The organism is Streptomyces sp. NPDC099050, assembly GCF_044759865.1.
Lineage (GTDB): Bacteria > Actinomycetota > Actinomycetes > Streptomycetales > Streptomycetaceae > Streptomyces.
In genome coordinates, this window is record NZ_JBIWAE010000011.1 from 227505 (window position 1) to 270035 (window position 42531).

Consider the following 42531-nt stretch of genomic DNA (forward strand, 5'->3'; position numbering starts at 1 on the left):
CCCGCGGGGTCTCCGGTACCCGCGGGGTCTCCGGTACCCGCGGGGTCTCCGGTACCCGCGGGGTCTCCGGTACCCGCGGGGTCTCCGGTACCCGCGGGGTCTCCGGTACCCGCGGCGCCCGCGCCCGCGCAGGAGCGGCGGTTGCACTTCCTCACGCCGCTGCGCCGGGCCTGGGTGCCGATCGCCGCGACCATCGGCATCGTCGCCCAGCAGGGCGAGAACCTCGCCGAGTGGGTGACGGCCGTCTCCACCGTCCTGCGGGTCCTCGCGCTGACCGCGCTCGTCCTCGTCTTCGGCCTCTACGGCTTTCTCAGCTGGTGGTTCACGCACTACGCGGTCACCGACACCGAACTGCGCATCCGCAGCGGGCTCCTCTTCCGCCGCACCGCGCACATCCGCCTCGACCGGATCCAGGCCGTCGACGTCACCCGCCCCCTGCTGGCCCGCCTCGCCGGTGTCGCCAAGCTGCGGCTCGACGTCATCGGTACGGAGGCCAAGGACGAGCTGGCCTTCCTCGCGGAGAAGGACGCCGTCTCGCTCCGCGCCGAACTGCTCGCCCGCGCGGCCGGTTTCACCCCGGCCGAGGCCCCGCTGCTGGGCGAGGCCCCCGAGCGGGAGCTGCTCCGCGTGGGGCCGCGCGATCTGGCGATGTCCCTGCTGCTCACCCTGACCACCTGGGCGATCGTCGCCGGCGGGATCGCCGGCCCCTTGCTGGTGTGGTGGTTCAGCTCCAGGCCGTGGGTGGCCGTCGTCACCCTGCTCCCGGTGCTGGGAGCGATGTGGGCGGGGAGCGCCGGCCGCTTCCTCGCCGAGTACGACTGGCGGGTCGCCGAGTCCCCGGACGGGCTCCGGCTCGACCACGGACTGCTCGACCGCGTGCACGAGACGGTGCCGCCGGGTCGCGTGCAGACGGTACGGATCGTCGAGCCGCTGCTGTGGCGCCGGCGCGGCTGGGTCCGGGTGGAGCTGGCGGTGGCCGGCTCCAAGAACGACGTCCTGGTCCCGGTGGCCACCCGGGCCGCCGCCCACGCCGTCGTGGCGCGGGTCCTGCCCGGCGTCGACCTGGGGGCCCTCGTCTTCGAGCCCTCGCCGCGGAGCGGATCGCGCTGGGTGGTGCCGGTGTGGTGGAAGGGGTACGGCCTGGCCGTCTCCGCGGACGTGTTCGCGGCCCGCCACGGCCGCCTGTGCCGGCGTACGGAGATCGTGCCGCACGCCAAGGTGCAGAGCGTGCGCCGCTCCCAGGGCCCCTGGGCGCGCGCCCGGGGCGTGGCCGACGTACACGTGGACACCGGCGCGAACGGCACCGTCACGGCCCGCCTGCGCGCGGCGGCTGAGGCCGCCGACCTGCTCCTCGCCCAGGCGGCCCGCTCCCGCACCTCCCGCGCCGTGGCCCGCCCGGACCGCTGGATGACCTGAGGCCCGGGCGGGTGCGCGCCGTCAGCCGGCGGCGGGCGGCGTGACGTCGCCGGGCAGCGTGGTGAAGACGGGCAGCGTGATGGTGGCGGTGCCGATCAGAACGCGGTGGTCGGAACAGAGCTGCTGCGTCTCGCGGTCGATCGTGCAAGTCGCCGGGATCGACTTGGAGTCGGCGGTGAAGCCCTGGGCGGGGTCGGCGAGCTTGTCGGTCCGGGCGAGGATCAGGTCGATCTTCGGATTGCCCTCGTTGGCGGCGCACGGAGCCAGGCCGGTGTCGGGGTCGTTGATCGCCGGATTGTCGATCGCGGTCCACTCGCCGTAGTTCAGGCAGCGGCTGTCGGTGCTGTCGAGCTCCGTGTGCGTCGTCATCAGGGAGCCCATGCGGGACATGTCGGGCTCGGCGTTGAAGTCGCCCGCCACCAGGTACGACTCGCCGTTGTCCGTGAATCCCTTGAGGATGTCCCGGACGGCGCCGAGCTGCTGGGTGTTGATCTTCGCCGAGTTGACCGGATCGGGCAGGCGCCGGTTCGCGGTCGTGATGTGCGTCGTGCAGAACTTCATGCTCTGCTGGTCTTCGAGCTGCGCGCAGAGCATGCTGCGGTCCTCGTGGTACGCGCCGCTGTCCGCCTCGGCCTGCGTGTAGTCGGCGGGCAGGATGAAGGTCTGTGACGAGCGCAGCTGCGCCTTGCTGAACAGGGCGTTGCCGAACTCCTGGCCCTTGCAGATGCCGGTGCCGGGCGGGGCCGCCGGGTCGGGCTGGTGGGTGGCGGAGAAGCGGGCGTAGTTCGTCGCCTGGGTCCAGGCGTTGGGGGCGGAGTTCAGCTGGTCCCGGATCTCCTTGTACTGGGCGTAGCAGATCTCGTTGAAGGAGACGAAGTCCGGGCTCGGGTCCTGGGACTTGATCGAGCCGACGGCCGCGGCGACCATCCCGGTGGTGGCCAACCCGCCGTTGATCTTGTGTCCGGACACGTTCCAGTGCCACACCGTGTACGTCTCGGTGGTCGTGGTCCCGGCGGCCCCGGCCGGCGCCGCCCCGCCCGAGGCGAAGACGGCGGCCAGTGCCAGCGCGGCGGCGGCGGCCGCCCGCTTGATGGATCTCATGGTGGTTTTCCTCCCCTGGGCGGGGGCCTGATGCCCGCCGCCCCTCCGGGGAGGATTCCATGATCGCGTCCCGCGGCCCCGACCGGGGTCGGGGCCGGGGGTCCGGGCCGGGGCTACGCCGCCCCGCCGCCGCCCGCGCGGACCAGGCCGGTCTCGTACGCCAGGACCACGACCTGCACCCGGTCGCGCAGGTCCAGCTTGGTCAGGATGCGGCCCACGTGGGTCTTGACCGTGGCCTCCGAAAGGACCAGGCGGGCGGCGATCTCGCCGTTCGACAGGCCCTGGGCGACCAGCAGCATGACCTCGCGCTCGCGCTCCGTCAGCCGCTCGACGTCCTTGTTCCGCGGTTCCGCCGAGGTCGACGGAAGCATCGGCGCGAACCGGTCGAGCAGCCGGCGCGTGGTGGACGGGGCGACGACCGCGTCCCCGCTGTGCACCGAGCGGATCGCCGCCAGCAGCTCGCCCGGCGGGACGTCCTTGAGCATGAACCCGCTCGCGCCCGCCTTCAGGCCCGAGAAGGCGTACTCGTCGAGGTCGAAGGTGGTCAGGATGATCACCTTGGGGTGTTCCTCGGGCTCGCAGATGCGCCGGGTCGCCTCGACCCCGTCGAGGCGGGGCATGCGGACGTCCATCAGCACCACGTCCACCTTGGTGGCCCGCAGCACCTCCAGCGCCTCCAGGCCGTCGCCGGCCTCGGCGACGACCTCCATGTCGGGCTGTGCCGCGAGCACCATCCGGAAACCGGTGCGCAGCAGTACTTGGTCGTCGACCAGCATCACGCGGATGGAGGGGCCGGTGGGGAAGGACATGGTCACCTTTTCTTCAGGGGGAGCAGGGCGCTGATCCGGAAGCCGCCACCGGGCCGGGGTCCCGCGTCGAGGGTGCCCCCGACCATACCGATGCGTTCGCGCATGCCGATCAGCCCGTGTCCGGCGCCGTCCGCGCCGCCGTCCGTGTACAGCTCGTGGGCCGCGCCCCGGCCGTCGTCCTCGACGAGCAGGCCGAGCCCGTCGTCGAAGTAGACGAGCCGCACGCTGGCCTTCGCGGTGGGGCCGCCGTGCTTGCGGGTGTTCGTCAGCGCTTCCTGGACGATCCGGTACGCCGTCAGCTCCACGCCGCTGGGCAGCTTGCGCGGGGCGCCCTCGACCTCGAAGTCCACCGTGAGCCCGGCCGCCCGTACCTGCTCGACCAGGACCTCGATCTGCTCCACGTCGGGCTGCGGCACGTAGTCCTCGGACTCCTGCGGCTCGCCGGTGCGCAGTACGCCCAGCAGCCGGCGCATCTCGGCGAGGGCCAGGCGCCCGGTGCCGGAGATGGTCTGCAGGGCCTCCTTGGCCTGCTCGGGGGCCGCGTCCATCACGTAGGCGGCGCCGTCGGCCTGGACGACCATCACCGAGACGTTGTGCGCGACGACGTCGTGCAGCTCGCGGGCGATCCGGGCCCGCTCGGCGGCGACGGCCACCTTGGCCTGGGCCGCGCGCTCCTGCTCCAGGCGCTGGTTGCGCTCGACGAGCTGGGCGTAATAGGCCCGGCGGGTGCGCAGGGAGTCCCCCGTCACCCAGGCGAGGGCGAACGGGATCATCATGAACACGACGAAGAGCACGCTGTCGGTCGTGGAGGCGCTCTTGTCCACCCCGACGCGCAGGAAGTACAGCGGGGAGGCGAGCAGCCCCCAGCCCAGCGCGGTGCGCGAGACCCAGCGCGGCACGTCGGAGGCGGCCACCGTGAAGAGGACGACGAGCATCGCGAAGTCGTAGAAGTTCGCCTCCGCGCCGATGGCCAGTTGGTAGAGGCCGGTGGCGACGGTGAGCCAGAAGACCGGCACGGTCCACTTGCGGCGCAGGGCCACGGCGCTGCTCAGCGCCACCACACAGGGGGTGGCGAGCAGCGCGGAGCCGGTGCCCTGGTGCATCGAGGAGACGACGGCCATCGAGAACCCGAAGAAGAGGACAGCCCAGAAGCTGTCGACGCCCGTCGGGTGTCTGCGGAGGAAATCGTAGAGGCGCTGCACGTAACCCAGAGTAGGGACAGCCGATAGGTGCTGGAGTCAACCAGAGGGGCGATCCGTGCGGCGCGCGAGTACTACCCGAGGTGGAGGCGACCATAACCTTTCAGCGATGAGCACTCAGGGTGAAGGCAACGGACAGGCGGATCCGCAGGCGGGGCCGGTGCGCTGGCGGACGGCGATGGAGCGGGCGCTGTACGGGCCCGACGGCTTCTACGTACGGCCCGCAGGGCCCGGCCCCGCAGGGCATTTCCGCACGTCCGTGCATGCCTCGCCGCTCTACGCGCGGGCCGTGGCCCGGCTCCTGCTGTGGGTGGACGGGGAACTCGGCCACCCGGACGAGCTGGACCTCGTCGACGTAGGGGCCGGCCGCGGGGAACTGCTGGCCGGGGTGCTCGCGGCGCTGCCGCCGCAGACGGCCGCGCGGGTGAGGCCGTACGGGGTGGAACGCGCCGGGCGGCCCGCCGGGCTCGACGGGCGGATCAGCTGGGTGAGCGCACCGCCCCGGGGGACCCGGGGGCTGCTCTTCGCCAACGAGTGGCTCGACAACGTACCGCTGGACCTCGCCGAGGACGGGCGCTACGTGGAGGTCACCCGGGACGGTACGGAGCACCCGGGCGGCCCCCTGGACGGGCCGGACCGGGCCTGGCTGGAGCGGTGGTGGCCCCGGGCGGGCGTGGGGGCGGGCGTGGAGGCGGGCGTGGGGGCGGGCGTGGAGGCCGGCACGGGTCGGGCGGAGATCGGGCGGCCTCGGGACGAGGCCTGGGCGGCGGCCGTCGCGACGCTCGACCGGGGCCTGGCGGTCGCGGTGGACTACGCCCACACCCGGGAGGCCCGGCCGCCCTTCGGGACGCTGACCGGATTCCGCGCCGGGCGGGAGACCGCCCCGGTGCCGGACGGGAGCTGCGACGTCACCGCGCACGTGGCGCTCGACGCGTGCGCGGGGCCGGGGGCGACGCTGCTGACCCAGCGGGACGCGCTGGCCGCCCTCGGCGTCTCGGGGGCCCGGCCCCCGCTGGCCCTGGCCTCCACCGACCCGGCGGCGTACGTCCGCGGCCTGTCGGCGGCGGGGGAGGCCGCGGAACTCACCGCTCGCGGCGGTCTCGGCGACTTCGGCTGGCTGGTCCAGCCGGTCGGCGTGGGCCCCTGGCCGGGGTGACGGCTGCCAGGGGTGACGGCCGCCGGGGTGACGGCCGCCGGGGTGACGGCCGCCGCTGCGCGGGGCGGGCAGGGGACTCGGCGCCGCTCAGCGGCCGCACCGGCCCCGGCCCGCCCCCTTACCGGCTTCCCGGCTACTCCGAGGCGTGGTCGTGGCCGTCGTGGAGGCCACCCCCGCTGCCTTCGCCGTTGGACGGCTCCGAGACGACCGGGCGGCTCAGCGGCGCCAGGTCGTACGCGTAGTGACCCACCGCGTCCGCGATGACGTCGACGTTGATGTCGAGCGCCTTCTGGTCGATGTTCGCCAGGGTGTCGCCCTTGCCGTGGTAGTTCACGTCGTACGCGACCCCGGCCTGTCCGCCGAACTTCGCCGCCTGCTCGGGCGTCTTGATGCCCTCGGCGCCCGTGAACGTACCGCCCGAGGGGATGCCGACCGCGATGAACGGGCCGTAGTCCGAGCGGCCCGAGAAGTCGGTGCCCTCGCGCGGGATGCTCTTGGAGTCGAGGAAGTCGTTGATCCCCTTCTCCAGCTGCGCCGAGCCCTCGGGGCCGGGGCCCGAGCCGACCTTGTCCGAGTCGTCGCCGTCGTAGACGAAGTACGCGGCGTTCGGCGAGGCGATCATGTCGAAGTTCAAGTAGAGCTTGATCTGCTTCTTCTGCTCCTCCGTCAGCCCGTCGACGTACGCCTCGGAGCCGAGCAGGCCGAACTCCTCCGCCGACCACCAGGCGAACTTGACCTTGTTCTTGATCTTCGTCTGGCTGCTCGCGAGCTTCTGCGCGACCTGGAGGATGCCGGCCGATCCGGAGCCGTTGTCGTTGATGCCCGGGCCCGCCGCGACGGAGTCGAGGTGCGCGCCGAGGAAGACGGTGTTGTTCGCGTCGCCGCCCCGCGTCTCCGCGACGACGTTGTACGTCTTGCGGTCCTCGCGGAGCTCGCGGATGTCGAGGGTGACCTCGACCGGCCCCGCGGCGGCGTCGGCGGCGAGCCGCTCGCCCTCGGCCAGCGTGACGCCGCCGGTCGGGATCTTGCCGGCGTCGGCCGCACCTATGGTGCCGTTCAGGGCGCCCGCGGTGTTGTTGTAGATCACCGCGCCGACCGCGCCGGCGTCGGCCGCGTTCTGCTGCTTGACCGCGAAGGCGCAGCCGCCGCGCTTGATCAGCGCGACCTTGCCGGTGAAGGCGCCCGCGGCGAAGTCGGCGGGCTCGCAGCCGCTGGTGCCGTCGGCGTCGACCGGGGCGGCGGCGACCTGCGCCGTCACACCGTTCGCCGGGCCGCTGGCGGTGTACGTCATCAGCTTGATCGGGACGTCGCGGCCGGCCGGGCCGTTGACCTTCAGGGTCTCGGCGATCGTCTCGACGAACACGAAATCGAACTCGTTCTTGGTGACCTTGTATCCGGCCGCCCGCATGACGAGCTCGACGTACTGGGCCGACTGGACGTGGCCCTTGGAACCCGCCACCCGGTTGCCCTTGTTGTAGTCGGCGATGGCCTGGAAGACCTTCAGGTGGTCGTTGGCACCCTTGCCGGTGGAGTCCTTGACCAGCTTGCGGGCCAGGGCGTCAGCCCGGGCGGCGTCGCTCTGCGGGCTGCCGGTGGCACCGGCCGGTCCGGCGAGGAGCAGCGGGGAGACGAGGGCCGCGGCCGCCAGGGCGGCGGTGGCTGCGGCTATACGGCGTGAGGGCATGAAAGTCCTTCCACGGCAGATGCGCGAGCGCATGCGTAAGGCGTTTGGCGTGTGGCGTGTGGCATGGGGCGTGTGGTGTGGGGCTTGTGGCATGGGGCGTTTGCGTGGGGCGTACGGGGGTGTGGCGTACGGCGGTGCGGGGACGCGAAGGCAGACGCAGGTCGGGTGCGAGCGCCGGATTCGGGGGAGCGGTGGACGCACGTTAGACATCAAGTGGCGGCCATGACCAGACTTTTCACTGATTCCGGTTTGTGAAATCCGTATATCGGAGCATCTGAGCCGTCGAAATCCGGCCAGTGCCCGCTCTGCGTGCCGGTCCGGCGCACTGAGCTGGCGCAGGCCTGGTGTAGGCCTTCGGTAGGCCTACCGGAGGCTTACCGGAGGATGCCCTCGATGAAGTCGGAGCCGATGCGTGCGACCGCCGCCAGGTCCAGCTGGTGCTGGACGTACCGTCCTTGGCGGCGGGTCTGGAGCAGTCCGGCCTTCTTCAGCACCGCCAGATGGCGGGACACCTCCGGGGCGGTGATCCCGTGCGCGGCCGCCAACTCGCCGGTCGTGTACGGGGCGCGCGCCAGATTGCGGCACAGCATCATCCGCATCGGATGGGCCAGTGCCTCCATGCGCCGCTGCAGCAGCTCCACCGACCCCGGGGCGGAAGCCAGTTCCGGAGAGCCGAGCGGGTAGTGGATCACCGGACGCCAGCCGGGGGCGTGCAGCACCAGCAGGTGGGGCCAGCCGAAGTTCGTGGGCACGAAGAGCAGGCCGTCACCTATTCGGGGATCGGCCGCGGTCGTGGATCCGTGGACCATCTTGTCCACCGTGACGGTGTTCAGCCCCTCGTCGACGCTCAGCGCCGAGGAGACCTCCTTCAGCACCGCGGGCAGCCCCTTGCGCCGCAGCACCTCCGTCTTGTGCCGGGCGTCCGCGCTCTGGCGGGGTTCGACGCGACGCCAGGTCTCCGCGAAGAAGGCCTCGTCGCAGTCCTCCATCAGCCGGCGCAGCCAGACCCGGACACCGGCGGTGTCGTCGAGCACCCGCACGGCGAAGGCCAGCTGCTGCGGCCCGCGCGCGGAGGCCGTCTCCAGGGCCTTCGCCCGGGCGAGCGGATCCGCGAGCGGGGACGGCCCGCCGCCGTCGTTGTACAGGGCCAGCCGGCAGTGCTCCAGGGCGGCCGTCACGAACCGCTCGTCGTCCAGCCGGTCGAGTACGTCGAGCTCGGCGGCGAGCGTGGCCGCGGGCCGGCCGGAGCCGCCGGGAATCCCGGCGAAGGCCATGAACAGGTCGGCGAAGGAGCTGCGCCACATGAACTCGCCCTCCAGCAGCCGGTCCGCGAGGTCCGGGTCCAGCGCGGCGGCGGTGGTGGAGGTCCAGGAGGCGAGGCCGGGGTGATGGCCGGGCAGGGAGAGCGCGTGCAACGCCATGCAGAGCTCTGCGAGCGGGGAGGGCGCGAAGCCGATCCGCTCCGCGGGGAGCCCGGTGATGTCGATGGTTACGCTCATCGGATCATTCTGCCGCTGTGGGGTGCGGGTGGGTGCGAGGCCGCGCCCGCTTCCCCCACGTGGCCGAGCGCCGTCGCCGGGGACCAGTCCCCGGGCCCCTGCGCCTCAAGCGCCGGCGGGGCTGGGGTGTGCCGGGGCTCGGGGGGCTGCGGGTGGGGGGTCGGTGCCGGGGGCGGGGTGGGGTGTCGGCCTGGACTGCATGATTTAGGCGCCCTGTCCTTTGCTTCGACAGTGATCCGGAGTGGTGCGCCACAAATCACGCTTTACGTCCCGGCCAACACCCCACCCCGCCCCCGTCCCCGACCCCGGGCCCGCAGCCCCCACCGACCCCGGGTCGGGGGAACATCCGCCCCGGGCCTTTTCAGCCGTCCGGCGTTTGAGGACCGGGGTCTGGGGCGGAGCCCCAGGGGGTCCGGGCGCAGCCCGGTACCCCCTGGGGCTCCGCCCGTCCGGCGTTTGAGGACCGGGGTCCGGGCAGCGCCCGGGGAACGGTGGAAGGGCGGGTAGGGGAGCTTTGCCCCGCAGGGCCACCCCGGGGCCCCCGGGCCCGGCAGGGCCAGGGCCGCGCAGCGGCAACGGTCGCAGCGGGGGACTTCGCCCCGCGCAGCGGTCAGGGGCGCGGCGGGGGGCTTCGGGCCGCGCGGCGGTGGGTTCCAGTCGGCCGGGGCCGACCCCGCTGGGCCGATTGACGACGTCGGTCAATCCGCGCGCGCAGCACCCGCAGCCAGGTTCAGGGTGAACGCATGACCGCGATCGAGCAGTACCTCGTCGACACCTACCGGGCCTCACAGCACGGCACCCCCGTGCCCCCGCCGCCGGGCCGCGACGACGTGGCCGTCCTGCGCGCGGCCCGGGCCCACCAACAGTTCCGGGCCGTCCTCAACGGCGCCCCGGCCCGCCACCCCTGGCGCTCGGCCCTCCGCCGCGTGCTGACCCGCCGGCACCTGGTCTGACCGCCGTTCCGACCTTCGGGTCCGACCTCTGGGGCCGACCGCTCCGGCGAGCCGCCCTGGCCCTGCCCGACCGGCAAGCGGCCCCTGGCCCTGGCGGCTCCGCCGATCCGCCCCGGGGCCTGCCGGGCGCGGCTGCCGGCCCGGCCTTGCCGGCCCGGGCTTCGGGCGGCGGACCCCGGTCTTGCTCTGCCCGTCCGGGCTAGAGGCGGGCCACGAAGTCGGCCACCGCGGTGGTGACGTCGGCCTCCGTCCAGGACAGGCCGGGGCGGGTGACCTCCAGCTCCGTCACCGAGAGGCCCGGCGGGCCGTCGGGGGACCAGCGGCGGAACAGGACCGTGCCGGTTTCCTCCGCGAGGCGGACACCCGCCTCGGTGAGGCGGTCCGCGTCGTACGGGAGCCACACCTGGAACTGGTGGGTGTGCGGCACCTCCGGGTGGACCCGGAACCAGGGCACCTCCGGAGCCGCGGCGAGCGCCGAGGCCAGGGCGGACGCCACCGTCCGCGCCTTGGCCACGTAGGCGGGCAGCTGCGGCAGCTCCCGTTCCAGTCCGGCCAGGGCGGACAGCGCGGCCGGGAACTGGCGGAAGATCTGGCCCCCGTACCGGTGCCGCCAGACCTTCGACTCCGCCACGAGCGACGCCGATCCGGCGAGGGCGGCCCCGCTGAGGCCGCCGAGAGACTTGTAGAAGGAGACGTACACGGAGTCCGCCAGCGCCGCGATCTCCGGCAGCGTCCGGCCGAAGTGGACCGTCGACTCCCACAGCCGGGCCCCGTCGAAGTGGACGACCGCGTCCCGTTCCCGGGCGGTGTCCACCAGGGCCGACAGCTCCTCCCAGGTCGGGAGCAGGAAGCCCGCGTCCCGGAGCGGAAGCTCCAGCATCAGCGTCCCGAACGGCTCCGGCAGCTCGGCGACCTCGGACGCGGTCGGCTGGCGCGGTTCGCCCGTCGGGTAGATGGTCCGCAGCCCCGAGACGAGCGACAGCGCGCCGCCCTCCCACCGTTCCGGATGGCTCGTCGGGTGCAGGGCGACCACCGGGTTCCCGGTCCGGCCGGCCCAGCAGCGCAGCGCGATCTGCTGGGCCATGGTCCCGGTCGGGAAGAACGCCGCGTCCTGCGTGCCGAGCAGCTCCGCGACCCGCCGCTCCAGCCGCTCCACGACGCCGCTGCCATAGACGTCGCCCGGCTCGTCCGGGTCCGTGACCTGCCCGCCCAGCTCCGCCAGCAGCTCGCCGACCGTGGCCTCCCGCAGACTGTGCGACAGCCTCCGCCGCGCCACCCGCCCGGCAACCACCATCCGCGCCGCCAAGGCATCCGCGGCCTGCCCGGCCGCCTGCTCCGCGTCCTGCCCGGCCGCCTGCTCCACCGCCTGCTCCACCGCGTCCGTCGCCCGCCCGGCCCCCGGCTTCCCGGTCGCGTCCGCCCGCCCGGCCCCCGGCTTCCCGGCGGCTTCCGCGCCCCCGGCGGCCCCCGGCTTCCCGGCGGCTTCCGCGCCCCCGGCGGCCCCCGGCTTCCCGGCGGCTTCCGCGCCCCCGGCGGCTTCCGCGCCCCCGGCGGCTTCCGCGCCCCCGGCGGCTTCCGCGCCCCCGGCGGCTTCCGCGCCCCCGGCCGCTTCCGCGCCCCCGGCCGCTTCCGGGCTCCGATCCAGGTCGGGGTCTGTGATCCGCTCCACGCCCGCGGCCTGCTCTGCCGCCGCGTCGGGTTCCGCGATCCGTAGCTCGCCCGTCTTCCTGCCCACCGCCACGGCTGGCTCCACCCCCGCGCCCGGCTCCGCAGCCGCCCCGGCGCCCGTAGCCGGACCCGCCCCGTCCGCCCGTCCGCCCGGAGCGTCCGCACCCGCTCCGGCCCCCGTACGGGTACCAGCCGTCCGTGCGGCCGCCGCGTCGGCTCCCGCGTCAGCGCCGGCCATCCGTCCCGCCGTCCCGTCGGCCCCCGTGCCCGCCGTTCGCTCCGTGTCCTGGTTCATCCCCCGATCATCGCCGACCGGCCCACGCACCAGGAGCTAGCATGGCGACGTATCGTCCGGTACCCCCTGCGGACCGGAACGGAACGGAAGGCCTCCCCCGCGTGAACACAGCCCCCCAGGCGGAGCGCCCCGCCCGGCTCTCCGTCGGTGTCGTCGGAGCCGGCCGGGTCGGCCCCGCGCTGGCCCGTGCCCTGCAGCAGACCGGGCACCGCCCCGTCGCCGTGTCGGGCGTCTCCGACGCCTCCCGGCGCCGGGCCGAGCGGATGCTGCCGGGCGTGCCCGTCGTCTCTCCCGCGCAGGTCCTCCAGGTCTCCGACCTCGTGCTCCTGACCGTCCCCGACGACGCCCTGCCGTCCCTGGTGGAGGGCCTCGCCGAGACCGGCGCGGTCCGCCCCGGACAGCTCCTCGTCCACACCTCCGGGCGGTATGGGGTCTCCGTGCTGGACCCCGCGCGCCGCGCGGGCGCGCTCCCGCTGGCCCTGCACCCCGCGATGACCTTCACCGGCACCGAGGTCGATGTGCAGCGGCTCGCGGGCTGCTCCTTCGGGGTGACCGCCCCCGACGAGCTGCGGCTCGCCGCGGAGGCCCTGGTCATCGAGATGGGCGGGGAGCCCGAGTGGATCGCCGAGGTGAACCGCCCGCTCTACCACGCGGCCCTCGCCCTCGGCGCGAACCACCTGGTCACCCTGGTCGCCCAGTCGATGGAGCTGCTGGGCAAGGCGGGCGTCGAACACCCCGCCCGGATGCTCGGCCCGCTCCTCGGCGCGGCCCTGGACAACGCCCTGCGGTCCGGTGACGCCGCCCTGACCGGCCCGGTGGCCCGCGGTGACGCCGGTACCGTCGCCGCGCACGTCGCGGAGCTGCGCAAGCACGCGCCGGGCACGGTCGCCGGGTACCTCGCGATGGCCCGTACGACGGCCGACCGCGCCCTCGCGCACGGCCTGCTCAAGCCCGAGCTGGCCGAGGACCTCCTCGGCGTGCTCGCCGACGACGGCGCAGCGATTCCCGGCCCCGGCCCCGGCCCCGGTCCTGGCCCCGAGGGAATCGAAGGCGGCGGCGACCTGTGATCCTCCTCGACACCGCGGACGCGCTGCACCACCTGCCGCGCGTCACCGCCGGCCGCCGCGCCGTCGTCATGACCATGGGCGCCCTCCACGAGGGCCACGCCACCCTGGTCCGCACCGCCCGCGAACACGTCGGCCCCACCGGCCAGGTCGTGGTCACGGTCTTCGTCAACCCCCTCCAGTTCGGGGCGAACGAGGACCTCGACCGCTACCCCCGCACCCTCGACGCCGACCTGGCGATCGCCGAAGCGGCCGGCGCCGACGCCGTGTTCGCCCCCGCCGTCGACGAGGTCTACCCCGGCGGCGATCCCCAGGTCCGGATCACCGCCGGCCCGATGGGCGGCCGCCTCGAAGGCGCCACCCGCCCCGGCCACTTCGACGGCATGCTGACCGTCGTCGCCAAGCTGCTCCACCTCACCCGCCCCGACCTGGCCTTCTTCGGTCAGAAGGACGCGCAGCAACTGGCCCTGATCCGGCGCATGGTGACCGACCTGAACTTCCCCGTGGAGGTGGTCGGCGTACCGACCGTCCGCGAGCCGGACGGGCTCGCGCTGTCCTCCCGCAACCGCTACCTCTCCGCCAGGGAGCGCGGCACCGCCCTCGCGCTCTCCCGCGCCCTGTTCGCCGGCCGCGACCGCCTCGCCGCACAGTCCGCGCTGCGGGCCCGCGCCGAGGCACAGGCGCCCCCGGCCGGGGACGAGCGGGCCACCGGCCTGGCCCGGCTCGGCGAGATCCGCGCCTCCGCCGACGCGCACGCCGTCGCCGCGGCGGGCGCCGGCCTGCCGGAGGCCGTACGGGCCGCCGCGCGGCACGTCCTGGAGGAGGCGGGCCGTCACGATCCGCCGCTCGTCCTGGACTACCTGGCGCTGGTGGACCCCCAGGACTTCACCGAGGCCGGTCACGGCTTCACCGGTCAGGCCGTGCTGGCCGTCGCCGCGAAAGTGGGCGCGACCCGGCTGATCGACAACATCCCATTGGAGTTCGGAGCACAACCGTGAGCACCCCAGGCAGAGGCCCCGCAGCAGCGGGCACCAGCACCGGCATACGGCTCCACGCCCCGGCGCCCGGCTGGTCCGTGGACGCCGATGTCGTGGTCGTCGGGTCCGGAGTCGCCGGACTGACCGCCGCACTGCGCTGCGCGGCCGCGGGCCGCCGTACGGTCGTCGTCACCAAGGCCCGGCTCGACGACGGCTCCACCCGCTGGGCCCAGGGCGGCATCGCCGCCGCCCTCGGCGACGGGGACACCCCCGAGCAGCACCTGGACGACACCCTGGTCGCGGGCGCCGGACTGTGCGACGAGGCCGCCGTCCGGCTCCTGGTCACCGAGGGCCCCGACGCCGTGCGCCGCCTCATCGCGACCGGCGCCGTCTTCGACACCTCCACCGAGACCGGCGAGATCGAGCTGACCCGCGAGGGCGGCCACCACCGCCGCCGCATCGCGCACGCAGGCGGGGACGCCACCGGCGCCGAGATCTCCCGGGCGCTCGTCGAGGCCGTCCAGGACGCCGGCATCGAGACCGTCGAGAACGCCCTGGTGCTGGACCTGCTCCTGGACGCCGAGGGCCGTACCGCGGGCGTCACCCTGCACGTCATGGGCGAGGGCCAGCACGACGGGGTCGGCGCCGTCCACGCGCCCGCCGTGATCCTGGCGACCGGCGGCATGGGCCAGGTCTTCTCCGCGACGACCAATCCGTCGGTCTCCACCGGCGACGGGGTGGCCCTCGCGCTGCGCGCCGGAGCCGAGGTCTCCGACCTCGAATTCGTCCAGTTCCACCCCACCGTGCTCTTCCTCGGCGCCGACGCCGAGGGCCAGCAGCCCCTGGTGTCGGAGGCCGTCCGCGGCGAGGGCGCCTACCTCGTCGACGCCGGCGGGGTCCGCTTCATGACCGGTCAGCACGAGCTCGCCGAGCTCGCCCCCCGCGACATCGTCGCCAAGGGCATCATGCGCCGCATGCAGGAGCAGGGCACGCAGCACATGTACCTGGACGCCCGGCACTTCGGCGCCGAGATGTGGGAACAGCGCTTCCCCACCATCCTCGCCGCCTGCCGCTCGCACGGCATCGACCCGGTCACCGAGCCCATCCCCGTCGCCCCGGCTGCGCACTACGCCTCCGGCGGCGTACGGACCGACCTGCACGGCCGCACCACCGTCCCCGGGCTGTACGCGTGCGGCGAGGTCGCCTGCACCGGAGTGCACGGCGCGAACCGGCTGGCCTCCAACTCCCTGCTGGAGGGCCTGGTCTTCGCCGAGCGCATCGCCGACGACATCATCGGGAACCCGCCCGCGGGCACCGGCCCCGGCATCCCCGTCCCGGCCACCGGCCCCCTCCAGCCCGCCGAGGCGCGCTACGAGATCCAGCGCATCATGACCGACGGCGCGGGCGTGCTCCGCTCCGCCGAGTCCCTGCGCCGGGCCGCCGCCGCGCTCGAAGCCCTGTACGCGACGGCGCTGACGGAGCTGGAGACCCGGGGCAAGACGGCCGTCCCCGGCACCGAGACCTGGGAGGCCACCAACCTCCTGTGCGTGGCCCGGGTACTGGTCGCCGCCGCCCAGCGGCGCGCGGAGACCCGCGGCTGCCACTGGCGCGAGGACCACCCTGACCGGGACGACACCGACTGGCGGCGGCACCTGGTCGTGCGCCTGTCGGAGACCGAGCGGCGGGCCCTGGTCGTCACCGTCACGGACTCGGCGGACTTCCCGTCCGTACGGATCCCTTCGAACGCAGCCGGCACGGACAGCACGGCCGGCACCGCCACCACCGACAGCAACGAAAGCCTGGAGCCGTAACCGTGAGCACGCACGAGCACGACCACAACCACGAGCACGAGCACGCCGAGCTCCCCCTCGTGGGCCAGAGCGAGGCCGGCGGCTGCGGCGACGACTGCGCCTGCGGCGAGGCCGAGGAGTCCGGTCTCGACCCGGCCCTCGCCGAACTGCTGGAGGAAGCCGGACTGGACCCCATCGAGGTCGAGGACATCGCGCACATGGCGCTCTCCGAGGACCTCGACGGCGGGGTCGACGTCACCACCGTCGCCACCGTCCCCGAAGAGGCCGAGGCGATCGCCGACTTCGTCGCCCGCGAGGACGGCGTCGTGGCCGGCCTGCGCATCGCGGAGGCCGTGTTCTCGGTCGTCTGCACCGAGTCCTTCGAGGTCGAGCGGCACGCGGAGGACGGCGACAGCGTCAAGGCCGGGGACGTGCTCCTGTCGGTGCGCTCGCGCACCCGGGACCTGCTGACCGCCGAGCGCAGCGCCCTCAACATCGTGTGCCGCCTGTCGGGCGTGGCCACGGCCACCCGCCGCTGGGCCGAGGTCCTGGAGGGCACCGGCGCCAAGGTCCGTGACACCCGCAAGACCACCCCGGGCCTGCGCTCCCTGGAGAAGTACGCGGTGCGCTGCGGCGGCGGGGTCAACCACCGCATGTCGCTGTCGGACGCGGCGCTGGTCAAGGACAACCACGTGGTCGCGGCCGGCGGGGTCGTCCAGGCCTTCACCGCCGTGCGGGAGGCCTTCCCGGAGGTCCCGATCGAGGTCGAGGTCGACACCCTGGAGCAGGTCGGGGAGGTCCTGGAGGCCGGGGCCGACCTGATCCTGCTCGACAACTTCACCGTGGAGCAGACCGCGAAGGCCGTCGCCCTGGTCGCCGGCCGCGCCACCCTGGAGTCCTCGGGCCGCCTCACCCTGGACACGGCCCGCGCCTACGCCGAGACCGGCGTCGACTTCCTCGCGGTCGGCGCGCTGACCCACTCCTCCCCGATCCTGGACATCGGTCTCGATCTGCGCGAGGCGGTGTAACCGATGCTCCTCACCATCGACGTGGGCAACTCCCATACGGTCCTTGGCCTGTTCGACGGTGACGAGATCGTCGAGCACTGGCGCGTCTCGACCGACGCGCGCCGTACGGCCGACGAGATGGCCGTGCTGATGCAGGGCCTGATGGGCATGCACCCGATGCTCGGCAACGAGCTGGGCGACGGCATCCACGGCATCGCGATCTGCTCGACGGTGCCGGCGGTGCTGCACGAGCTCCGCGAGGTGACCCGCCGCTACTACGGCGACGTGCCGGCGGTGATCGTGGAGCCCGGCACCAAGACGGGCGTGCCGATCCTGATGGACAACCCGAAGGAGGTCGGCGCGGACCGCATCGTCAACGCGGTCGCCGCCGCCGAGCTCTACGGCGGCCCCGCGATCGTGGTCGACTTCGGTACGGCGACCACCTTCGACGCGGTCTCCGCCAAGGGCGAGTACGTCGGCGGGGTCATCTCCCCGGGCATCGAGATCTCCATGGAGGCCCTCGGCGTACGGGGAGCCCAGCTCCGCAAGATCGAGCTGGCCCGCCCGCGCAACGTCATCGGCAAGTCCACGGTCGAGGCGATGCAGTCGGGCGTGGTCTACGGGTTCGCCGGCCAGGTCGACGGGATCGTGGGCCGGATGGCCAAGGAGCTGGCCGGCCCGAACGGCGTCCCGGACGACGTCCGCGTCATCGCCACGGGCGGCCTGGCCCCGATCGTCCTCGGCGAGGCCGAGGCCATCGACGACCACGAGCCCTGGCTGACCCTGATCGGCCTCCGCCTGGTCTACGAGCGCAACGCCCCCACCTTCGGCTGACCGCGCCGGGACGGCCCGGCCCGCCCCCGCCCCCGCCCCGCCCGCCCGACGGCCCCCGCCCTCCCCAGGAGGCCGGGGGCCGACTCCTCGCCGTCTCCCCGTCCTTACCGCGCCCTGACGCCCGCCGTGACAATTTCCCCGGAAATGGCCGGAGCACGGCCGACGCGGGGATAACGTGCCCCACGAGATGTTCCGGGAGCCCGTCCCCGGCGCCACAGCGCCTGTGACCGGAGGAGACGACATGACCGCTCGTGCCGCCTGGCAGAAGTCCTCGTTCTGCGGCGAGGGGGACAACTGCGTGTACGTCAGTGCCGCCCCAGGGACCCTGGTCCGGGTGGCGGACCGGGCCGACCCGGCCCACCTGGTCCTCGCCACCACCCAAGCCGCCTGGGCCGATTTCCTGCGCGTGGTGAAGCAGTCGGACCAGACGGCCTAGCCCCTTGCCGACACGCGCCCTGAACGTGTCCACTCAAGGGATTTTGTCCGATTAGCGCGTATCTTCGGCCCATGCCCACGCCCTATGGATCCCGCGGCGGCATGGCGTTCGGCGCCGATGAGCTTCACGTGCTCAGGCGCTCGCTCGCTCACGCCCTTCAGTCCTCGACGGCCCCTCTGACGGCCGTCGAGGTCCAGGACTGCCTGCGCCTCGCGGCGTCGGTGGACGACGCCGTCCAGGAGGCGGGGAGACTGAGAGCGTTCCTCCTCGCCGACCTGGCGCGGTACAGAGCCGCCCTGCCCGGCAGCCTGTCCGGCTACCTGGAGCTGCTGCAGGACGCGCTGGCCGCCGGCTACGAACCCGTACCGGACGACCTGGCGGCCCTGCGGGCGCTGCGCGCCAACCCGGTCGCCGGCGCCCTGCTGGAGCGGGCCCAGACCATCGCGGAGCGCTCCGTGCGCCGCAGGCTCTCCACGGCCCCCGCCCCGCGCACCCGGCTGCTGACCCTCGCGGGCGGCACCGGCACCCGCGGCTCGGACACGCGCGGCTCGGACACGCGCGGCTCGGACACGCGCGGCTCGGACACCCGGGGCTCGGACGTGCGCGGCTCGGACGTGCGCGGCGCCGACAAGGGCGGCACCGACAAGGGCGGCGACCCCGCGCGCCCGAAGCCCGAGCCCCGCCCCGACGACCGCCCTTCGCGCCCCGTCCCGACCCCGGGCGAGGTCTTCCCGCCCCGCCGCAAGCCCGCGGCGCCCCCGGAGGCCGGGCGCGCGGTCGGGTAGCTAGGCTGGGGGCATGGACTACGTTTCCGCGCTCGTGCCCCCCTTCGTGATGGCCGTGTTCTTCGTCGCGCTCGTCGTGACGATCGTGAAGAGCCAGGGCGGCGCCAACAAGGCCAAGGAGGACGCGGCCGTCGACGCCGTGCTCGCCCGCGCCGAGGCCGCCCAGCAGGCCCAGCCCCAGAAGTAGGCCCCCTCAAGCCCCCTCGACAGGGGACGGGCGTACGGTTTCCCAGCCGTACGCCCCTCTTCGTTGGGCGGGCCCCGGGATTTTGTTGCGCCTTGCCGCCCGGATAGCCGCGCAATTCACCACAACCCGCACTATCGTGCTGCTGTGCCTCGCCCCTTGGGAGAACTCGAAGACGCAGTCATGACGCGGGTGTGGCAGTGGAACCGCCCGGTCACCGTTCGCGAAGTCCTGGAAGACCTGCAGCAGGAACGGTCCATCGCGTACACCACGGTCATGACCGTTATGGACAATCTCCATCAGAAGGGCTGGGTCCGCCGCGAGGCGGAAGGCCGCGCCTATCGATATACGGCGGTCTCCACCCGGGCCGCTTACTCGGCCGCACTGATGAACGAAGCCTGGTCGACGAGCGACAACCCCGCGGCCGCCCTCGTGGCCTTCTTCGGCATGATGTCGGCGGAACAGCGCGAGGCACTCAGGGACGCCGTACGCATCGTGCAGCCGGCGGAACCCGAAGCCTCTCCGGAACCCGAAGCCGCCCTCCCGGCGCCGCCGCCCGCCGGGGAAGGCGACTCCGCGGCGCCGGGCACCGTGCCGGGGCGATAACGTCCGGGCATGGGTGAGTTTTCCGCTGCACATGCAAAAACAGTGACGATCCGCCGAGCGCGCACCGGTGATGTTCCCGCGCTGCGCCGCCTGCTCGACCAGTACGTTCAGCAGCGGATCCTGCTGGACAAAGTGCCGGTCGTCCTTTATGAGGACATCCAGGAGTTCTGGGTCGCGGAACGCGACTCGGACGGCCAGGTCGTCGGCTGCGGTGCGCTCCACGTGATGTGGGAAGACCTGGCCGAAGTCCGCACTCTTGCCGTCGACCGCGACTTGAAGGGCGCGGGAGTCGGACATCTGGTGCTCGACAAGTTGCTGGAGACCGCCCGGAGGGTAGGTGTCAGCCGGGTTTTCTGCCTGACCTTCGAAGTGGACTTCTTCGCGAAGCACGGCTTCACCGAGATCGGCGAGACCCCGGTCGAGACCGATGTGTACATGGAGCTGCTGCGTTCCTATGACGAGGGTGTCGCGGAGTTCCTCGGTCTCGAACGAGTGAAGCCGAACACCTTGGGCAACAGTCGGATGCTTCTGCACCTCTGATCGATCACGGCGGGGATTTCACAGGAGCCCCCGGCGCCGTGGCCTATGTCCGAATCGCGTACGTTTCCCGACCCGTTGCGGACCCGAACCCGTGACGGGGGGTTTGTGTTTTCCAGGCAAAAGCGGTTTCCTTTCCGCGTACTGCTTTTCGATGAAAGGAAATCCCGGTGGCACAGAAGGTTCAGGTCCTTCTTGTCGACGACCTCGACGGCGGCGAGGCGGACGAGACGGTGACGTTCGCTCTGGATGGCAAGACCTACGAGATCGACCTCACCACCGCCAACGCTGAAAAGCTCCGCGGCCTCCTCGACCCGTTCACCAAGGGCGGTCGCCGCACCGGTGGCCGTGCCGCGGCGGGCCGTACCAAGGGCGGCCGCGCCGCCGCGACGTCCGGCAACCCGGACACGGCCGAGATCCGAGCGTGGGCCAAGGCCCAGGGCATGAGCGTCAACGATCGCGGCCGCGTTCCGCAGGACATCCGCGAGGCCTACGAGAACCGCTGACCTCCGGTCGGGGCCGTGGCGCCGATGCGATGCGCAGAGGCCGTACGCAGTCGCGCCCGGTGGCATTCCGTCGCCGCCGCCGCGACCAGGCGTACGAGACCGGGCCCGGTGGCGTCCCCGCCACGACCGGGCCCGGAGCCCCGCCCCGCAGCGGGCAGGGCGGGCAGCAGTGCCTCACACCCCTGCTCGGGGGGCCGCAGCCACACGGCGGCCCCCCGAGGGCTTTCCCCGGGCCCCACCAGGTGTCCCGGAGGCGCCGGAGCGGTGATCCGGCCACCCGTACCCAGGGCGGCGAGATCCAGGGGCACACCGCCCCACTCCAGCCAGTCGAGCAGCCCCTCCAGCTCGTCGGCGCTCCCCGGGGCCACCAGGAACCGCATCCTGCGCCCCATGAGCGCCACGGGACCCGTGGCATCGCGGCAGGGGCCGCGCAGTACCGCGGCGCCCGCATCGGCCGGCAGCTCCAGTACGTCGAACCGCACGCCGGTCACCAGCTGCGCGGGCGGACCGCCGGCCACGGGCCAGCCGAGCACGCGCTCGTACCAGTGCGCCGGTGCTTCGGTGGCTTCCGCCCCGATCGGGACGCGGGGGAGCGGGACGGTGGCGGGCGGCGCGGTGGGGGCCATGTCCGGAGCAACTGCGCAAACGCTCCGGAGTTACGCGGGCGGGGACGCGCGATGTGACCCAGGGCACTCGCACCAATGCGGAACGTAAACGTCCGGGGGCTCGGAGTCTCACATTCGGGACGGAAGCGTGTTCGCCCGTAGCGGAGGGAAGAGTCGTCCACCAGCGTGAACCGTCCGCGTCTTACGGGTAAGACATTCCTAGTGGATCGGGGCGACACGCTGATTTGCAGGGTCCGAGACCGGCTTCCGTTCGCCATCGGCGTACACGTGTGACGGGTATCTGCCTGGCCTGCGGGAACATCGTCTCGCACCATCGGGTTGGAGCAGTTGTCGGCACTTACAGCCGGGTTTTCCCACGGACGTGAGGGTGAGCCGCGGACGGATGTCGGCAGTTGGAATGAGCTGTCCCGCCCCGCGGGACTAGCATGCGGAAGGACAGGGCGGGGACCGACCCCGAACTGCCCGACCGCTCTGAGGAGCGATAAACGATGTTCGAGAGGTTCACCGACCGCGCGCGGCGGGTTGTCGTCCTGGCTCAGGAAGAAGCCCGGATGCTCAACCACAACTACATCGGCACCGAGCACATCCTCCTGGGCTTGATCCACGAGGGTGAGGGTGTCGCCGCTAAGGCCCTGGAGAGCCTCGGGATTTCGCTCGAGGCTGTTCGCCAGCAGGTTGAGGAGATCATCGGACAGGGGCAGCAGGCCCCTTCCGGCCACATCCCCTTCACCCCGCGGGCGAAGAAGGTCCTGGAGCTTTCGCTCCGAGAGGCCCTCCAGCTCGGCCACAACTACATCGGCACCGAGCACATCCTGCTCGGCCTCATTCGCGAGGGCGAGGGCGTCGCCGCCCAGGTCCTGGTGAAGCTGGGCGCCGATCTCAACCGAGTCCGGCAGCAGGTCATCCAGCTGCTCTCCGGCTACTCCGGCGGAGGCAAGGAGTCGGCCACGGCCGGCGGCCCGGCCGAGGGCACGCCCTCGACCTCGCTCGTCCTGGACCAGTTCGGCCGCAACCTCACGCAGGCCGCTCGCGAATCCAAGCTCGACCCGGTCATCGGGCGCGAGAAGGAGATCGAGCGGGTCATGCAGGTGCTCTCCCGCCGGACCAAGAACAACCCGGTCCTCATCGGCGAGCCCGGCGTCGGCAAGACCGCCGTCGTGGAGGGCCTGGCCCAGGCGATCGTCAAGGGCGAGGTTCCCGAGACGCTCAAGGACAAGCACCTCTACACGCTTGACCTGGGTGCCCTGGTCGCCGGTTCCCGCTACCGCGGTGACTTCGAAGAGCGCCTCAAGAAGGTGCTCAAGGAGATCCGCACCCGCGGCGACATCATCCTGTTCATCGACGAGCTCCACACCCTCGTGGGTGCGGGTGCCGCCGAGGGCGCGATCGACGCCGCCAGCATCCTGAAGCCCATGCTGGCCCGTGGTGAGCTCCAGACCATCGGTGCCACGACGCTGGACGAGTACCGCAAGCACCTTGAGAAGGACGCCGCTCTCGAGCGCCGCTTCCAGCCGATCCAGGTGGCGGAGCCTTCCCTCCAGCACACCATCGAGATCCTCAAGGGCCTGCGCGACCGCTACGAGGCCCACCACCGCGTCTCCATCACGGACGAGGCCCTCGTGCAGGCGGCCACCCTGGCCGACCGGTACATCTCGGACCGCTTCCTCCCGGACAAGGCGATCGACCTGATCGACGAGGCCGGCTCCCGGATGCGCATCCGCCGGATGACCGCGCCGCCGGACCTCCGCGAGTTCGACGAGAAGATCGCGAACGTGCGTCGCGACAAGGAGTCGGCCATCGACTCCCAGGACTTCGAGAAGGCGGCTTCCCTCCGTGATTCGGAGAAGCAGCTGCTGGCGGCGAAGGCCAAGCGCGAGAAGGAATGGAAGGCCGGCGACATGGACGTCGTCGCCGAGGTCGACGGCGAGCTCATCGCCGAAGTCCTGGCGACCGCGACCGGCATTCCGGTGTTCAAGCTGACCGAGGAGGAGTCCTCGCGACTCCTGCGCATGGAGGACGAGCTCCACCGTCGCGTCATCGGCCAGAAGGATGCCATCAAGGCGCTCTCCCAGGCGATCCGCCGTACCCGTGCGGGTCTGAAGGACCCGAAGCGCCCCGGTGGCTCGTTCATCTTCGCCGGCCCGTCCGGTGTCGGTAAGACCGAGCTCTCCAAGACGCTCGCCGAATTCCTCTTCGGCGACGAGGACGCGCTGATCTCCCTCGACATGTCGGAGTTCAGCGAGAAGCACACGGTTTCCCGCCTCTTCGGTTCGCCCCCCGGCTACGTGGGCTACGAAGAGGGCGGCCAGCTGACCGAGAAGGTCCGCCGGAAGCCGTTCTCCGTCGTCCTCTTCGACGAGGTCGAGAAGGCCCACCCGGATATCTTCAATTCCCTTCTCCAGATCCTGGAAGACGGTCGTCTGACCGACTCTCAGGGCCGGGTCGTGGACTTCAAGAACACGGTCATCATCATGACGACCAACCTGGGTACGCGGGACATCTCGAAGGGCTTCAACCTCGGCTTCGCGGCCGTGGGAGACACCAAGACCGGATACGACCGGATGAAGGCGAAGGTCAACGAAGAGCTCAAGCAGCACTTCCGGCCCGAGTTCCTCAACCGTGTCGACGACACGGTCGTCTTCCACCAGCTCACCGAGGAAGACATCGTCCAGATCGTCGACCTGATGATCGCCAAGGTGGACGACCGCCTGAAGGACCGTGACATGGGCATCGAGCTCAGCACGGAAGCGAAGGCACTGCTGGCCAAGCGCGGCTACGACCCGATCATGGGTGCCCGCCCGCTGCGCCGCACGATCCAGCGCGAGATCGAGGACATCCTGTCGGAGAAGATCCTCTTCGGCGAGCTGCGCCCCGGTCACATCGTGGTCGTCGGCAAGGAGGGTGAGGGCGACGAAGCCAAGTTCACCTTCCGAGGTGAGGAGAAGACTCCGATCGCGGACCTTCCCCCCATCGAGGCGTCGGGCTCCGGCCCGGACCTCACCAAGGGTGCGTAAGCGCTAGCCGCTCTCAGCGGTACGAAGGGGCGGCCCCGGAACCGAGAGGTTCCGGGGCCGCCCCTTCGGCGTGGGGCGGGCCGGGTTCAGGTCGGGAAGGTGTACGCCTGTGCCGAGCGCAGCTGCGCCTGCGGGAAGCTGTGGGCCATCTGCGCCTTCAGGGACGGGGTCAATCGCTCGGTGGCGTCGTAGACCGCGAGCGTCCTGAGCGAGGGCAGGCGCGCGTGTGCGGCGAGGCCGGGCAGTGTGTCGGTGCGCACGGCGAGCTCCTCCAGGTCCTCCAGCGCGGAGAGCTCCGCCCACGCGCCCGTCCCGCCCGGGCGCCAGTCGTGGCCGAGCCACAGCTTCCGCAGGCTCGTCAGCCGGCCCAGGCCGGTCAGGTCCGGGTCCGTTCCGTCCAGGGTGAGTTCCTCCGGCCGGGCTTCGGGAGAGAGGTCGGCGAAGGACCACGAACTGTGCCCCAGCAGCCCGAGCGTGCGCAGCCGGGGCCAGGAGGCGAGGGCCGGGCCGAGGGGGACGTCGTTGCCGAGGTGGAGGTTCACGTCCTCCAGGGGCAGTCCGTACAGCCCGCTCAGGTCCACCAGGGCGGGCCAGTAGTCGATGGTGAGCCACCGCAGCGAGGCGTGGCCGCGCAGGAACCCGGCGTCGGGCCCGCCGCGGAAGTGCCGCAGGGACAGGCCCGCCACCGGATGGCGGGCCAGGAAGCGGGTCAGGGCGCCCCGGCTCACCCCGTGCTGGACGGAGAGGCCGGGCGGGCCGGTGAAGCCCGTCAGCGCGGCGAGGTCGGCGTCCCGGTTGACGGCGAGCTCGTCGGGCGGCGGAACCATGCGCGCGAGCACCTCGGTCGCGTACTGCCCGGTGTCGAACCGCTCCCAGAACTGCGCGAGCATCTCGCGGATCTGTTCGTCGGGGTGGCCGCAGTAGCCGGAGAGGTAGCCGACGGCCGCCTCGGACCCGGTCTCCGCCGCGGCGATCACCGAGAGGCGTGCGTCGCGGTCCGACTTCCCGACGGACGGCAGCAGTTCCAGGATCAGCGGCCCGATCCGGCCGAGGGTGCGCGCCGCCTCCTCGTTCCTCGGCGGTATGAGCCGCAGGGCGGCCTTGTGGACGTCCTGGCGGAGCCCGGGATCCAGCTCGGCCGCGTACTCCAGTGACGCGAGGGCCAGCAGGACCGACCGGTCGGAGTCGCGGACCAGCAGGTCGCCGATGATTCCGGCGCGGTCGTGGGGGCGGCCCTGGGCGACCGCCATGCGGATGACGTCCTCCCACTGGTCGTCGTCCGCGTGCCGGGTCAGCTCGCCGAGGCCGCCCTCGTCCAGTGCGGCCCGGGCCCCGAGGAAGTCCTGGAAGGTGCGGTGGACGAACTCCAGGGTGTCCTCCGTGGGCGCGCGCAGCAGTCCGGTCCGCTCCAGGAAGTGCCGCAGGACGGCCGGGGCGTCACCGAGCACCTGGGCTGCCGGTACGGCGGGCAGCGCGGCGGCGATGAGCTCCTCGGCCCGCTTCCGGGAGATCTGGGTGCGGCCGTTGCGGATCAGCCAGTACGCGAGCCGCTGGAGGAGCTGGAGCTGCGGCTCCTCGGCCAGTTCCGGCAGGCGCAGGTCCCGCTCCCGGTCGCGGCGGTGCAGCAGCATCGACAGGGCGGCCGTGTAGAGCTCTTTGCGGCCCGAGGGCAGGAATCCGTGCCGTTCGCGGTGCAGGGCGCAGATCAGCCCGCACAGCAGCGGGTTGGTGGCGAGCCGGGCCAGTTCCGGCTTGGTGGCCAGGGACGCCAGCAGCTGGTCGCGGAGGTCCTCGCCCGCCTCGGCCGCGCGGTGCCAGCGGGTGACGAAGCCGGCCACGTCGGCCCGGTTCATGGGGGCGAGGGTCAGCTCGGCGAACTCCTGGGAGGCCAGCCAGTCCTGCCGGACCGCCGAGGGCCGGGAGGTAACCAGCCAGCGGTTGCCGGGGTAGGCGGTGAGCAGATCGGTGAGCCAGTCGCGGGCGCGGTCCCGCTCGCCCTCCGGGATCTCGTCGATGCCGTCCACCAGGACCAGGCCCCGGCCCGCGCCCAGGACCCGGCTCTCCCATCCCTCGGGGGGCTGGCCCTTCAGTGCGGTGGCGACCAGGAAGTCCTCGGGGGCGGGGAGGCGCTCCCCGTAGCGGGTCAGGTTCCGCAGGGGCAGGACGAAGGGGACGAGGCCGCCCTCGGGCTCGACCCGGGCGGTGGAGACGGCCAGCCACTGGATCAGGGTGGTCTTGCCCGAGCCCGCCTCGCCGCGGAGCAGGACCCGGGGCTCCAGGGCCAGTGCTTCCTCGGTGCTGACGGCGGCGGGGCCGTGGGCGGGGCCCTGCGGCGGGACCGTGGCACTGCCCGCGCCGTCGGCACGGCGCGGACGGGGGGTCGCCTCCAGGCTCACGTACGCCGCGTCCAGCGGCCAGCGCGCCGAGCCCGGCCTCAGGTCGATGCCGAAGATCGTCAGCGTGCTGTGCCGCTTGACCAGGTACTCCAGGTACCTCGCCTCGAATGCGGTGTCCCGGCCGTCCTGGCGGGGGATCCGGGCCAGGACGGCGTCGATCTTGGCGATGGTCTCGGCCTGCCGCCGGGCGCTCTCGATCAGGGCGGACGGGATGTAGGTGGAGCGGGTCGTGAAGAAGTGCAGGATGTGCAGGCAGGTGGTGTCCAGCAGCCGGTCGTGGAAGAGCTCGGCGTCCCGCCCCAGGCCCGTGGCCGGCGCCGCACGGCGCAGTTCGGCGGCGAAGGCGCGCGCGCCCATCTCGACCGCCTGGACGTCCTCCATGGCGAGGTCCCCGAGGGAGTGCAGGGTAGCGGCGAGCGCGGCCGAGACGCCCGCCTCCTCGCCGGGCGGCAGGGGCCGCTCGCCGGGGGCCCGTAAGGCCTCCTCGACCAGCTTGTCGGCGAGCCGGCGCAGGTCGTCCCGGGACAGCACGCGCTGCTCGCGCAGGGAGACGTACGAGGAGATCCGTACGGGCCGGTCCACGAGGCCGGCGCCCGCGCCCTCCCCGCGGAAGAGTTTCTTCACGAGGGGGGCCACTACCCCCGAGGCCAGCCGGATCCCCACCACGGATGCGTCCACGAGCCGGAGCGTAGCTTCCGTGTGACGCCCGTCGCAGGGCTTTGGTCCCGGCGCCGATCCGCCGGAGGTCCCGCAGCGGTGACAAGCCGCACAGGGCAAATCGGACCTACTAGGAACATTCGTAGAGATCGACGTCCGATTTGCCCCACCGTCGGGCCAGTGGGGAGGCGGTCAACAGGGCTGACAGCCCTCGCCGCATCTACGAGCCCGGGTAGTAACGGGGAGGTTTGGGGAAGCCGGGGTGCCCGGGTTACCAAGGATGAGCAAGCAAGCCCGGTGCCCGCTCAGCGCGCCGGGTCCTTTCTTGCCCGCAGCACCCGCAGCACCCGCAGTACCCGCAGTACCCCCGCAGTACCCGCAGTACCCCGCAGCACCATCCCCGTCCCCGGCCCGGAGGTTTCCTTCATGTCCGCGAAGCGCGTCAGCACCCGTCGTACCCGTATCGCCATCGGCGCCACCGCCCTCGGTGCGGCCCTGGCTCTCGGGGCCGGGACGACCGCGGCCTTCGCCGACGAGGTGCCCCAGGCCGAGCTGACCGGTACGGTCCAGCTCGTCGCCGAGCAGGCCGCCGCCCAGGCCGCCGCCCTCAAGGCGCAGGCCGCCCTGTGGGAGAAGCCGGTGTCGAAGTACACGCTCTCCGCGACCTTCGGCAGGGGCGGCACCATGTGGTCGCACAAGCACTCCGGCCAGGACTTCGCCGTCCCGGTCGGCACCCCGGTGGACGCCGTCTCCGCGGGCACCGTGGTCAAGGCCGGCCCCAACGGCGGCGGCGACGGTCCGGCCTACGGCAACGCCGTCGTGATCAAGCACGCGAACAACACGTACTCCCAGTACGCGCACCTCTCGAAGATCCAGGTCAAGATCGGCGAGAAGGTCACCAAGGGCGAGCAGATCGCCCTCTCCGGCAACACCGGCAACTCGAGCGGCCCGCACCTCCACTTCGAGATCCGGACCACCCCGAACTACGGCTCGGCCGTGAACCCGGTGTCCTTCCTGCGGACGGTCGGCGTCACCGTCTGATCAGCCGGTCACCCAGGCGTGGGTCGCCGTGGCGCGGCCCGCGGCGTCCAGGGCGCCCTTGCGGTGGGCGGCGGCCTGCTCGGGCGTGAAGGCCGATTCGTAGATCCGGATCTGGTTCATCCCGCCCTTGAACGCGCCGGCCCACGCGTCCTGGTGGCGGGCCCGGCCGAGCTGCAGCGGGCCGGAGTTCTGCCAGATCCCCGGGACCGCGGCCTCGCCGGCCTTCTTGCCGTCCACGTAGAGATGGATCATCTTCTTCTCCGCGTCGTACACGGCCAGCAGCACCGCCCAGGTCTTGACCGTCTTCTTCCCCGTGGAGGAGACCGTCACCACCGTGGGCGCGGCGCTCTTCTCGGTGGTCCGCACGCGGAACACCCAGGCCTGCTTGCCGTCCACGTCGTCGGCGCCCAGCTCGATGGAGAACGCCTCCCCGGTGCCCTGGCTCATCACGACGTGCGGGCCCTTCGCCGTGGAGGCGTTGTTGACGCGGGCCGCGAGGGTGAAGCTCTTGGTCGTGTCCACGCCCGGCTCGGTGGCCTGGGCGTACGAGTTCGGATTGCCCTTGAGGGTGAGCTCGTAGCGCGTGGTCACCTTGGGCACCGTGGCCTCGGGGCCCATGCGGATGCTGGTCTTGCCGACGCTGTCCCTGAGCAGGGAGACGTCGCTCGACACGGTGGGGGAGTAGCCCTTCGACGGTGAGGCGTCGGGGTCGGGCGATCCGGACCCCGGCGCGGACACGCTGGGGGACGCGGAGGGGGCGTTGTCGGCCACGTCCTTCGCGCCGGGCTTGCCGTCCCGCAGCAGCACGAACGTTCCGCCTCCGGCGAGCAGCAGGATGACGGTCACCGCTCCGCCCACCATCCACAGCCGCTTCTTGCGCCGCTCGGAGGCCGACCGGTCGGCCATCGCCTGCCAGTCGGGCTGATCCCCGAAGGCCACGGGCGGCGGGTTCGGGCCGGGCTCCTCCGGGAACGGCAGCGGGGGGCCGAAGGTGCCGGGCGCGGGCGGGCTCGGCGGGTAGCCGTAGCCATCGGCCTGCGGGTAGCCGTAGCCACCGCTCTGCGGGTAGCCGTAGCCACCGCTCTGCGGGTAGCCGTAGCCACCGCTCTGCGGGTAGGAGTTGCCGTCGTCCGACGCGGTCTGGTCGGGAGAGCCGGGCGGGAACCCGTAGCCGCCCGGCGCGGGTATTCCCTGCGGGAACCCGTAGCCGCCACCCTCCGGGGCGGGCTCGGGCTGGGGGCTGTGCGGGCGATCCGTACCGTCAGTCATGGTTCGGATGCTAAAACATCGGCGTCCGCAAGCGAACAGCCGATGGTCGCGATACGACACCGATCCCGCCCCCGCGCCCGCTCAGTCCTCCCGGCGCAGGATCGGGAAGCTCCCCGTCGCCGTCGGCGCGTGCTCGGGCAGCCACAGCACCGCCACCGCCCCCGCGGCCGCGCCGCTGTGGACGAAGCCGCCGGGGGCGGCCACGTTGCGGAACGTCAGCCGGGCGCCCAGCACCCGCGCCTGCCCCTCCGCGATGGTCAGCCCCAGCCCGTGCCCCACCCCGGCCCGGTCCGTGGACCCGGTCCGGAACCGGCTCGGCCCCTCGCGGAGCAGGGCCTCGGGGAAGCCCGGCCCGTGGTCCCGGACCCGTACGACCCGGCCTTCGACATCCACCTGAACCGGTGCCTTCCCGTACCGCGCCGCATTCGCGAGGAGGTTGCCGAGGATCCGTTCCAGGCGGCGCGGATCGGTGCTGACGATCTCGTCGGCGACGATCCGTACGCTCGCTTCCGGCATCAGCGAGGTGACCCGGCGGCTGACGAACTCGCCCAGCGCCACCTCCTGGAGCTCGGCCCGCTCGGACGCGCTGTCCAGCCGGGCCACCTCCAGGACGTCCTCGACCAGTGCGCGCAGGGCCTGCGCGCGGTCCCGTACGAGCTCGGTCGGCCGGCCCGGCGGCAGCAGTTCCGCGGCCGTGAGCAGGCCGGTCACCGGGGTGCGCAGCTCGTGCGCGATGTCTGCGGTGACCCGCCGCTCCGCCTCCAGCCGCTGCTGGAGCGCGTCCGCCATCGCGTCGACCGCCCGCGCGAGGTCGTCGGTCTCGTCGCGTACGACGCCCCCGACCGCGTCCCGCACCCGTACCTCGGGATCCCCGTGCGCCACCCGCTGCGCGGCGGCCGCGGCCTTGCGTAGCCGGCGCGAGATCTGGCCGCCGATCAGCACGCCGAGCGCCGACCCGCCGACCACCACGGCCAGCGAGCCGATGACCAGGGCCCGGTCCAGGTCGCGCACCATGTTGGCGCTCTCCCGGAACTGCGTGTGGAGCGACAGCACCTGCCCGTTGCCGAGCGGTACGGCCGCCCACACCTCGGGGAGCCCGTGCGGGTTGTCCTGGATGTAGGTGCCGCGCCGCCCGGACCGTGCCTTCTCGCGCAGCTCACCGGGCAGGTCCGGGTCGTTGAGCTTGGCGCCCATGGGCGGCTTGCGGCCGGCCTCGGCGTTGCGGGAGATGAACTGCACCCGGTCGAGCTGTACTTCGCGCGCGCTCTCCAGCATCGAGACCCGGGCAGCGCTGTGCACCACCAGGCTCAGCGCGATGGCGGTCAGCGCGCCCACGGACGCGATGGCGAGCGTGATCTTCCAGCGGATCCCGGTCCGCAGGGTGAACCGCTTCATGCAGATTTCATTCCCGCGCTCGTCCCCCGTGCTCGTTCCTCCCAAGGCATCAGGCCTTGAGCTTGTATCCGAATCCCCGGACGGTTTCGATCCGGTCCTGGCCGATCTTGGTGCGCAGCCGCTGGACGTGGACGTCCACGACGCGTGTGTCGCCGCCCCAGTCGTAGTCCCAGACCCGCTCCAGCAGCCGGTCGCGCGAGAGCACGGTGCCGGGGGAGCCGGAGAACTCCAGCAGCAGCCGCATCTCGGTGGGGGTCAGCGCCACCGAGGCACCCGCCTTGCGCACCTCCATGCCCTCCGTGTCGACCTCCAGGTCGCCGAAGAGCAGCACCCCGCGCTCGCCGGAGCCTTCGTCCTCGGACCCGCCCTGCGGGCCGCCGGCGTGGCCGAAGCGGCGCAGGACCGCGCGGATGCGCGCGACGAGGACGGAGCCGTCGAAGGGCTTGGTCACGTAGTCGTCGGCGCCCGCCTCCAGGCCCAGGACCACGTCGATGGAGTCGGCGCGCGCCGACAGCATGATGACGGGGACGGTGGACTCGTCGCGGATGCGGCGGCACAGGCTCACGCCGTCCATCCCGGGCACCATCACGTCGAGCAGTGCGATGTCGGGCCGGTCCGCGCGGAAGGACTCCAGGCCGGACAGCCCGTCGGGCATGGCCGTGACCACGAACCCGTCGCGTTCCAGCGCCAGGGTCGTGGCCTCACGGATGACGTCGTCGTCCTCCACGAACAGCACATGGGTCTCGGCCATGGGGAGCCTCGCCTCGCCTCGGTACTCGGTGCTCAGTTCTTCGGGCTGACGGCCGGGGCGGGGAGCGTCCCGCCGTCGACCACGTTGCTGTAGTCGGTGTGCACCCGGTCCTGCTCGGTGAACCGCTCGCCGTTCCAGCGGTACGTGATCAGGTCCTCCCCCGAGGGATAGGAGAGCGCGTCGCTCTTCCCGTAGACCGGCTTGGTGACGACCAGGTCGCCCCGGTCGATCTCGGCGTAGACGGGCGGCTGCTCGTCCGAGAAGACATTCTCGTACGAGGTCCCGTCCGCGCGGTACACGAACGAACCGCGGCCCAGCGCGTCGGCGCAGGACAGGACGTTGACCACGATGTCGACCTCAGGGCCGCCGGTGACCTTCCCGTAGCTGACGTCCACCGGGTACTCGTTGCCCGAGCAGGGCTTCAGGTCCCGCTTGGTCTCGGAGCTGACCTTGGGGTCCGCCTTGATCAGGGCGATCGGGTCGACCTTGGAGGCCGGCTTCCCGGAGGCCTGGGGGGTGAGGGCGGTGGAAGCGGCCGCGTCGTGGTCGGAGGCCGCCGAACTGGGGGCTCCGGTCTTGGCCACCGACTCGGTACGGGCCGGGCCGCCGTCCCGCAGCCCCGTTCCCCCCGTCGAGCAGCCGACCGCGAACAGCACGGTGCCGGCGAGGACGATCGTCCCCGCCGACATCAATACCACCGAGCTCTTGCCGCTCAGTCTTGGGCCAATCAGGCCGCGCACCGCTCACGCCCCTCGTACCGGATGGTGTGGTCACCGCGCTCCAGCGCCCGCAGGTCCAGGTCCCGGCTCTCCAGTTCCTGCCGGAGGCGGGCCAGTGCGCGGTGCAGAGTGCTCTTCACGGTTCCCGCCGACATGCCGAGCGCCGCGGCCGTCTCCTCGGTGCTCATCTGCTCCCAGTGTCGCAGTACCACCACACTGCGCTGCTTGGGCGCGAGCACCTTGAGGATGTCCATGAGCAGGGCGCGGTCGGCGCGCTGGTCCGAACCGTCCTCGACGGAGGCGTCGGGGAGCTGCTCGGTGGGAACCTCTTCGAGCTTGCGGGCCCGCCACCATTCGGTACGGGTGTTGATCATGACACGGCGCAGGTAGGCGTCGGCAAGGGACTTGTCGGCGATGCCGTCCCAGCGGCCGTAGGTGCGCACGAGCGCGGTCTGCAGGAGGTCCTGTGCGTCGGTCGGGTCCGGAACCAGGCGACGGGCACTGCGCAGCAGCGCGTCCTGCCGGGTGCGTACGTACTCTTCGAATTCGAGTACCTCGCCGTGCGCCATCTCAGACCGCCTCCGTTCCGACCAACCGCTGAACCGCTGCCTTACGGATTCGACGGTACGGAGGCGTTGTCACGGGCCTGTGCGGGTCAGCCTTCGGTGGGCGCACGGACACCCATAGGTTATGTAACAGAGCCCGTGAGCTGCGGTTTCTCCGGACAAGCGGAATCCCTGAGTCAGTCTCGGGCGGCTTTAGGGGGTGGTGTCGGGGACGGTCTTCGCGGGGCCGGCCGGCAGCCGGTACATGAGGCCGGGGAGCGGCTCCACGAGCCCGTCCGAGACCAGCCCGTCGAGAGCGCGGGCCCGCTGTACGGGCTCCTCCCAGACGGTGTCGAGGAGGGACTGCGGCACGGCGCCGACCGCCTCGCGCAGCACCGCGAGGAGCTTGCCGCGCACCTGCCGGTCGGTCCCGGCGTACGTCTGCCCGCGCCGCGGCGGTCCCTCGTGGGCGGGCTTGCCCGCCAGCCGCCACGCGCACAGCCCGGCCACCGGACAGCTCCCGCAGTCCGGGCTCTTGGCCGTGCACACCAGCGCCCCGAGCTCCATGGAGGCCGCCGCCCAGCGGGCCGCGGTGTCCTCGTCCTCGGGCAGCAGGGCCCGCGCCAGGCGCCGCTCGGCGGCCGTCGTCGCGTTCGGCGGGTACTCGACCCCGGTCGCGGTGCGCGCGAAGACCCGGCGCACGTTGGTGTCGAGGACCGCGTGCCGCTGCCCGTACGCGAAGGAGGCCACGGCGGCCGCCGTGTACTCGCCGATCCCGGGCAGGGCCAGCAACTGCGCGTGCTCGCGCGGTACGTCGCCCCCGTGCCGCTCCGTTATGGCGACGGCCGCGCCGTGCAGGCGCAGGGCCCGGCGCGGGTAACCGAGGCGGCCCCAGGCGCGGACGGCCTCACCCGGGGCGTCGGCGGCGAGGTCGGCGGGCCGGGGCCAGCGGGCGAGCCACTGCTCGTAGACCGGCCGGACCCGGTTGACGGGGGTCTGCTGGAGCATGAACTCGCTGACCATCACCCCCCAGGGGCCGGCCTCGGGGCGGCGCCAGGGCAGGTCGCGGGCGTGTGCTTCGAACCACGCGATGACGGGGGAGTGCAGCGCGGTGGTGGGAATGGTTGCAGTCATGGCAGACGGCATCCTGGCACGTTTCGGGCCCGGGGGGAGTCGTGTCGGCTCCCGGGCCCGCTGCCCGTCCGTGTTCTAGCGGGCCGGGTCCGGGCCGGTGATCAGGACGGCCGTGCGGCCGCCACTGGTCCGCGCGGCGGCGACGACCCTGGTCACCGGGCCGGCGAGGGCGAGCGCGGCGAGCGCGGCGAGGCTCGCGCCCAGCAGCAGGCCCATGGCCACGTCGTGCGGGTAGTGGACACCGACGAAGACGCGGGAGAAGGCCATCAGCAGGGCCAGCGGTACGGTCAGCAGCACCAGCTCGCGCACGGTCAGCGCCAGCGCCACGGCGGCCGCGCCCGCGATGGTGGCGTGGTTGCTGGGGAACGACCAGTCGCCGGTGGCCGGGCACGTGATCAGCGAGGCCGCCGCCCCGGCCACGGCCCGGCACGGGCGCTCCTCGTCGACGGTGGACTTCACCAGCTCGGAGGCGACGTAGGCCAGGGCGGTGACGAAGGGGGCGAGGACCGCGAGCGCCACCGTGCGGGGGGCGCGGGCGCCGCGCGCGCGCCACCACACGGCTATGAAGAGGGCGCCGAAGACGAGCAGCCCGTACTCGGTGAAGAACTCGAACGCCGATTGCGCCCAAGCGGGGGTCGAGTGGGCGAAATCGGTGACGTCGAGGTAGAGACCGGAGCTGTCCATGGTGACTGAAGGTATCCAAATCGGAATAACGTCCTCATCAGCCCCCCTCCCCTCCTTCGCCCCGCAGGATGATCATCGGCAAAACAAGCCGTGTACCCGGCATGTGGGCACTGATCGCGCCCCGAACTCTCGTAAGGTTCCGTCCGTGGGATCTCTGCGCAATCCGGTCGGGCCGCTCCCCTCCTCCATCTACTGGCGACGGAGGGCCGTGCTGGCGTCCGTTGCCGCGCTCCTCGCGATGCTCGCCGTATGGACCGTCAGTTCCGGTGCGGGCAAGTCGAGTACCAACGGCAAGGGCCAGGGCGGCTCCGGTCCCGTCACCCAAATCACCCCCGGACCCTCGGGTTCCGGGCCGGCGATCAGTCAGGCCCCGGGCGGGCGCGGCGAGTCGGGCTCGGGCGGCTCCGGCGCCTCGGGCGGGAGCGCCGGCACCGGCACGGGCTCCGACCCCGGCGCGAGCCCCGGCACGGGCAAGAACGGCGAACCGGGCGCCGAGCCCGGCGGCGCCGACCAGGGCGGGGCGGGCGGCGCAGGCGGCTCCTCGGCGGGCCAGGTCGTCCCGGCCGACTCGCCGGTGCCCACGTGCGCGCCCGGTGCGCTGCAGTGGGAGGTCAAGAGCGTGAAGAACGAGTACGAGGCGGGCGAGAAGCCGCGCCTCGAACTCATCGCGCGCAATGTCTCGGGCACGACCTGCAAGGTCGATCTCGGCCCGAAGCAAGCCGTGCTGACGATCACCCAGGCGAGCAACGCCAAGCCGGTCTGGTCCTCGGCGGACTGCCCGGAGGGCGCGGGCAACGTGTTCTACCGGGTCCCCTCGCAGGGCGAGACCAGGCGGACCCTGGACTGGGACCGCCACTTCAGCGAGGCGACCCAGTGCCAGTCGCCTCCGGCGGGGGTGGCGGCGGCGGACACCTACGTGGTGGAGGTCAAGTCCCCGGGGATGCCGGTGACCAATACCTCGTTCGTCCTGAAGCCGGAGTAGCGGCAGTAGCCGGAGCAGCCGGAGCCGGACGGAACCGAGGGGCCGGACCGCCTACGGGCGGTCCGGCCCCTCCCGCGTTCAAGGCCTAGACGTACCGCTCCAGGATGGAGGACTCCGCCAGCCGGGACAGCCCCTCGCGGACGCTGCGCGCACGCGCCTCGCCGACGCCGTCGACCGTCTGCAGATCGTCCACCGACGCCGCGAGCAGCTTCTGCAGCCCGCCGAAGTGCTCCACCAGCCGCTCGATGATCGCCCCGGGCAGCCGCGGAATCTTCGCCAGCAGCCGGTACCCGCGCGGGGACACCGCCGAGTCCAGGGTCTCCGGCGAGCCCGTGTATCCGAGGGCCTTCGCCACGATGGCCAGCTCCAGCAGCTCCGGATGCGTCAGCGCGTCCAGCGCCGGCAGCGCCTCGTCCACCGTGCGGGAACGCTTCGCCGTCGGCTCCGGCACGTAGTCCCGGATGACGAGCTCCCGCTCCTGCTCGATCCCGACCGTCAGCTCGTCGAGCTGGAGGGAGAGCAGCCGGCCGTCCGTGCCGAGCTCCACCACGTACTCCGCGATCTCCGTCGCGATGCGCCGCACCATCTCCAGCCGCTGCGCCACCGCCGTGACGTCGCGGACCGTCACCAGGTCCTCGATCTCCAGCGCGGACAGCGTCCCGGCGACCTCGTCCAGGCGGAGCTTGTACCGCTCCAGCGTGGCCAGTGCCTGGTTCGCCCGCGACAGGATCGCCCCGGACTCCTCCAGCACGCGCCGCTCGCCGTCCACGTACAGCGCGATCAGCCGCATCGACTGCGAGACCGACACCACCGGGAAACCGCACTGCTTGGAGACCCGGTCCGCGGTCCGGTGCCGGGTGCCCGTCTCCTCGGTGTGGATCGACGCGTCGGGCACCAGCTGGACGCCCGCCCGCAGGATCTTGGTGATGTCCTTGTCCAGGATCAGCGCGCCGTCGAGCTTGCACAGCTCGCGCAGCCGGGTCGCGGTGAACTCCACGTCCAGCACGAAACCGCCCGTGCACATGGCCTCGACCGACTTGTCCATGCCGAGGACGATGAGCCCTCCGGTATTGCCGCGAACGATCCGTTCGAGCCCGTCACGCAGGGGCTGACCAGGTGCGACCGCGCTCAGTGAGGCGCGCATCATGGCGTCCTGCTTGGAGCCGGCGGCCGACTTCCCGGATGCTGCTGCCCCGTCCTTGGCTGCCACTGCACTCCTCCGGTCGCGGGATGTACCGCCTGCGTACGGCCGGGCGGACCATCCCGAAGTCTACCGGCGCGGCCCCGGCGCCCGCCGTCCCTTGGCCGGGCCGGTCCGGGGAGCACTCCGTCCGGGCCCACTGACCTGCTGTGGAGGGCCGGCCGGAGCGCTTCCGGGGTGCTCCCGGAGCGCTACTGGCCCGCGGCGGCTTCCTTGGCGTCCTTCGCCGGCGTGCGCGACCGCCCGCGCGGCAGGACCCGTAGGGCGTCGCCCATGTCGGCGACCTCGGTCACCTTCATGCCCGCCGGGACCTTCCCCGGGTCCACCGGCACCAGCGCGTGCGTGAAGCCGAGCCGGAACGCCTCCGCGAGCCGCCGCTGCACGCCCGTCACGCGCCGGACCTCGCCCGCGAGGCCGACCTCCCCGATGGCGACCAGGTTCTTCGGGAGCGGTACGTCACTGGCGGCCGAGGCCAGCGCCAGCGCGACGGCCAGGTCGGCGGCCGGCTCGGTCAGCTTCACCCCGCCCACGGTCGCGGTGTAGATGTCCCGCTTGCCGAGCGCCGTGATCCGCCCGCGCTGCTCCAGCACCGCCAGCATCATCGAGACGCGCGAGGTCTCCAGTCCGGAGGTGGTGCGGCGCGGTGAGGGGATCTGCGAGTCGACCGTCAGCGCCTGCACCTCGGCGACCAGCGGGCGCTTGCCCTCCAGGGTCACCGTCAGGCAGGTGCCGGGGACGGCCTCGGCGCGGCGGGTCAGGAACAGCCCGCTCGGGTCGGCGAGCCCGTTGATGCCCTCGTCGGTGAGCTCGAAGCAGCCGACCTCGTCCGTGGTGCCGTACCGGTTCTTCACGCCGCGTACGAGGCGCAGCCGCGCGTGCCGGTCGCCCTCGAAGCTCAGGACCACGTCGACCAGGTGCTCCAGCAGGCGGGGACCGGCGATCGCCCCGTCCTTGGTGACGTGGCCGACCAGCAGCGTGGACATCCCGCGTTCCTTGGAGGCGCGGATCAGTGCCCCGGCCACCTCCCGGACCTGCGCCATGCCGCCGGGTGCGCCGTCGATCTCGGGGGAGGCGACCGTCTGTACGGAGTCCATGATCAGCAGCGAGGGCTTCACGGCGTCGAGGTGCCCGAGCACGGCGGACAGATCGGTCTCGGCGGCCAGGTAGAGGTGCTCGCTGAGCGCGTTGATCCGGTCGGCCCGCAGCCGCACCTGGCTCGCCGACTCCTCGCCCGTGACGTACAGCGTGCGGTGCTCGTCGGAGGCGGCCTTCGCCGCGACGTCGAGCAGCAGCGTGGACTTGCCGACGCCCGGCTCGCCCGCGAGCAGGACGACCGCGCCGGGGACCAGCCCGCCGCCCAGCACCCGGTCCAGCTCGCTCACGCCCGTGCTGCGCGCGGTCGCGGTCCGCACGTCGACCTGCCCGATCGGCACGGCGGCCGTGGTGACCCGGCCGGCCGCGGTGGTGCGCACGGCGGGCGAGCCGCCGAGCTCCTCGACGGTGCCCCAGGCCTGGCACTCGGGGCACCGGCCGAGCCATTTGGCGGTGGAGTACCCGCACTCGGTACAGCGGTAGGACGGCCGGTCCTTAGCGGATGAACGAGATGTACGGGCAGCCATGCGGCCCACCGTAGCCGCCGCCACCGACAGCCCGGCGTACACGCCGTGGCGTGCACCGTCAGGGACGCCGTCAGCACGGCGCCGATCTGTTCACCCGTAAGGGCTAAAACTGGTGAAGGCTTCCGGAGCGCCACCGGCGCGCCGCCTACGGTCGCCAAGTGAACAGCAGCAACCAGGGACACCCCGCTCCGCGCACCGGCGCACACCGGGCGCACGGGCGCACGCCCCCCGAGGCGACCAGGGTGGAGCAGCCGCCACCGTTCCGGTACGAGCCCTACCTGGACGGGCTGTTCACGTACTGCCTCTCGGTCCTGTGCGACCACGACACCGCCACCGACGTGCTCGGCGACGTCCTCGCCGTGGCCGACCGCCATCCCGGCCGCTGCCCCGACGAGGGGGACCGGCGGGCCTGGCTCTACGCCCTGGCGCGCTGGGCCTGCCTGCGCACGCTCGCCGAGCGGCGGCGTACGCGCTACGGGTACGGGGGAGCGCATTCCGCCCGGCGTGCACCGGAGCACACCAACCCCGGCCGTGCGCCGGATCCCGCCACGGCGAGCGCCGACGCGAACGCGGCGGCGAACGCCGCGGCGGCCGGCCTCGGTGGTCCCGGCCCCGGCGGCCCCGGCGGCCCCGGTGGTCCCGGCCCCGGCGGGCTCGACGTGTCCGCCTACCGCCGCACCGAGCTCGCCCGCCTCGCCTGGCCGGAGGCCGCCGGAACCAGTCCCGAGCAGCGCGAGGCGCTCGAGCTCGCAGTCCGCCACCGCCTCGGCGTCCCCGAACTCGCCGCCGTCCTCGGTACGCCCCCGGCCGCCGCCCGCGAACTGCTCTCCGGCGCCGCCTGCGAGGTGGAGCGCACCCGCGCCGCCCTCGCCGTCGTGGAGACGGGCAACTGCCCGACCGTGTCCCGGCTCGCCGTCGACGGGGGCGACGGCGGCGAAGGCGGGGGAGACGGGAACCTGCTCCTCTCCTCCTCGCTGCGCGCCGAGCTCGTCCGCCACGTCGACGACTGCCCGCGCTGCCGCCGCGTCGCCGAACGCGTGGGCGCCGGCGCGCCCTGGCCCGGCTCGGGCGGCATCAACACGGCCGCCCTCCCGCTGGTCCCGGCCCCGCGCACCGCCGTCCGCGCCGCGATGCTCCGCTCCGGCGGCCGCCGGGGCGCCGGGACCGGACCGCGCTTCGACCGCACCGGCTTTCCGATGGACCCCAAGGACCGCGCGGCCCGCCGCGACCGGCTGCGCACCCGCGCCGTGACCACCACCGTCGTCGCCACCGTCGTCGCGGCTCCGGTGCTGGCGCTGTGGGCGGCCTACCGCGGCGCCCCGAGCACCGGGGAACCCGTCGGCAACGGCTCCACCCGCATCTCCGCGAGCGAGGCGGAACTCCCGCAGGCCCGCACCGACGGCCGCCCGCTGACGGCCTACGAGAACGCGGGCAACGCCGCCGTCACCACCGACGGCCCCGACTTCGCCCCGGACGGAGCCGCCCCCGACGTCTCCGTGGAGGTCATCAGCAGCGGCGCGCCACCGAGCTCCACCCCCGGCGCTCCCGGAGCCCCGGGCCGGCTGACCGCGACCGCCTCCACCCGCGGAGCGACCACCCTGCTCACCCTCACCGCGTCGGGCGGCGCCCCGGTCGAGTGGCGGCTGTGGTCCGACGCCCCGTGGCTGCGCGCCAGTACGACCTCCGGCCGGCTGGCGCCAGGAGAATCGGTCACCCTACGGATCACCGTGGACTCCGGAGCCCAGCCCGTAGGGGCCTGGAGCGCCCGGGTCGGCGTGGACCCGGGCGGCGCGGTGATCTCCATCCGGGGCCGGGGCCGCCCGGCACCCACTCCGCCCGGTCCGCAGCCCACCCCGCCCGAGCCGCAGCCGACTCCCACGCCCACCCCGACGCCCACACCCACGCCGACCCCCACCCCGGAGCCGACACCCACGCCGACACCCACGCCGACGCCGAGCCCCTCGGACGGGGCCACACCGGCGCCGGACCCGACCCCGGCGCCCTAGGCGGCGGGGCCGGGGGTGGGATCGGCCGGGTGCGGGGCCATCGGCAGCAGCGAGGAGAGCCGCGCCTCGCAGAGCCGTACGAGCTCCTCGTACCCCTCCTCGCCCATCAGCTCCGTCAGCTCGGCGCGGTACGACTCGTACACCGGCTTGCCGGCGCCGTGCGCGGACGTGGCCGAGGTGCACCACCAGTGCAGGTCGTGGCCGCCCGGCCCCCACCCGCGCCGGTCGTACTCGCCGATCGACACCTGCAGGACGCGGGTGTCGTCGGGTCGGTCGATCCACTCGTAGGTCCGTCGGATCGGAAGCTGCCAGCACACGTCCGGCTTGGTCTCCAGCGGCTCCTGCCCGCCGCGCACCGCCAGGATGTGCAGGGAACAGCCGGCCCCCGCCGGGAAACCGGGCCGGTTCAGGAAGATGCAGGCGCCGTCCCAGCGGCGGGTCTGCTTCTCCCCGTCGTCGTCGTGCTGCGTCCACCCGGTCTCGCTGCCGACGTCGTGGAACTGCCACAGCTCCGGCGTCAGCCGCGCCACGTTCTCCGCGACCCGCTTCTCGTCGTCCTCGTCTGAGAAGTGCGCGCCGAGCGTGCAGCAGCCGTCGTCCGCGCGGCCCGCCTGGATGCCCTGGCAGCCGCTGCCGAAGATGCAGGTCCAGCGGGAAGTGAGCCAGGTCAGGTCACAGCGGAAGACCTGCTCCTCGTCGGCGGGGTCCGGAAACTCCACCCAGGCCCGAGCGAAATCGAGCCCCTTCTCGTCCGCCCGGGCGGCGGCCTTGGCACCCTTGGCGGCCTTGCCGGCCTTGGTCTTGGACTTGTTGGCCTTCTTCGTATTTGGCACAAACCCCAGCCTAAGCGCCCCTTACTCCACCCCTACGCCTTTGGACCAGTAGCGTTTCCCCTCATGAGACTCGGTGTCCTTGATGTGGGTTCGAACACGATCCATCTGCTGGTGGTGGACGCACACCCCGGTGCGCGCCCCCTGCCCGCGCACTCGCACAAGGTGGAACTGCGGCTTGCGGAGCTGCTCGACGTACACGGCGCGGTGACGCCCGAGGGCGTCGAGCGGCTGGTTTCCGTCATCGGGGACGCGGTGCAGGCCGCCGAGGACAAGGGGTGCGAGGACGTACTCCCCTTCGCGACGAGCGCGGTACGGGAAGCCACGAACGCCGACGAGGTCCTGGCCCGGGTCAAGGCGGAGACGGGCGTGGACCTCCCCGTCCTCAGCGGTGACGACGAGGCCCGCCTGACGTTCCTCGCGGCGCGGCGCTGGTGCGGCTGGTCGGCGGGCAAGCTCCTGCTCCTGGACATCGGCGGAGGCTCGCTGGAGATCGCGTACGGCATCGACGAGGACCCGGACGCGGCGGTCTCGCTCCCGCTGGGCGCCGGACGCCTGACGGCGGGCTGGCTCCCGGGCGACCCGCCGGACCCGGCGGACATCCGGGCCCTGCGGCGCCACGTACGGGCCCAGATCGCCCGCAAGGTCGGCGTGTTCAGCCGCTTCGGGACGCCGGACCGGGTGGTGGCCACCTCGAAGACCTTCAGGCAACTGGCCCGGATCGCGGGCGCGGCCCGCTCCGCGGAAGGCCTCTACGTCCAGCGGGACCTGACCCGGAAGTCGCTGGAGGAATGGGTCCCGAGACTGGCGGCGATGACCACCGCCCAGCGCTCCGCCCTGCCGGGCGTCTCCGAGGGCCGCTCCAACCAGCTCCTCGCGGGAGCGCTGGTGGCGGAGGGCGCGATGGATCTCCTCGGGGTCGACGCGCTGGAAATCTGCCCCTGGGCCCTGCGAGAAGGCGTCATCCTCCGCCGCCTGGACCACCTCGGAAGGTCGACTCCGGTCGGCGTCTGACCGTGCCGCGCCGTTGCGCCTCAAGCGCCGGCGGGGCTGGGGTGTGTCGGGGCTCGGTGGCTGCGGGTGGGGGGTCGGTGCCGGGGGCGGGGTGGGGTGTCGGCCTGGACTGCATGATTTAGGCGCCCTGTCCTTTGCTTCG

The 42531-nt window shown here is 72.9% G+C and carries 37 protein-coding genes; 19 read left to right on the top strand and 18 right to left on the bottom strand.

The annotated features are described in order from the left end of the window. The first annotated feature begins 141 nt into the window (after window positions 1-141). The gene (locus ACIQV3_RS20575; RefSeq protein ID WP_403713830.1) at window positions 142-1416 is read left to right on the top strand and encodes a PH domain-containing protein; all 1275 of its coding nucleotides are present in this window, start codon (window positions 142-144) and stop codon (window positions 1414-1416) included. Between the two features lie 21 nt (window positions 1417-1437). Here the strand turns inward: ACIQV3_RS20575 and ACIQV3_RS20580 are convergent, their stop codons facing one another. From ACIQV3_RS20580 to ACIQV3_RS20590, 3 genes are all read right to left on the bottom strand, one after another. Next, complete coding sequence (locus tag ACIQV3_RS20580) at window positions 1438-2517, bottom strand: endonuclease/exonuclease/phosphatase family protein (protein ID WP_403713831.1); 1080 nt, start codon at window positions 2515-2517, stop codon at window positions 1438-1440. Window positions 2518-2630: 113 nt separating this feature from the next. Continuing rightward, window positions 2631-3326, bottom strand: a complete 696-nt coding sequence (locus ACIQV3_RS20585; RefSeq protein ID WP_266880250.1) for a response regulator transcription factor — start codon at window positions 3324-3326, stop codon at window positions 2631-2633. A 2-nt stretch (window positions 3327-3328) separates the two neighbouring features. Further along, window positions 3329-4528: a sensor histidine kinase gene (locus ACIQV3_RS20590; protein WP_403713832.1), complete on the bottom strand. Its 1200-nt coding sequence runs from the start codon at window positions 4526-4528 to the stop codon at window positions 3329-3331. Between the two features lie 106 nt (window positions 4529-4634). On the opposite strand from ACIQV3_RS20590, the gene ACIQV3_RS20595 reads away from it, so the two are divergent. After that, a complete protein-coding gene (locus ACIQV3_RS20595; RefSeq protein WP_403713833.1) occupies window positions 4635-5681 on the top strand; it encodes an SAM-dependent methyltransferase in 1047 nt (348 codons plus the stop codon). Between the two features lie 133 nt (window positions 5682-5814). Here ACIQV3_RS20595 and ACIQV3_RS20600 read toward each other — a convergent pair whose 3' ends face one another. Together ACIQV3_RS20600 and ACIQV3_RS20605 are read right to left on the bottom strand one after the other, a co-directional pair. Further along, window positions 5815-7365, bottom strand: a complete 1551-nt coding sequence (locus ACIQV3_RS20600; RefSeq protein ID WP_403713834.1) for a M20/M25/M40 family metallo-hydrolase — start codon at window positions 7363-7365, stop codon at window positions 5815-5817. Between the two features lie 374 nt (window positions 7366-7739). Then, a complete protein-coding gene (locus tag ACIQV3_RS20605) occupies window positions 7740-8864 on the bottom strand; it encodes a DUF5937 family protein (RefSeq protein ID WP_403713835.1) in 1125 nt (374 codons plus the stop codon). Window positions 8865-9607: 743 nt separating this feature from the next. Here ACIQV3_RS20605 and ACIQV3_RS20610 point away from each other — a divergent pair. Next, on the top strand, window positions 9608-9817 hold the full coding sequence (locus ACIQV3_RS20610) for a hypothetical protein (protein WP_403713836.1): 210 nt from the start codon (window positions 9608-9610) through the stop codon (window positions 9815-9817). A 199-nt stretch (window positions 9818-10016) separates the two neighbouring features. Here the strand turns inward: ACIQV3_RS20610 and ACIQV3_RS20615 are convergent, their stop codons facing one another. Next, window positions 10017-11111 (bottom strand): threonine aldolase family protein, encoded by a 1095-nt coding sequence (locus tag ACIQV3_RS20615; protein WP_403713873.1) that lies wholly within the window; start codon window positions 11109-11111, stop codon window positions 10017-10019. A gap of 710 nt (window positions 11112-11821) precedes the next feature. Between ACIQV3_RS20615 and ACIQV3_RS20620 the strand changes: the two genes are divergently transcribed. From ACIQV3_RS20620 to ACIQV3_RS20670, 11 genes are all read left to right on the top strand, one after another. Next, a complete protein-coding gene (locus tag ACIQV3_RS20620) occupies window positions 11822-12847 on the top strand; it encodes a Rossmann-like and DUF2520 domain-containing protein (RefSeq protein WP_403713838.1) in 1026 nt (341 codons plus the stop codon). Then, window positions 12844-13842, top strand: coding sequence for a pantoate--beta-alanine ligase (gene panC / locus ACIQV3_RS20625; RefSeq protein WP_403713839.1), 999 nt, complete (start codon window positions 12844-12846; stop codon window positions 13840-13842). Before ACIQV3_RS20620 ends, panC begins: the two co-directional genes overlap by 4 nt. After that, window positions 13839-15632 carry an L-aspartate oxidase gene (locus ACIQV3_RS20630; protein ID WP_403713840.1) on the top strand — a complete coding sequence of 598 codons (1794 nt, stop codon included), beginning with the start codon at window positions 13839-13841 and terminating at the stop codon, window positions 15630-15632. Before panC ends, ACIQV3_RS20630 begins: the two co-directional genes overlap by 4 nt. Window positions 15633-15691: 59 nt before the next feature. Beyond that, on the top strand, window positions 15692-16639 hold the full coding sequence (gene nadC, locus ACIQV3_RS20635) for a carboxylating nicotinate-nucleotide diphosphorylase (protein ID WP_327309326.1): 948 nt from the start codon (window positions 15692-15694) through the stop codon (window positions 16637-16639). 3 nt (window positions 16640-16642) lie between these two features. Beyond that, a complete protein-coding gene (locus ACIQV3_RS20640) occupies window positions 16643-17452 on the top strand; it encodes a type III pantothenate kinase (protein WP_327305286.1) in 810 nt (269 codons plus the stop codon). A 241-nt stretch (window positions 17453-17693) separates the two neighbouring features. Beyond that, window positions 17694-17888: a DUF397 domain-containing protein gene (locus ACIQV3_RS20645; RefSeq protein ID WP_403713841.1), complete on the top strand. Its 195-nt coding sequence runs from the start codon at window positions 17694-17696 to the stop codon at window positions 17886-17888. Window positions 17889-17959: 71 nt separating this feature from the next. After that, window positions 17960-18673 carry a hypothetical protein gene (locus tag ACIQV3_RS20650; RefSeq protein WP_403713842.1) on the top strand — a complete coding sequence of 238 codons (714 nt, stop codon included), beginning with the start codon at window positions 17960-17962 and terminating at the stop codon, window positions 18671-18673. A gap of 13 nt (window positions 18674-18686) precedes the next feature. Continuing rightward, entirely contained in the window at window positions 18687-18860 is a 174-nt protein-coding gene (locus tag ACIQV3_RS20655; RefSeq protein ID WP_389441913.1) for a hypothetical protein, read from the top strand. A gap of 144 nt (window positions 18861-19004) precedes the next feature. After that, window positions 19005-19463, top strand: coding sequence for a BlaI/MecI/CopY family transcriptional regulator (locus ACIQV3_RS20660; protein ID WP_403713843.1), 459 nt, complete (start codon window positions 19005-19007; stop codon window positions 19461-19463). A gap of 9 nt (window positions 19464-19472) precedes the next feature. Beyond that, the gene (locus ACIQV3_RS20665; protein WP_403713844.1) at window positions 19473-20003 is read left to right on the top strand and encodes an amino-acid N-acetyltransferase; all 531 of its coding nucleotides are present in this window, start codon (window positions 19473-19475) and stop codon (window positions 20001-20003) included. A 167-nt stretch (window positions 20004-20170) separates the two neighbouring features. Further along, window positions 20171-20506: an Lsr2 family protein gene (locus ACIQV3_RS20670; protein WP_327305279.1), complete on the top strand. Its 336-nt coding sequence runs from the start codon at window positions 20171-20173 to the stop codon at window positions 20504-20506. Here the strand turns inward: ACIQV3_RS20670 and ACIQV3_RS20675 are convergent. Beyond that, complete coding sequence (locus tag ACIQV3_RS20675; protein ID WP_403713845.1) at window positions 20491-21132, bottom strand: SCO3374 family protein; 642 nt, start codon at window positions 21130-21132, stop codon at window positions 20491-20493. The two genes, ACIQV3_RS20670 and ACIQV3_RS20675, sit on opposite strands and share 16 nt — an antisense overlap. 488 nt (window positions 21133-21620) lie before the next feature. On the opposite strand from ACIQV3_RS20675, the gene ACIQV3_RS20680 reads away from it, so the two are divergent. Further along, window positions 21621-24146 (top strand): ATP-dependent Clp protease ATP-binding subunit, encoded by a 2526-nt coding sequence (locus ACIQV3_RS20680; RefSeq protein ID WP_403713846.1) that lies wholly within the window; start codon window positions 21621-21623, stop codon window positions 24144-24146. A gap of 86 nt (window positions 24147-24232) precedes the next feature. Here the strand turns inward: ACIQV3_RS20680 and ACIQV3_RS20685 are convergent, their stop codons facing one another. After that, on the bottom strand, window positions 24233-27220 hold the full coding sequence (locus ACIQV3_RS20685) for an NACHT domain-containing protein (protein WP_403713847.1): 2988 nt from the start codon (window positions 27218-27220) through the stop codon (window positions 24233-24235). 405 nt (window positions 27221-27625) lie between these two features. Here ACIQV3_RS20685 and ACIQV3_RS20690 point away from each other — a divergent pair, with 405 nt between their 5' ends. Beyond that, window positions 27626-28240 carry a M23 family metallopeptidase gene (locus ACIQV3_RS20690; protein WP_403713848.1) on the top strand — a complete coding sequence of 205 codons (615 nt, stop codon included), beginning with the start codon at window positions 27626-27628 and terminating at the stop codon, window positions 28238-28240. Here ACIQV3_RS20690 and ACIQV3_RS20695 read toward each other — a convergent pair whose 3' ends face one another. The 7 genes from ACIQV3_RS20695 to ACIQV3_RS20725 form a co-directional block, all read right to left on the bottom strand. Continuing rightward, window positions 28241-29509: a LamG-like jellyroll fold domain-containing protein gene (locus ACIQV3_RS20695; protein ID WP_403713849.1), complete on the bottom strand. Its 1269-nt coding sequence runs from the start codon at window positions 29507-29509 to the stop codon at window positions 28241-28243. Window positions 29510-29590: 81 nt separating this feature from the next. Then, the gene (gene cseC / locus ACIQV3_RS20700; protein ID WP_403713850.1) at window positions 29591-30904 is read right to left on the bottom strand and encodes a two-component system sensor histidine kinase CseC; all 1314 of its coding nucleotides are present in this window, start codon (window positions 30902-30904) and stop codon (window positions 29591-29593) included. A gap of 49 nt (window positions 30905-30953) precedes the next feature. Next, window positions 30954-31655: a two-component system response regulator CseB gene (cseB, locus tag ACIQV3_RS20705; RefSeq protein WP_403713851.1), complete on the bottom strand. Its 702-nt coding sequence runs from the start codon at window positions 31653-31655 to the stop codon at window positions 30954-30956. Between the two features lie 32 nt (window positions 31656-31687). Then, window positions 31688-32344, bottom strand: a complete 657-nt coding sequence (locus tag ACIQV3_RS20710; RefSeq protein ID WP_403713852.1) for a hypothetical protein — start codon at window positions 32342-32344, stop codon at window positions 31688-31690. A gap of 38 nt (window positions 32345-32382) precedes the next feature. Then, window positions 32383-32943, bottom strand: a complete 561-nt coding sequence (locus ACIQV3_RS20715; protein ID WP_389441882.1) for a SigE family RNA polymerase sigma factor — start codon at window positions 32941-32943, stop codon at window positions 32383-32385. Window positions 32944-33132: 189 nt separating this feature from the next. Beyond that, window positions 33133-34053, bottom strand: a complete 921-nt coding sequence (locus ACIQV3_RS20720; RefSeq protein WP_403713853.1) for an A/G-specific adenine glycosylase — start codon at window positions 34051-34053, stop codon at window positions 33133-33135. A 75-nt stretch (window positions 34054-34128) separates the two neighbouring features. Further along, window positions 34129-34737: a phosphatase PAP2 family protein gene (locus ACIQV3_RS20725; protein ID WP_403713854.1), complete on the bottom strand. Its 609-nt coding sequence runs from the start codon at window positions 34735-34737 to the stop codon at window positions 34129-34131. Window positions 34738-34882: 145 nt separating this feature from the next. Between ACIQV3_RS20725 and ACIQV3_RS20730 the strand changes: the two genes are divergently transcribed. Beyond that, complete coding sequence (locus tag ACIQV3_RS20730; RefSeq protein WP_403713855.1) at window positions 34883-35719, top strand: hypothetical protein; 837 nt, start codon at window positions 34883-34885, stop codon at window positions 35717-35719. 85 nt (window positions 35720-35804) lie between these two features. On the opposite strand, the gene disA is transcribed toward ACIQV3_RS20730, so the two are convergent. Beyond that, a complete protein-coding gene (disA, locus tag ACIQV3_RS20735; protein ID WP_403713856.1) occupies window positions 35805-36929 on the bottom strand; it encodes a DNA integrity scanning diadenylate cyclase DisA in 1125 nt (374 codons plus the stop codon). Window positions 36930-37111: 182 nt separating this feature from the next. Beyond that, window positions 37112-38539 carry a DNA repair protein RadA gene (radA, locus tag ACIQV3_RS20740; RefSeq protein ID WP_403713858.1) on the bottom strand — a complete coding sequence of 476 codons (1428 nt, stop codon included), beginning with the start codon at window positions 38537-38539 and terminating at the stop codon, window positions 37112-37114. Between the two features lie 158 nt (window positions 38540-38697). On the opposite strand from radA, the gene ACIQV3_RS20745 reads away from it, so the two are divergent. Then, complete coding sequence (locus ACIQV3_RS20745; protein WP_403713859.1) at window positions 38698-40545, top strand: hypothetical protein; 1848 nt, start codon at window positions 38698-38700, stop codon at window positions 40543-40545. Here the strand turns inward: ACIQV3_RS20745 and ACIQV3_RS20750 are convergent. Continuing rightward, window positions 40542-41378, bottom strand: coding sequence for a hypothetical protein (locus tag ACIQV3_RS20750; protein WP_403713860.1), 837 nt, complete (start codon window positions 41376-41378; stop codon window positions 40542-40544). The two genes, ACIQV3_RS20745 and ACIQV3_RS20750, sit on opposite strands and share 4 nt — an antisense overlap. Window positions 41379-41441: 63 nt before the next feature. On the opposite strand from ACIQV3_RS20750, the gene ACIQV3_RS20755 reads away from it, so the two are divergent. Then, the gene (locus ACIQV3_RS20755; protein ID WP_403713861.1) at window positions 41442-42389 is read left to right on the top strand and encodes a Ppx/GppA family phosphatase; all 948 of its coding nucleotides are present in this window, start codon (window positions 41442-41444) and stop codon (window positions 42387-42389) included. Window positions 42390-42531: the final 142 nt, after the last annotated feature.

Excerpts from the sequence above, each read along its gene's own strand:
- radA (WP_403713858.1), bottom strand. The coding sequence starts at position 38,539 with ATGGCTGCCCGTACATCTCGTTCATCCGCTAAGGACCGGCCGTCCTAC.
- ACIQV3_RS20695 (WP_403713849.1), bottom strand. The coding sequence starts at position 29,509 with ATGACTGACGGTACGGATCGCCCGCACAGCCCCCAGCCCGAGCCCGCC.
- ACIQV3_RS20690 (WP_403713848.1), top strand. The coding sequence starts at position 27,626 with ATGTCCGCGAAGCGCGTCAGCACCCGTCGTACCCGTATCGCCATCGGC.
- ACIQV3_RS20710 (WP_403713852.1), bottom strand. The coding sequence starts at position 32,344 with ATGTCGGCGGGGACGATCGTCCTCGCCGGCACCGTGCTGTTCGCGGTC.
- cseB (WP_403713851.1), bottom strand. The coding sequence starts at position 31,655 with ATGGCCGAGACCCATGTGCTGTTCGTGGAGGACGACGACGTCATCCGT.
- ACIQV3_RS20600 (WP_403713834.1), bottom strand. The coding sequence starts at position 7,365 with ATGCCCTCACGCCGTATAGCCGCAGCCACCGCCGCCCTGGCGGCCGCG.
- ACIQV3_RS20680 (WP_403713846.1), top strand. The coding sequence starts at position 21,621 with ATGTTCGAGAGGTTCACCGACCGCGCGCGGCGGGTTGTCGTCCTGGCT.
- ACIQV3_RS20675 (WP_403713845.1), bottom strand. The coding sequence starts at position 21,132 with ATGGCCCCCACCGCGCCGCCCGCCACCGTCCCGCTCCCCCGCGTCCCG.
- ACIQV3_RS20725 (WP_403713854.1), bottom strand. The coding sequence starts at position 34,737 with ATGGACAGCTCCGGTCTCTACCTCGACGTCACCGATTTCGCCCACTCG.
- ACIQV3_RS20605 (WP_403713835.1), bottom strand. The coding sequence starts at position 8,864 with ATGAGCGTAACCATCGACATCACCGGGCTCCCCGCGGAGCGGATCGGC.
- ACIQV3_RS20620 (WP_403713838.1), top strand. The coding sequence starts at position 11,822 with ATGGCGACGTATCGTCCGGTACCCCCTGCGGACCGGAACGGAACGGAA.
- ACIQV3_RS20580 (WP_403713831.1), bottom strand. The coding sequence starts at position 2,517 with ATGAGATCCATCAAGCGGGCGGCCGCCGCCGCCGCGCTGGCACTGGCC.
- ACIQV3_RS20645 (WP_403713841.1), top strand. The coding sequence starts at position 17,694 with ATGACCGCTCGTGCCGCCTGGCAGAAGTCCTCGTTCTGCGGCGAGGGG.
- ACIQV3_RS20610 (WP_403713836.1), top strand. The coding sequence starts at position 9,608 with ATGACCGCGATCGAGCAGTACCTCGTCGACACCTACCGGGCCTCACAG.
- ACIQV3_RS20640 (WP_327305286.1), top strand. The coding sequence starts at position 16,643 with ATGCTCCTCACCATCGACGTGGGCAACTCCCATACGGTCCTTGGCCTG.
- ACIQV3_RS20595 (WP_403713833.1), top strand. The coding sequence starts at position 4,635 with ATGAGCACTCAGGGTGAAGGCAACGGACAGGCGGATCCGCAGGCGGGG.
- ACIQV3_RS20585 (WP_266880250.1), bottom strand. The coding sequence starts at position 3,326 with ATGTCCTTCCCCACCGGCCCCTCCATCCGCGTGATGCTGGTCGACGAC.
- cseC (WP_403713850.1), bottom strand. The coding sequence starts at position 30,904 with ATGAAGCGGTTCACCCTGCGGACCGGGATCCGCTGGAAGATCACGCTC.
- ACIQV3_RS20655 (WP_389441913.1), top strand. The coding sequence starts at position 18,687 with ATGGACTACGTTTCCGCGCTCGTGCCCCCCTTCGTGATGGCCGTGTTC.
- ACIQV3_RS20615 (WP_403713873.1), bottom strand. The coding sequence starts at position 11,111 with ATGGTGGTTGCCGGGCGGGTGGCGCGGCGGAGGCTGTCGCACAGTCTG.
- ACIQV3_RS20650 (WP_403713842.1), top strand. The coding sequence starts at position 17,960 with ATGCCCACGCCCTATGGATCCCGCGGCGGCATGGCGTTCGGCGCCGAT.
- ACIQV3_RS20715 (WP_389441882.1), bottom strand. The coding sequence starts at position 32,943 with ATGGCGCACGGCGAGGTACTCGAATTCGAAGAGTACGTACGCACCCGG.
- ACIQV3_RS20755 (WP_403713861.1), top strand. The coding sequence starts at position 41,442 with ATGAGACTCGGTGTCCTTGATGTGGGTTCGAACACGATCCATCTGCTG.
- ACIQV3_RS20665 (WP_403713844.1), top strand. The coding sequence starts at position 19,473 with ATGGGTGAGTTTTCCGCTGCACATGCAAAAACAGTGACGATCCGCCGA.
- ACIQV3_RS20720 (WP_403713853.1), bottom strand. The coding sequence starts at position 34,053 with ATGACTGCAACCATTCCCACCACCGCGCTGCACTCCCCCGTCATCGCG.